The sequence below is a fragment of the Micromonospora sp. NBC_00389 genome, from assembly GCF_036059255.1.
Taxonomy (GTDB): Bacteria; Actinomycetota; Actinomycetes; order Mycobacteriales; family Micromonosporaceae; genus Micromonospora.
The window spans coordinates 3,930,555-3,987,793 of the sequence record NZ_CP107947.1; the positions used below are offsets into that span (position 1 = coordinate 3,930,555).

General features: G+C 71.4%; 53 protein-coding genes and 1 pseudogene (1 of these 54 only partly in view). 35 read left to right on the plus strand and 19 right to left on the minus strand.

Translation table 11 applies throughout. The annotated features are described in order from the left end of the window. From OG470_RS18655 to OG470_RS18680, 6 genes are all read left to right on the plus strand, one after another. A protein-coding gene (locus OG470_RS18655) for an ABC transporter ATP-binding protein (protein ID WP_328426018.1) crosses the window boundary here: on the plus strand, nt 1–508 show its 3' portion. Its footprint begins 185 nt before the window's first position; only the last 508 of its 693 coding nucleotides appear in the window; its start codon lies beyond the left edge, outside the window; it ends in the stop codon at nt 506–508. 53 nt (nt 509–561) lie between these two features. Then, nucleotides 562–1,812: an ABC transporter substrate-binding protein gene (locus OG470_RS18660; protein ID WP_328426020.1), complete on the plus strand. Its 1,251-nt coding sequence runs from the start codon at nt 562–564 to the stop codon at nt 1,810–1,812. A 12-nt stretch (nt 1,813–1,824) separates the two neighbouring features. Continuing rightward, nucleotides 1,825–2,706 carry a branched-chain amino acid ABC transporter permease gene (locus tag OG470_RS18665; RefSeq protein WP_109818387.1) on the plus strand — a complete coding sequence of 294 codons (882 nt, stop codon included), beginning with the start codon at nt 1,825–1,827 and terminating at the stop codon, nt 2,704–2,706. Then, nucleotides 2,703–3,716 (plus strand): branched-chain amino acid ABC transporter permease, encoded by a 1,014-nt coding sequence (locus OG470_RS18670; RefSeq protein WP_328426025.1) that lies wholly within the window; start codon nt 2,703–2,705, stop codon nt 3,714–3,716. Before OG470_RS18665 ends, OG470_RS18670 begins: the two co-directional genes overlap by 4 nt. Nucleotides 3,717–4,050: 334 nt before the next feature. Beyond that, a complete protein-coding gene (locus OG470_RS18675; protein WP_328426027.1) occupies nt 4,051–5,619 on the plus strand; it encodes an MFS transporter in 1,569 nt (522 codons plus the stop codon). Nucleotides 5,620–5,630: 11 nt separating this feature from the next. Continuing rightward, the gene (locus OG470_RS18680; protein WP_328413958.1) at nt 5,631–6,239 is read left to right on the plus strand and encodes a TetR/AcrR family transcriptional regulator; all 609 of its coding nucleotides are present in this window, start codon (nt 5,631–5,633) and stop codon (nt 6,237–6,239) included. A 41-nt stretch (nt 6,240–6,280) separates the two neighbouring features. Here OG470_RS18680 and OG470_RS18685 read toward each other — a convergent pair whose 3' ends face one another. Both OG470_RS18685 and OG470_RS18690 read right to left on the minus strand, forming a co-directional pair. Beyond that, nucleotides 6,281–8,200 (minus strand): helix-turn-helix domain-containing protein, encoded by a 1,920-nt coding sequence (locus OG470_RS18685; RefSeq protein ID WP_328413959.1) that lies wholly within the window; start codon nt 8,198–8,200, stop codon nt 6,281–6,283. Nucleotides 8,201–8,214: 14 nt separating this feature from the next. Then, complete coding sequence (locus OG470_RS18690; RefSeq protein WP_328413961.1) at nt 8,215–8,997, minus strand: 3-hydroxybutyrate dehydrogenase; 783 nt, start codon at nt 8,995–8,997, stop codon at nt 8,215–8,217. Nucleotides 8,998–9,248: 251 nt separating this feature from the next. On the opposite strand from OG470_RS18690, the gene ruvC reads away from it, so the two are divergent. The 8 genes from ruvC (at nt 9,249) to OG470_RS18730 (ending at nt 18,675) form a co-directional block, all read left to right on the plus strand. Beyond that, nucleotides 9,249–9,776, plus strand: a complete 528-nt coding sequence (gene ruvC, locus OG470_RS18695) for a crossover junction endodeoxyribonuclease RuvC (protein ID WP_328413963.1) — start codon at nt 9,249–9,251, stop codon at nt 9,774–9,776. Further along, complete coding sequence (gene ruvA, locus OG470_RS18700) at nt 9,773–10,375, plus strand: Holliday junction branch migration protein RuvA (RefSeq protein ID WP_328413965.1); 603 nt, start codon at nt 9,773–9,775, stop codon at nt 10,373–10,375. The genes ruvC and ruvA overlap by 4 nt, the downstream gene beginning before the upstream one ends. Next, entirely contained in the window at nt 10,372–11,439 is a 1,068-nt protein-coding gene (gene ruvB / locus OG470_RS18705) for a Holliday junction branch migration DNA helicase RuvB (protein WP_328413967.1), read from the plus strand. The genes ruvA and ruvB overlap by 4 nt, the downstream gene beginning before the upstream one ends. Before the next feature lie 141 nt (nt 11,440–11,580). Beyond that, entirely contained in the window at nt 11,581–11,919 is a 339-nt protein-coding gene (gene yajC, locus OG470_RS18710; RefSeq protein ID WP_328413969.1) for a preprotein translocase subunit YajC, read from the plus strand. A gap of 276 nt (nt 11,920–12,195) precedes the next feature. Beyond that, nucleotides 12,196–14,112, plus strand: a complete 1,917-nt coding sequence (gene secD, locus OG470_RS18715) for a protein translocase subunit SecD (RefSeq protein WP_328413971.1) — start codon at nt 12,196–12,198, stop codon at nt 14,110–14,112. Nucleotide 14,113: 1 nt separating this feature from the next. Next, nucleotides 14,114–15,307: a protein translocase subunit SecF gene (secF, locus tag OG470_RS18720; protein ID WP_328413973.1), complete on the plus strand. Its 1,194-nt coding sequence runs from the start codon at nt 14,114–14,116 to the stop codon at nt 15,305–15,307. Nucleotides 15,308–15,412: 105 nt separating this feature from the next. Continuing rightward, nucleotides 15,413–15,979 carry an adenine phosphoribosyltransferase gene (locus OG470_RS18725; RefSeq protein ID WP_328413974.1) on the plus strand — a complete coding sequence of 189 codons (567 nt, stop codon included), beginning with the start codon at nt 15,413–15,415 and terminating at the stop codon, nt 15,977–15,979. A gap of 170 nt (nt 15,980–16,149) precedes the next feature. Next, the gene (locus tag OG470_RS18730; RefSeq protein WP_406076331.1) at nt 16,150–18,675 is read left to right on the plus strand and encodes a RelA/SpoT family protein; all 2,526 of its coding nucleotides are present in this window, start codon (nt 16,150–16,152) and stop codon (nt 18,673–18,675) included. A 109-nt stretch (nt 18,676–18,784) separates the two neighbouring features. Here the strand turns inward: OG470_RS18730 and OG470_RS18735 are convergent, their stop codons facing one another. Continuing rightward, on the minus strand, nt 18,785–19,624 hold the full coding sequence (locus OG470_RS18735) for a peptidylprolyl isomerase (RefSeq protein ID WP_328413975.1): 840 nt from the start codon (nt 19,622–19,624) through the stop codon (nt 18,785–18,787). A gap of 59 nt (nt 19,625–19,683) precedes the next feature. Beyond that, entirely contained in the window at nt 19,684–20,568 is an 885-nt protein-coding gene (locus OG470_RS18740) for a peptidylprolyl isomerase (RefSeq protein ID WP_328413976.1), read from the minus strand. 265 nt (nt 20,569–20,833) lie between these two features. Here OG470_RS18740 and OG470_RS18745 point away from each other — a divergent pair, with 265 nt between their 5' ends. The 3 genes from OG470_RS18745 to OG470_RS18755 all read left to right on the plus strand — a co-directional run bounded on the left by OG470_RS18745 (nt 20,834) and on the right by OG470_RS18755 (nt 23,954). Further along, on the plus strand, nt 20,834–21,544 hold the full coding sequence (locus OG470_RS18745; protein ID WP_328413978.1) for an MBL fold metallo-hydrolase: 711 nt from the start codon (nt 20,834–20,836) through the stop codon (nt 21,542–21,544). 68 nt (nt 21,545–21,612) lie between these two features. Then, nucleotides 21,613–22,941 (plus strand): histidine--tRNA ligase, encoded by a 1,329-nt coding sequence (gene hisS / locus OG470_RS18750; RefSeq protein WP_328413980.1) that lies wholly within the window; start codon nt 21,613–21,615, stop codon nt 22,939–22,941. Between the two features lie 77 nt (nt 22,942–23,018). After that, nucleotides 23,019–23,954, plus strand: a complete 936-nt coding sequence (locus tag OG470_RS18755; protein WP_328413982.1) for an acyl-ACP desaturase — start codon at nt 23,019–23,021, stop codon at nt 23,952–23,954. On the opposite strand, the gene OG470_RS18760 is transcribed toward OG470_RS18755, so the two are convergent. Next, nucleotides 23,951–24,121, minus strand: coding sequence for a hypothetical protein (locus OG470_RS18760; protein WP_328413984.1), 171 nt, complete (start codon nt 24,119–24,121; stop codon nt 23,951–23,953). The genes OG470_RS18755 and OG470_RS18760 overlap by 4 nt on opposite strands. 12 nt (nt 24,122–24,133) lie before the next feature. Next, nucleotides 24,134–24,655, minus strand: coding sequence for a PaaI family thioesterase (locus tag OG470_RS18765; RefSeq protein WP_328413986.1), 522 nt, complete (start codon nt 24,653–24,655; stop codon nt 24,134–24,136). Between the two features lie 55 nt (nt 24,656–24,710). Here OG470_RS18765 and OG470_RS18770 point away from each other — a divergent pair, with 55 nt between their 5' ends. Further along, complete coding sequence (locus OG470_RS18770; protein WP_328413988.1) at nt 24,711–25,187, plus strand: winged helix-turn-helix transcriptional regulator; 477 nt, start codon at nt 24,711–24,713, stop codon at nt 25,185–25,187. A 425-nt stretch (nt 25,188–25,612) separates the two neighbouring features. Beyond that, a complete protein-coding gene (locus OG470_RS18775) occupies nt 25,613–26,659 on the plus strand; it encodes a S1 family peptidase (protein ID WP_328413990.1) in 1,047 nt (348 codons plus the stop codon). 72 nt (nt 26,660–26,731) lie between these two features. Here OG470_RS18775 and OG470_RS18780 read toward each other — a convergent pair whose 3' ends face one another. Both OG470_RS18780 and OG470_RS18785 read right to left on the minus strand, forming a co-directional pair. Next, a complete protein-coding gene (locus OG470_RS18780; protein ID WP_328413992.1) occupies nt 26,732–27,382 on the minus strand; it encodes a DUF998 domain-containing protein in 651 nt (216 codons plus the stop codon). A gap of 85 nt (nt 27,383–27,467) precedes the next feature. Continuing rightward, nucleotides 27,468–28,202 (minus strand): DUF998 domain-containing protein, encoded by a 735-nt coding sequence (locus OG470_RS18785; protein WP_328413994.1) that lies wholly within the window; start codon nt 28,200–28,202, stop codon nt 27,468–27,470. A gap of 153 nt (nt 28,203–28,355) precedes the next feature. Between OG470_RS18785 and aspS the strand changes: the two genes are divergently transcribed. The 4 genes from aspS to OG470_RS18805 all read left to right on the plus strand — a co-directional run bounded on the left by aspS (nt 28,356) and on the right by OG470_RS18805 (nt 33,053). Continuing rightward, entirely contained in the window at nt 28,356–30,161 is a 1,806-nt protein-coding gene (aspS, locus tag OG470_RS18790) for an aspartate--tRNA ligase (protein WP_328413996.1), read from the plus strand. Nucleotides 30,162–30,257: 96 nt separating this feature from the next. Next, a complete protein-coding gene (locus OG470_RS18795; protein ID WP_328413998.1) occupies nt 30,258–31,070 on the plus strand; it encodes a sugar nucleotide-binding protein in 813 nt (270 codons plus the stop codon). A gap of 76 nt (nt 31,071–31,146) precedes the next feature. Beyond that, a complete protein-coding gene (locus OG470_RS18800) occupies nt 31,147–31,755 on the plus strand; it encodes an ArsR/SmtB family transcription factor (RefSeq protein WP_328413999.1) in 609 nt (202 codons plus the stop codon). Next, complete coding sequence (locus tag OG470_RS18805; RefSeq protein ID WP_328414000.1) at nt 31,752–33,053, plus strand: MFS transporter; 1,302 nt, start codon at nt 31,752–31,754, stop codon at nt 33,051–33,053. Before OG470_RS18800 ends, OG470_RS18805 begins: the two co-directional genes overlap by 4 nt. A 49-nt stretch (nt 33,054–33,102) precedes the next feature. Here the strand turns inward: OG470_RS18805 and OG470_RS18810 are convergent, their stop codons facing one another. Continuing rightward, on the minus strand, nt 33,103–33,843 hold the full coding sequence (locus tag OG470_RS18810; protein ID WP_328414002.1) for a GNAT family N-acetyltransferase: 741 nt from the start codon (nt 33,841–33,843) through the stop codon (nt 33,103–33,105). A gap of 139 nt (nt 33,844–33,982) precedes the next feature. Between OG470_RS18810 and OG470_RS18815 the strand changes: the two genes are divergently transcribed. The 9 genes from OG470_RS18815 (at nt 33,983) to OG470_RS18855 (ending at nt 44,890) form a co-directional block, all read left to right on the plus strand. Further along, the gene (locus OG470_RS18815) at nt 33,983–34,195 is read left to right on the plus strand and encodes a hypothetical protein (protein WP_328414004.1); all 213 of its coding nucleotides are present in this window, start codon (nt 33,983–33,985) and stop codon (nt 34,193–34,195) included. A 75-nt stretch (nt 34,196–34,270) separates the two neighbouring features. Beyond that, on the plus strand, nt 34,271–35,809 hold the full coding sequence (locus OG470_RS18820) for a replication-associated recombination protein A (RefSeq protein ID WP_328414006.1): 1,539 nt from the start codon (nt 34,271–34,273) through the stop codon (nt 35,807–35,809). Nucleotides 35,810–37,887: 2,078 nt separating this feature from the next. After that, the gene (locus OG470_RS18825; protein WP_386992032.1) at nt 37,888–38,613 is read left to right on the plus strand and encodes a hypothetical protein; all 726 of its coding nucleotides are present in this window, start codon (nt 37,888–37,890) and stop codon (nt 38,611–38,613) included. Nucleotides 38,614–38,763: 150 nt separating this feature from the next. After that, nucleotides 38,764–39,228, plus strand: coding sequence for a DUF948 domain-containing protein (locus tag OG470_RS18830; RefSeq protein WP_328414007.1), 465 nt, complete (start codon nt 38,764–38,766; stop codon nt 39,226–39,228). Nucleotides 39,229–39,257: 29 nt separating this feature from the next. Beyond that, complete coding sequence (locus tag OG470_RS18835) at nt 39,258–39,563, plus strand: hypothetical protein (protein ID WP_328414009.1); 306 nt, start codon at nt 39,258–39,260, stop codon at nt 39,561–39,563. Next, nucleotides 39,560–42,238: an alanine--tRNA ligase gene (gene alaS, locus OG470_RS18840; RefSeq protein WP_328414011.1), complete on the plus strand. Its 2,679-nt coding sequence runs from the start codon at nt 39,560–39,562 to the stop codon at nt 42,236–42,238. Before OG470_RS18835 ends, alaS begins: the two co-directional genes overlap by 4 nt. 72 nt (nt 42,239–42,310) lie before the next feature. Then, nucleotides 42,311–42,769, plus strand: coding sequence for a Holliday junction resolvase RuvX (ruvX, locus tag OG470_RS18845; protein ID WP_328414012.1), 459 nt, complete (start codon nt 42,311–42,313; stop codon nt 42,767–42,769). Continuing rightward, nucleotides 42,769–43,968 (plus strand): endolytic transglycosylase MltG, encoded by a 1,200-nt coding sequence (gene mltG, locus OG470_RS18850; RefSeq protein WP_328414014.1) that lies wholly within the window; start codon nt 42,769–42,771, stop codon nt 43,966–43,968. The genes ruvX and mltG overlap by 1 nt, the downstream gene beginning before the upstream one ends. 100 nt (nt 43,969–44,068) lie before the next feature. Continuing rightward, the gene (locus OG470_RS18855; protein ID WP_442930912.1) at nt 44,069–44,890 is read left to right on the plus strand and encodes a shikimate dehydrogenase; all 822 of its coding nucleotides are present in this window, start codon (nt 44,069–44,071) and stop codon (nt 44,888–44,890) included. On the opposite strand, the pseudogene OG470_RS18860 reads toward OG470_RS18855, so the two are convergent. From OG470_RS18860 to OG470_RS18870, 3 genes and pseudogenes are all read right to left on the minus strand, one after another. Further along, nucleotides 44,868–45,149 (minus strand): annotated as a pseudogene (locus OG470_RS18860) (IS3 family transposase); the annotation flags it as partial. The gene OG470_RS18855 and the pseudogene OG470_RS18860 sit on opposite strands and share 23 nt — an antisense overlap. A 64-nt stretch (nt 45,150–45,213) precedes the next feature. Next, the gene (locus tag OG470_RS18865; RefSeq protein WP_328414018.1) at nt 45,214–45,513 is read right to left on the minus strand and encodes a sugar phosphate nucleotidyltransferase; all 300 of its coding nucleotides are present in this window, start codon (nt 45,511–45,513) and stop codon (nt 45,214–45,216) included. Then, entirely contained in the window at nt 45,510–45,698 is a 189-nt protein-coding gene (locus OG470_RS18870; protein WP_442931200.1) for a sugar phosphate nucleotidyltransferase, read from the minus strand. Before OG470_RS18870 ends, OG470_RS18865 begins: the two co-directional genes overlap by 4 nt. A gap of 386 nt (nt 45,699–46,084) precedes the next feature. On the opposite strand from OG470_RS18870, the gene OG470_RS18875 reads away from it, so the two are divergent. After that, nucleotides 46,085–47,596 carry a sugar transferase gene (locus tag OG470_RS18875; protein ID WP_442930913.1) on the plus strand — a complete coding sequence of 504 codons (1,512 nt, stop codon included), beginning with the start codon at nt 46,085–46,087 and terminating at the stop codon, nt 47,594–47,596. Nucleotides 47,597–47,634: 38 nt separating this feature from the next. Next, on the plus strand, nt 47,635–48,801 hold the full coding sequence (locus OG470_RS18880; protein ID WP_328414022.1) for a hypothetical protein: 1,167 nt from the start codon (nt 47,635–47,637) through the stop codon (nt 48,799–48,801). A 42-nt stretch (nt 48,802–48,843) separates the two neighbouring features. Here OG470_RS18880 and OG470_RS18885 read toward each other — a convergent pair whose 3' ends face one another. Genes OG470_RS18885 through OG470_RS18900 form a run of 4 tightly spaced genes read right to left on the minus strand, consistent with a single transcriptional unit; the run spans nt 48,844 to nt 52,822 of the window. After that, entirely contained in the window at nt 48,844–49,125 is a 282-nt protein-coding gene (locus OG470_RS18885; protein ID WP_328414024.1) for an acyl carrier protein, read from the minus strand. Continuing rightward, entirely contained in the window at nt 49,122–50,345 is a 1,224-nt protein-coding gene (locus tag OG470_RS18890) for a pyridoxal-dependent decarboxylase, exosortase A system-associated (RefSeq protein ID WP_328414026.1), read from the minus strand. Before OG470_RS18890 ends, OG470_RS18885 begins: the two co-directional genes overlap by 4 nt. Nucleotides 50,346–50,394: 49 nt before the next feature. Then, nucleotides 50,395–51,960 carry an acyl-CoA ligase (AMP-forming), exosortase A system-associated gene (locus OG470_RS18895; protein WP_328414027.1) on the minus strand — a complete coding sequence of 522 codons (1,566 nt, stop codon included), beginning with the start codon at nt 51,958–51,960 and terminating at the stop codon, nt 50,395–50,397. Nucleotides 51,961–52,000: 40 nt separating this feature from the next. Next, the gene (locus tag OG470_RS18900) at nt 52,001–52,822 is read right to left on the minus strand and encodes a hypothetical protein (RefSeq protein ID WP_328414029.1); all 822 of its coding nucleotides are present in this window, start codon (nt 52,820–52,822) and stop codon (nt 52,001–52,003) included. 351 nt (nt 52,823–53,173) lie between these two features. Between OG470_RS18900 and OG470_RS18905 the strand changes: the two genes are divergently transcribed. Next, nucleotides 53,174–54,076, plus strand: a complete 903-nt coding sequence (locus OG470_RS18905) for a glycosyltransferase family 2 protein (protein WP_328414032.1) — start codon at nt 53,174–53,176, stop codon at nt 54,074–54,076. A 25-nt stretch (nt 54,077–54,101) separates the two neighbouring features. On the opposite strand, the gene OG470_RS18910 is transcribed toward OG470_RS18905, so the two are convergent. From OG470_RS18910 to OG470_RS18920, 3 genes are read right to left on the minus strand one after another with little or no spacing between them, the layout of a single operon-like run. Then, complete coding sequence (locus OG470_RS18910) at nt 54,102–54,782, minus strand: polysaccharide deacetylase family protein (protein WP_328414034.1); 681 nt, start codon at nt 54,780–54,782, stop codon at nt 54,102–54,104. Then, entirely contained in the window at nt 54,775–55,671 is an 897-nt protein-coding gene (locus OG470_RS18915; RefSeq protein ID WP_328414035.1) for a glycosyltransferase, read from the minus strand. The genes OG470_RS18910 and OG470_RS18915 overlap by 8 nt, the downstream gene beginning before the upstream one ends. Next, the gene (locus tag OG470_RS18920) at nt 55,668–56,963 is read right to left on the minus strand and encodes a glycosyltransferase family 4 protein (RefSeq protein ID WP_328414037.1); all 1,296 of its coding nucleotides are present in this window, start codon (nt 56,961–56,963) and stop codon (nt 55,668–55,670) included. The genes OG470_RS18915 and OG470_RS18920 overlap by 4 nt, the downstream gene beginning before the upstream one ends. Nucleotides 56,964–57,239: the final 276 nt, after the last annotated feature.

Sequence of the window (57,239 nt, forward strand, 5' to 3'; positions counted from 1 at the left end):
GCGCGACGTCGGGAAGCTGCCGGCGCACCGGCGGGCCCGGCTCGGGCTGGGCTGGGTACCCGACGACCGCGGGGCGTACGCCACGCTGACCGTCACCGAGAACCTGACGCTGCCGCCCCGGGTTGGTCCCGACCCGTGGTCGCTGGAGCGCGTGTACGAGGCGTTCCCCGCCCTCTACACCCGGCGCGACTCCGCGGCCACCATGCTCTCCGGCGGCGAGCAGCAGATGCTCGCGCTGGCCCGGGTGCTGCGGATGGGTGCCCGGCTGCTGCTCTGCGACGAGCCCACCGAAGGGCTCTCCCCACTGCTCGTGCAGCAGGTCGGTGACCTGCTGCGGGAGGCCAAGCGGCACGGGGTGACCGTGCTGCTGGTCGAACAGAACCTGCACTTCGCCACCGGTGTCGCCGACCGGCACTACCTGCTGGCCGAGGGACGCGTCGCCGAGGCGATGGACAACTCCGAGGTGCGCTCGCGGGAACGCGAGCTGCTGGCGTACCTCGGGATCTGATTTTTCTCTCAACAACGATCCGCGCGACGAAGCGCGGAATGGATGGAGTGGGCATGCGCAGGACGGTGGGTGTGGCCGCGGCGTCGGCCGCGGTGGTGCTGGTCGCCGGTTGTGGCGGCGGTGGACCCCAGGCGGGCGGCGACCAGAAGCTGACCGGCGACAAGATCGTGCTGGGCGTGCTCAACGACCAGTCGGGGGCGTACTCGGAGTTGTCCGGGAAGAACTCGGTGACGGCGGTGGAGATGGCCATCGCCGACTTCACCGCCAAGTACGGCGACAAGGCGGTGACCAAGGACATCACCGTGGAGACCGCCGACCACCAGAACAAGCCGGACGTGGCCAACTCCAAGGCCCAGGAGATGTACGACCGCAAGGGCGTCGACCTGATCCTGGACGTGCCCACCTCCTCGGCCGCGTTGAAGGTCGCCGACGTGGCCAAGGAGAAGAAGAAGCTCTACTTCAACATCGGCGCCGCGACGACCGACCTGACCGGCAAGAGCTGCAACAAGTACACCTTCCACTACGCCTACGACACGTACATGCTGGCCAACGGCACGGGGAAGACCACCACCGAGCAGATCGGCAAGAACTGGTACATCCTGTACCCGAACTACGCCTTCGGTCAGGACATGGAGAAGAGCTTCTCCACCGCCATCACGGCGGCCGGCGGCAAGGTCGTCGGCAAGGACGGCGCGCCGTTCCCGAACACCAGCGGCGACTTCTCCACGTTCCTGCTCAAGGCGCCGAACCTGAACCCGAAGCCGGACGTGCTGGGCACCATGCAGGCCGGTGCGGAGCTGGTCAACGTGGTGAAGCAGTACAACGAGTTCAAGCTGCGGGACAAGGGCGTCGGCCTCGCGGTGGGGCTGATGTTCCTCACCGACATCCACTCGCTCACCCCGGCGGCGCTGGCCGGCACCACGTACACCGACGCCTGGTACTGGAACTTCGACGCGAAGAACCGGGAGTTCGCCGACCGGTTCCAGCAGAAGGCCGGCACCCGACCGACCTTCGCGCACGCGGCCAACTACTCGGCGGCGTTGCAGTACCTGGAGGCGGTGCAGGCCGCCGGCACCGACGACGCGGACGCCGTCGTCAAGGGCCTGGAAGGCAAGACGATCGAGGACGTCTTCCTGCGCAACGGCAAGATCCGCGCCGAGGACCACCGGGTGGTGCACGACGCGTACCTGGCCCAGGTGAAGCCGCAGTCCGAGGTCACCGAGCCGTGGGACTACGTCAAGGTGCTCAAGACGATCCCCGCCGCGGAGGCGTTCCGCGCGCCGTCAGCGGACTGCAAGCTGTGAGCGTGTGACGCTGTGTCCGGATTCGCGCAGAACACGTTCAACGGGTTGGTGAGCGGGGCGTTCTACGCCCTGCTCGCCCTCGGGCTCGCGGTCATCTTCGGCATGCTGCGGGTGGTCAACTTCGCCCACGGCGCGTTCTACATGCTCGGCGCGTTCGGCGCGTACGTGCTGCTCACCGAGGCGGGCGTGCCGTTCTGGGCGGCCCTGGTGATCATGCCGGTGGGGTTGGGCCTGCTCGGCATGGCGCTGGAGCGGGCGGTGATCCACCGACTGACCAGACTCGACCCGCTCTACAACTTCCTGCTCACCTTCGGCCTGACGCTGATCCTGCAGGATCTGGTGAAGCTGCGCTACGGCGTGCAGTCCAGCCCGTACGCCACCCCGTCGCTGTTGAGCGGGACGGTGAACTTCGGGCTCTTCGACTTCCCGACCTACCGGGTGTTCATCCTCGGCTTCGCGGTGCTGCTCTGCGTCGCGGTGTGGTGGGTGCTCACCCGGACCCGGATCGGCATGGTGGTCCGCGCGGCCACCGAGCGGCCCGACCTGACCCGGGCGTTCGGTATCGACGTCGGACGCTGGGTGACGCCGGTCTTCGGCTTCGGCATCGGGTTGGCCGGGCTGGCCGGCGTGCTGGCCGCGCCGATGCGCGCGGTCAACCCGCTGATGGGCGCCGATCTGATCATCGTGGTCTTCGCGGTGGTGGTGATCGGTGGGCTGGGCTCGATCTTCGGCTCGGTCGCCGCCGGTTTCGGCATCGGCCTGGTCCAGGCGTGGGGCGAGGCGTACCTGTCCAACTTTCCGATCGTGTCGCAGACGATCGTCTTCATCGTGATGGCCGTCGTGCTGCTCTGGCGGCCGGCCGGCCTGTTCGGTCGTGAGGAGGCGCCGGCATGACCAGCACTGTGGACACCCCGGCGGACGCGCCCCGAGCGGCGCCACCGTCCGGACTGGTCGCCGTGGCCCGCGCCCCTGGCTGGGTGCGGTACGCGCTGCTCGCCGTCGGGCTGGCCGCCGCCGCCTGGCTGCCCAACGGCCTCTACCCGGCGGTGGCGGTGGACATCCTCTGCTGGGCGCTGTTCGCGGTCGCCGTGGACCTGCTGCTCGGCTTCACCGGGCTGATGTCCTTCGGGCACGCCGCGTTCTGGGGCACCTCGGCGTACGTCACCGGGTTGGTGGCCATCCACGCCGGCCTGCCGTTCCCGCTGGCGGTGCTGGCCGGGGCGCTCGCCGCGGCCGTGCTGGCGGTGCCGATCGGTTACCTGGCGGTCAAGCGGACCGGCATCTACTTCGCCATGGTGACCCTGGCCTTCGCGCAGATGGTCTACTACGTCGCCAACGAGTGGCGCTCGGTGACCCAGGGCGAGAACGGCCTGCAGGGGGTGCCCCGGGAGCTGTTCGGCTGGGACCTCACCGACGACTACTACTTCTACTACGCGATCCTGCCGATCGTGCTGCTCGGGCTGGCCGCCGCCTGGCGGATCGTGCACTCGCCGTTCGGTCGGGTGCTGGTCGGCATCCGGGACAATCCGGCCCGGGCGCGGGCACTGGGCTATCCGGTGCACCGCTACAAGCTCACCGCGTTCGTGCTCTCCGGGTTCATCGCCGGGCTCGGCGGCGGGCTGTTCGCGGTCGGCCACCGCTTCGTCTCACTGGACGTGCTGCACTGGACCACCTCCGGCAAGGCGGTCATCGTGGTCGTGCTCGGCGGGATCGGCACGCTCTGGGGCGGGGTGCTCGGCGCCGGGATCGTGGTCCGGCTGGAGGACTGGTTGTCGTTCTCCGGGTTCGAGGCGATCGGCCTGGTCACCGGCGGCATCTTCGTCCTCGTCGTGGTGCTGTTCCGGCGCGGCATCTGGGGCAGCGCCGCCGCGCTGGCCCGCCGACTGGCGGCGCGCCGCCGGTAAATCCCGCGACGGCGCATCCACCGCGCGCTGTTTCAGCGAACCCCCGGGTAGGAGCGAACGCCTACCCGGGGGTACCTCTGGTCCTGGCTGACCGATGCTGGCGGATGCCGTGCGAGGGCGTCCGGGTCGGGCTGGACGTGTACCGCCGGGAGCCGGGCCGCCGCATGCCCGGCGACCTCCCGACCGCACCGAGCGGGCGTGGGCCGAGCGTGACGCCCACCACATACGATACGGATCCGTTCCGTATCGTTAATGCCGGCCTTACGCTGTCCGCAGTTACGAGTCTGGCCCGTATCGTATTGCGCGGCGGGTGAAACCGGGGGGAGAACCGGGCATGGAGCTGCACGACAACACCGGACACCCGAGGAGGTGGGCGATCCTGGGGGTGCTGGTGATCAGCCTCCTCGTGGTCGTCCTCGACAACACGATCCTCAACGTCGCCCTGCGCACCCTGGCCGACCCGGTGCACGGCCTCGGCGCCAGCCAGGGCGAGCTGGAGTGGTCCATCAACTCCTACACTCTGGTCTTCGCCGGGCTGCTGTTCACCTTCGGGGTGCTCGGCGACCGCGCCGGCCGCAAGCGCTTCCTGATGATCGGCCTGGCGCTGTTCGGGCTGGCGTCGTTGCTCTCCGCGTACGCCCAGAGCCCGGCCCAGCTGATCGCGGCCCGCGCCCTGATGGGGGTCGGCGGCGCGGCCATCATGCCGGTGACGCTGTCGATCATCTCCAACGTCTTCGACCCACGTGAGCGCGGCCGGGCGATCGGCGTCTGGGCCGGTGCGGTCGGACTGGCCGTGGCGATCGGCCCGATCCTCGGCGGCGCCCTGCTGGAGCACTTCTGGTGGGGCTCGGTCTTCCTGATCAACGTGCCGGTGGTGGCCGCCGGCGTGATCCTGGTCGCGCTGCTCGTCCCCGAGTCGCGCGACCCGCGCCCGGGCCGCGTCGACGTGCCCGGCGTCCTGCTCTCCGTGATCGGCCTGGTCGCACTCTCCTACGGCATCATCGACGGCGGCGAGCACGGCTTCGGCCGGCCGGTGGCCTGGGGCTCGATCCTGGTCGGCCTGGCGGTGCTGGCCTGGTTCGTGCAGCACGAGCGGCGCAGCGACCACCCGTCGCTGGACGTCCGGCTGTTCACGCTGCCCCGGTTCGCCGCACCCGTGGCCATCGTCGGCCTGGTGTTCTTCGCCGCGATGGGCGTGATGTTCTTCAGCTCGTTCTACCTGCAGCTGGTGCGCAACTACAGCCCGCTGCAGACCGGCCTGCTCTTCCTGCCCTTCGCCGGTGCCCAGCTGATCTTCGCGCCGCGCAGCGCCGCGATGGTCCGCCGCTACGGCGGCCGGGCGGTCGCCACCGTCGGGCTGGCGCTGACCACGGTGGCACTTGCCGCGTTCGCCTTCGTCGACGCGACGACCCCGATCTGGATCGTGCTGGTCGTGTTCTTCTTCCAGGGCGTCGGAATGGCCAACATCATGCCGCCGGCCACCGAGTCGATCATGTCGGCGCTGCCCCGCGAGAAGGCCGGCGTGGGCTCCGCGGTGAGCAACACCGTCCGCCAGGTGGCCGGCGCGCTCGGCGTGGCGGTCCTCGGCTCGGTGCTCTCCGCGGTCTACCGGGCCGACGTGGACGGTGCGCTGACCGGCCTGCCCGCGCAGGCCCGCGAGGCGGCCAACGAGTCGATCTCCGGGGCGTACGCGGCGGCCGGGCAACTCGGCCCGGCGGCGCCGACGCTGATCTCGGCGGCCAACGACGCCTTCGTCACCGCCATGCACTGGGCGGCAGCGCTGTCCGCAGTGGTCGCCGCGCTCGGGATCCTCGTGGTGCTGCGCTGGATGCCGGGCCGGGAGGCCGCGGCTGCCGTACCGGCGGCGCCGGCCGCCGAGCCCGAGTTGGCCGGGACGGCCTAGGTTCGGGGACAATGTCCGACATGACGTCCACAGCTGATGCTCCGCGGTCGCCTGGGCGGCCGCGGAGCCTCCGCGCCGATGAGGCGATCATCGAGGCCACCCTCGACCTGCTCGCCGAGGGCAGCACCATCGAAGCGCTCTCGATCGAGGCGATCGCTGCCCGCGCCGGGGTCGGTAAGGCCACCATCTACCGCCGCTGGGCCGGCAAGGACGCTCTGTTGCTGGACGCGCTGCGCCGGCTCAAGGGCGTCCTGCCGCAGCCCGAGGGGCACACCGTCCGGGACGACCTGATCCTGCTGGTCGGCGCGATCGGGAAGAACGTCGACCCGCGCGCGGCGAAGATCATGCCCTGCCTGGTGCCCGCGGTGAACCGCAGCCCGGACCAGTTCCAGCTCTACCAGAACATCATCGCCCCGCGCCGGCAGCTGATGCGCGAGGTGCTGCGACGGGGCGTCAGCGAGGGGGTGCTCCGGCCCGACCTCGACCTGGAGGTGACCATGGCGCTGCTTACCGGGCCGATGCTGATCCAGCGCGTGCTGCAGTGGAACCCGGAGCTGGACGAGCGGACCCTGCCAGAGCAGGTCGTCGACACCGTGTTGGAGGGCATCCAGGCCCGCTGACCCGGCCCGCTGGCTGACCGGTCGGGCCTGCCGGCCGGGGGTCAGCTGGCGGGGGCGCGGAGCCGGTGCAGGCGCAGCGCAAGCTGCACCTCCAACGCCCGCTCGGGCTTCTGCCAGTCGGCGCCGAGCAACTGCCCCACCCGTTCCAACCGCTGGGTCACCGTGTTGACGTGCACGTGCAACTGCTCGGCGGCCCGGGCCAGGCTGCCGCCCACCCCGAAGTACGCCTCCAGCGTCCGCACCAGCGCCGTGCCCCGCCGGGCGTCGTAGTCGACCACCGGCCCGACGGTGGCGGTGAGGAACTGCGCCACGTCCTTCTCGCCCCGGTCACCGACCGTGCCCAGCAGCAGCCCGACGAAGCCCAGCTCGGCGGTGCTCGCCCCCTGGCCGGAGCGGCCCAGCGCGCCGAGTGCGGTGAGGCAGCGGTCCGCCTCGTGGAACGTGCCGGCCAGCGACGCCGGCCCGGTCGACGGGCCGCTCGCCCCGGCGGTCACCGGCCGGCCGGTCACCCGGGACAGGTCCCGGGCCACCGCGCGGGCGCTGGCGCCCGCGTCCCGCCCGGGCAGCATCAACACCACCCGGCCGTCGCGCGCCGCGGCCAGGCCGCCCCGGGCCGAGGCGTACGTGGTGGCCCAGGAGAACACCCGCTGGCGGGCAGAGCCGGTGGCGGCGATCGCGTCGTCGCCCACCGCCACCAGCACGTGCGGCGCGTCCAGGTCCACCCCGAGCCGGCGGGCGCGGTCGTGCAGGGCGTCGGTGTCGCGCAGCGGCCGGGCGATCAGGTCGTCCAGCAGCTCGCCGCGTACCCGCCCCTCGGCCTCGGCCACGGTGCGTCGGAACAGCAGCAGCAGTGCGGTGACCAGCGCGGCCCGTTCCAGGATTCGCTGGTCGGCGTCGACCAGCTCGTCGTCCGGTCGCAGTACCAGGGCGCCCAGGTTCTCCGTGCCCGCCACCACCGCCGCGTACCAGAGCGGGCCTCGGCGCACGCTGCGCCCCTCGGTCCGGGACGCGGCCACCGCCTCGACGATGTCCGCCCGGTCCGGCTCGTCGATCTCGCCGACCCGGGCCAGCAGCCGGCCCTCGGCGTCCAGCGCCAGCAGCGCCCCGTCCAGCACCTCGGTCACCGCGGCTGCCACGTCCTCCACCCCGCCACCCCGCAGCACCAGCCCCGTCATCCGGTCGTGTGCCGCCGCCGCCCGCTCCACCGAGCTGCTGTGCGCGCGGATGGTGGTGTTCGCCGCCGACAGCTCGGCCAGCGCCGAGCGGGTCTCGGCCAGCAGTCGGGCGGTGTCGATCGCCACGGCGGCGTGCGCGGCCAGGGAGACCAGCAGCGCCACCTCCTCCCGGGCGAACGGGCGGGCCGAGCGGTTGGCCGAGTAGAGGACCCCGATCGAGGTGGAGCCGAGCCGCAGTGGCACCCCGAGGATCGCCACCAGACCCTCCTCGCCGACCCCGGCGTCGATCTCCCCGGTGTGGTGGAAGCGCTCGTCCTCGCCGTAGTTGGCGGTGACGTACGGGGCTCCGGACTGGGCCACCAGGCCGCCGAGGCCAGCGCCCATCGGCAGCCGCAGCCGCTGGAAGCGGGCCGAGACCGACCCGTCGGTGACCCGCATGTAGGTGTCGCCGCGCTCCTCGTCGTCGAGCGTCATGTAGGCCACGTCGGCGCCGAGCAGGTTGCGGGCCCGGTGCACGATCGCCCGCAGCACGTCGTCCAGGTCGCGCAGCCCGGCGAGGTCGCTGACCGTGTCGTACAGGCCGGACAGCTCGGTCTCCCGGCGCCGCCGGCGCTCCAGCAGCGCGCGGACCCGCAGCGCCACCGTCCTGGCCTGTTCCAGCTCGGCCAGTCGGTCGGCGGGCAGCCCGGCGGCCCGCGCGGCCACCAGCGGTCCCTCGAACTCGACCGGCGCGGCCTCGCGGGCGAGCAGTTCCAGGAACTCCACCGGCGACGACATGGTCGACATTGTGCTCGGGCCCACTAGTTGGCCGTCCAGCCCCCGTCGAGCGCGATCGACGCGCCCGTGATGAAGGCCGCCGGCGCGGAGCAGAGGTACGCCATCAGCTCGGCCACCTCCTCCGGTTCGATCAGCCGCTTGATGGCGGCCCGGGCCAGCATGATCTTCTCGATCACCTCAGTCTCCGGGAGGCCGTGGCTGGCCGCCTGGTCGGCGATCTGGCTCTCCACCAGCGGGGTGCGCACGTACGCCGGGTTGATGCAGTTGGCGGTCACCCCGTGCGCGGCGCCTTCCAGCGCGACCACCTTCGACAGCCCTTCCAGGGCGTGCTTGGCGGAGACGTAGGCCGCCTTGAACGGCGAGGCGCGCAGCCCGTGCACCGAGGAGATGTTGATGATCCGGCCCCAGCCCCGGGCGTACATGTGCGGCAGGGCGCGGCGGATGATCAGGAACGGCGCCTCGACCATCACCCGCTGGATGTACTCGAAACGCTCGACGGGAAAGTCCTGCAGCGGCGCCACATGCTGGAGCCCGGCGTTGTTGACGACGATGTCCACGTCCACGTCGAGCCGGTCCACCGCCGCGGTGTCGGCCAGGTCCATCCCCTCGGCGTGGCCGCCGGCCTCGGCGGCCACCGCCTCGGCCGCCTCCAGGTTGCGGTCCACCACGAGCACCTTGGCGCCGGCCGCGCCCAGTCGCAGGGCGCAGGCCCGCCCGATGCCGCTGCCGCCCCCGGTGACCAGGGCGGTACGACCGGCGAGGTCGACCTGTACGACGTGGGGGACCGCCACGGGTTCTGCCGTCATGGCGCAAGAAGTTACGAGCTGTGTGGCCCTGGGCACATGGGGCAGCGACACATACTCCGCACCAAAGCTGTGTGGCCACCCCCGCTCCCGTCGATCATGGTGTTGTGGTGCCCGATCGATCCATATTTGCGGCCTCTGTCACCCACCACAAATCCATGATCGACTGGGGCGGGCGTGTCTGTTGAGGCGGGTGGGAGGGCGGGCAGTAGGGTGTCGAACACACGTACTGGTGATGGTTGGGGAGGGGCGGCGTGCGGGTGCTCGGTGTCGACCCGGGGCTGACCCGGTGCGGGGTGGGCGTGGTCGAGGGCGTGCCCGGTCGGCCCTGCACCCTGGTCGCCTACTACGTGATCTACACCGACCCGGCTGACGACCTGTCGCTGCGGCTGCTGCACCTGGACCGGTCGCTGACCGAGTTGGTCGCCGAGCACCAGCCGGAGAGCGTCGCCGTCGAGCGGGTGTTCAGCCAGCACAACGTGCGCACGGTGATGGGCACCGCGCAGGCCAGCGGCATCGCCGTGCTGGCCGGGGCGCGCGCCGGGTTGCCGGTGCAGACGTACACCCCCAGCGAGGTGAAGGCGGCGGTGACCGGTTCCGGTCAGGCCGACAAGGCGCAGATGACCGCGATGGTGACCCGGCTGCTGCGGCTGGCCGAGCCACCCAAGCCGGCCGACGCCGCCGACGCGCTCGCCCTGGCCATCTGCCACGTGTGGCGGGGCGGCACCCGTTCCAAACTGGCCGCGGCGGCCGACCGGGCACGACGAGGAGGGGCACGATGATCGCCAGCGTGCGCGGCACGGTGACCGCGACAGGTCCGGACCAGGCCGTGATCGAGGTCGGCGGGGTCGGCCTGGCCGTGCACTGCGCCCCGGGGACACTGGCCGACCTGCGGGTCGGCCAGACCGCCCGGCTGGCCACCAGCCTGGTGGTCCGGGAGGATTCGCTGACCCTCTACGGCTTCGCCGACGACGACGCCAAGGCGCTGTTCGAGCTGCTCCAGACCGCCAGCGGGGTCGGCCCGCGGCTGGCCCAGGCGGTGCTGGCCGTGCACACCCCGGACGCGGTCCGCAAGGCGATCGCCAACGCCGACATCGCCGCGCTGACCCGGGTGCCCGGGATCGGCAAGAAGGGCGCCGAGCGCCTGGTGCTGGAGCTGCGCGACCGGATCGGCCCGGTGGCGATCGGCGCCGACGGCGTGGGCGGCGTGACCGGGGGCAGTTGGCCCGAGCAGGTCCGCCAGGCGCTGGTCGGGCTGGGCTGGACGGCCGGGCAGGCCGACCAGGCGGTGGCCGCGGTTGCGGAGACCGTCGACGGCGAGACCCCGCCCGTGCCGGTCCTGCTCAGGCAGGCCATCCGCCTGCTGGGTCGCAACCGATGAGTGAGACCGAAGGGCTTGTCTCGGCGTACGTCAGCGACGCGGACCGGGACGCCGAGGCCACCGTCCGGCCCCGGAGGCTGGCCGAGTTCATCGCTCAGGACCGGGTCCGCGACCAGCTCGACCTGTTGTTGCAGGGCGCCATGCGGCGGGGCTCGCCGCCGGACCACATCCTGCTCTCCGGCCCGCCCGGCCTGGGTAAGACCAGCCTGGCCAACATCGTCGCCGCCGAGCTGGGCGCGGGCATCCGGGTGACCAGCGGCCCGGCGATCGAGCGCTCCGGTGACCTGGCGGCCATCCTGACCAGCCTCGGCGAGGGCGACGTGCTGTTCATCGACGAGATCCACCGGATCGCCCGGCCTGCCGAGGAGCTGCTCTACAGCGCCATGGAGGATTTCCGGGTCGACGTGGTGGTCGGCAAGGGGCCGGGCGCCACCGCCATCCCGCTGGACGTCGAGCCGTTCACCCTGGTCGGCGCGACCACCCGGTCGGGTCTGTTGACCGGGCCGATGCGGGATCGTTTCGGCTTCGTGGCACACCTGGATTTCTACGCCCCGGCTGACCTGGAGACGCTGCTGCACCGCTCGGCGCGGATTCTCGGAGTGCCGATCACCGCCGACGGTGCGGCCGAGATCGCCGGCCGGTCCCGGGGGACACCGCGGATCGCCAACCGGTTGCTGCGCCGGGTCCGGGACTACGCCGAGGTGCGGGCCGACGGGGTGGTCAACCTGGCCACCGCCCGTGCCGCCCTGACCGTGTACGACGTGGACGCGCTGGGCCTGGACCGGCTCGACCGGGCGGTGCTGACCGCGCTGGTCGACTCGTTCCGGGGTGGTCCGGTGGGGTTGTCCACCCTCGCCGTGGCGGTGGGGGAGCAGCCGGACACGGTCGAGGAGGTCTGTGAGCCCTTCCTGGTCCGCGCCGGTCTGCTGGCCCGTACCCCGCGGGGTCGGGTGGCCACCGAGGCCGCCTGGCGGCATCTGGGGCGTACACCGCCGAATGGTACATTTGGGGCGGATGTCCCATCGGCGCCCGATCTGTTCTCGTCGGATGCCGATCAGGCGTGATGTGAACGTGATCTGTGCCGCATTCGGTGTTCTCAGGTGCAGGGATTAGACTTCGCCGCGGTCTGTACAGGACGTGAGAATCCGCCTCCGCTCCGGCACCCCACGTGCCGGGCAGGTGGCTAATGGGAAGGTTCAGTAACCGTGTATTACGCAGCAGCGGGCGGCGGGGCCGGCAGTTTTACGCCGATCCTGATGATCGCCCTGCTCTTCGGTGTCATGTACTTCATGATGATCCGACCCCAGCAGAAGCGCCGCCGCGAGTCGGAGGCGATGCAGTCCAACCTCGGGCCCGGCGACGAGGTCGTGACCATCGGCGGGCTCTACGGCACCGTCACTGGCATCGAGGACGACAGCGTCCTGCTCGAGGTCGCTCCGGGCGTGCAGACCCGGTACGCCCGGCCGGCCATCGCCCGGGTGATCACCCGCGCGGAGCTGCCGAGCGAGCCGGTCACCGAGGACGCGGACTCCGCCAAGGAGTGATCCTTCCTCCCGGGGGCGGGTCCGGCGTACGGCCGGTCGACCAGTCCCCCGGGGCCACCGCGCCCGATGGGGCAGCGGACGCGACGTGAAAACTGGATAGTTGGGTCGACGCCGGGCATCGGCACGTCCCCGTGACCGTCGGCGTCTCGCGTCGGCGCGTCCGGCCATCGTGTCGGCACCTCGCCGGCCCAGGTCAGACCGTCGACCGGGACCCCCGGCCCGACACCCGCCGCCGCCGCGCGCAGCGGCGCGACCGTACAGGGAGACAGGACAACCGTGGCACCACCTCAGGGACAGATGCGGCCCGGCAGGCAGCTCGCCGTGCTCGGGTTCATCTTCGTCGTCCTCTACCTTTTGGTGTTCTTCGCGGGCGGCGCCAGCGGCAGCTTCAAGGACCGGCTCGAGCCTCGGCTCGGCCTGGACCTGATCGGCGGCACCCGGATGACGCTGGAGGCGACCAACAGCGTCGATGGCAAGCCCCCGACGGCAGAAAACCTCGAGGAGGCCCGCCAGATCATCGAGAGCCGGGTCAACGCGTTCGGCGTGGCCGAGGCCGAGGTGGTCACCGAGGGCAACCGGAACATCGTCATCTCCCTGCCCGGTGAAAACCGGGACCTCACCGACGTGGGCAGCGCCGCCGAGCTGCGCTTCCGCAAGGTGCTCAAGGCCGCCGACGGCAGCGGGACGGCCGCCGTGCCGCCGCCGGCCGCCACGCCCGCCCCGTCGGGCAGCGCCAGCCCCGCCCCGTCCGGCAGCGCGTTGCCGACCCCGTCCGGCAGCGCCGCGCCGAAGGTGACCACGTCACCCAGCGGTGGGCAGGGTGGGATGGCCCCGGCGCCCAGCGCCAGCGCCACGCCGTCCCCCGCCGCCTCGGCCTCGCCGAGTGCCGCCGCGCCGTCGCCGACCGCCAGCGAGGAGCCGGTGCCCGCCAGCATCGAGGAGCAGCGCAAGGCCGTCGAGCAGAAGGTCGGCGCCGCGTCGTGGCAGGCCGCCAACGGCTTGCAGGCCCCGGCCGACCTGACCGCCGACCCGTCGTTGGCCGACAAGCTCAAGCCGTTCGGCACGCTGTCGCCGCAAGAGGTGGCCGTGCTGCCGGCGCAGATGCAGTTCAACGTGCCGACGATCGGCTGCGCGCAGCTCGACAAGCGCCCGCCAGCGTCGATCTCCGACCCGAAGCAGCAGGCCGTCTCCTGCGAGGACGGCGCTTCGAAGTACCTGCTCGACCAGGCCAAGGTGCTCGGCACCGACGTGGACGACGCCGACGCGGTGCTCGACCAGACCAACGCCTGGGTGGTCAGCCTGGACTTCACCGGTGACGGCCAGGGCAAGTGGACCGCTCTCACCCGTGAGGCGTTCAACAACGAGGGCCAGGCCTGCGACGCGACCGCGCTGGGTCAGGACGGCAAGTGCCGGGTGGCCGTCGTGCTGGACAACGAGATCGTCTCCTCCCCGGAGATCCAGGGCGTACTGACCGGCAACTCCCAGATCACCGGCAACTTCACCCAGAAGGACGCCAGCGCGCTCGCCGGCCAGCTGCGCTACGGCGCGCTGCCGGTGACCTTCGAGCAGCAGGAGCGGCAGAACGTCACCGCCACCCTGGGCGCCAGCCACCTGCGGGCGGGTCTGCTCGCGGCCGGCATCGGCATGCTGCTGGTCATCATCTACGCGTTCTTCTACTACCGGCTGCTCGGCTCGGTCATCTTCCTGAGCCTGATCCTCTCGGCGCTGCTCGTCTTCGGTGCGCTGGTGGTGCTCGGCCGGCAGATCGGCTTCACGCTCACCCTCGCCGGCATCGCCGGCATGATCGTCTCGCTCGGTGTGGCGGCGGACTCGTTCGTCATCTACTTCGAGCGACTGAAGGACGAGATCCGGGAGGGGCGCAGTCCGCGCAGCGCGGTGCCCCGGGCCTGGATCCGGGCCCGTAAGACGATCATCTCGGCCAACGCGATCACCCTGCTCTCCGCGGTGGTGCTCTACGTGGTCTCGGTCGGCACGGTCAAGGGCTTCGCGTTCGCCCTCGGCCTGGCCACCGTGCTGGACCTGGTCGTGGTCTTCCTCTTCCGGCACCCGATCATGACGATGTTCGCCCGGACCCGGGCGTTCCTGTCCCCGCGGGTCAGCGGTCTGGGCCGGGCACTTCCGGCCCGCAGCCAGCAGACTCAGCCCCGCAACCCGCGCGCCAAGGAGGCCTGAGATGGCTCAGAACGGTCTGGCGAGCCGCCTCTACAACGGCGAGGCCGGTCTCAACGTCGTCGGCCGGCGCAAGCTCTGGTTCGGCGTCGCCGGGATCCTGATCCTGATCGCGATCCTCAGCTTCTCGATCCGTGGGTTCAGCCTCGGCATCGAGTTCGCCGGTGGTAACTCGTTCCAGGTGCCGGCCAGCGTCGGCACCCTGGAACAGGCCGAGGAGGAGGTCAACTCGGCTCTCGCCGCCGAGAACACCGGTATCGAGGTGGCCACCGCGCAGAAGGTCGGCGGCCCCGGCGGCGACTCCTACGAGCTGCGCACCGGGCAGCTCAGCGCCGAGCAGGCCAACGCGGTGCAGACGCGCATCGCGCAGGACTTCGGCATCAACGTCAACCAGGTCAGCGGCAACCAGGTCAGCGAGGCGTGGGGCAGCCAGGTCACCGAGCGGGCCGTCCTCGGCCTGGTCATCTTCATCGCGCTGGTGATGGTCTACCTGATCCTGCGCTTCGAGTGGCGGATGGCGGTCGCCGCCGTCTCCTCGCTGTTCATGAACCTGATCCTCACCGCCGGCATCTACTCGCTGGTCGGCTTCGAGGTCACCCCGTCGACGATCATCGGTTTCCTCACGATCCTGGGCTTCGCGCTCTACGACGTGGTGGTGGTCTTCGACAAGGTCCAGGAGAACACCCGGGGCATCACGGCCAACAACAACCAGACGTACTCCGAGGCGGCCAACCTGGCCGTCAACCAGAGCCTGATGCGGTCGTTGAACACCTCGGTGGTCGCCCTGCTGCCGGTCGGTGGTCTGCTCTTCATCGGTGCCGGCCTGCTCGGCGCCGGCACGCTGAAGGACCTCGGCCTGGTGCTGTTCGTCGGTATGGCGGTGGCGTTCGTGACCTCCATCCTGGTGGCCACGCCGCTGCTGGCGCTGCTGAAGAACTACGACCCGCGGATCCAGGCGCACAACAAGCGGGTGCTGGCCCGCCGGGGCGCGCTGGCCCGTGGCGAGGTCACCCCGAAGGGTGCCCCGAGCCCGGCCCAGGCCGACGCGACCGACGCCCAGCTCGACTCGGATTCCGCCGCGCTGGCCGGTGCCGCCCCCAAGGTGGGCGCTCGGCCGGCCGGCAAGCGGCCGACCGGTGCCCGGGGCGGTCGCCCGGGTGGCGGCGGCAACCGGCCGGGTGGCGCCAAGCGGCGCTGACGGCCCCCGGGGGAGACCCGGGAGGAAACGCCCGAACGGCGTCCGGCATGCTGTGCGAGCAGCATTGCCGGACGCCGTCGTCGTTGGAGAGGAAGCGGAACAGCCGTGACGGAGACCCACAGCACCGCGGCGCGCGGGGACAGCGGCCCGGAGGCCGCCCAGCTGATCGCCAGCCGGGTGCTGGATGTGCCCGACTTTCCCCAGCCCGGTGTCATGTTCAAGGACCTGATGCCGCTGTTCGCCGACGGCAAGGTGTTCCGCGAGGTGGTCGACGGGATCGTCGCGTACCACGGGCGGGATGGCTTCGACGTGGTGGTCGGCATCGAGGCGCGCGGGTTCGTCGTCGCGGCGGCTGTCGCGTACGCGGCCGGGGTGGGCGTGGTGCCGGTGCGCAAGGCCGGCAAGCTGCCCCGCCCGGCGCACTCGGTCTCCTACGCGCTGGAGTACGGCGAGGCCACCCTGGAAGTGCACGAGGACGCCTTCACCGCTGGGCACCGGGTGCTGGTGGTCGACGACGTGCTGGCCACCGGCGGCACTGCCGAGGCGACGCTGGACCTGGTCGAGCGGGCCGGGGGGACGGTCACCGGCTTCACTGTTCTGCTGGAGCTCGCTTTCCTGGGCGCCCGCGAGCGGCTGGCCCCGCGTCCCGTCCATGCCCTGCTGACCGTTTGAACAGCGACCCGTCGGGCGGACCGGGCGCCGACCGTCCGGCGGAGCGGCAGGGGACCGTCCGTGCGGGTAGCATTGCCCTTTGCTGACGCCGGCGGTACGCCGTCCGGCGGCGCGAGACCAGGCCGGCCGACGTACGGCCGGTGTGTTTCCGGCGAGCGGTGAGGAGGCCGGTGTCCCACGATGTCGTCCCTCCGGTGGAGGGCACGGTGCACCCGACAGGCGACGCTGACGGCTCGGTGACCGACCGGAACGGTGACGCGCCGGCCCGGGTGACGGGCACCGGTAACGGCTCAGGCAGGGCTCCGGCCGAGGGCACGGTGCTTCCGATCGGTGCCGCATCGGGTGCCGTCGAGGCGTCCCCCGGTGCCGACGGTGTCGTGGTGCCGTTCCCGACCGATGCCGGCATCGACCCGTCGCCGAGCGGTGGTTTCGGGCTGTCCAACGCGCCCACCGGCCGGCGGGTCCGGGCCCGGCTGGCCCGGTTCAACGCGCCGTGGCAGACCTCGCAGGTCAGCGAGGTGCTGGAGCCGCTCATCGCGAGCCACCGGGTAAACCACCCCAAGGCCGACGCCCGGTTGCTCCAGCGCGCCTTCGACACGGCCGCGCGGTGGCACTCCGGGCAGTACCGCAAGTCCGGCGACCCGTACATCACGCACCCGCTCGCGGTGGCCACCATCCTGGGCAACCTGGGGATGGACACCACCACGCTGGTCGCCGCGCTGCTGCACGACACGATCGAGGACACCGAGTACACCCTCGACCAGATGCGCGCCGACTTCGGCGGCGAGGTCGCCCTGCTGGTCGACGGTGTCACCAAGCTGGACAAGGTCAAGCTGGGCGACGCGGCCAAGGCCGAGACGATCCGCAAGATGGTCGTGGCGATGGCCAAGGACCCGCGGGTGCTGGTGATCAAGCTGGCCGACCGGCTGCACAACATGCGCACTCTGACCTTCCTGCCCCGGCCCAAGCAGGAGCAGAAGGCCAAGGAGACGCTGGAGATCCTGGCCCCGCTGGCCCACCGGCTGGGTATGAACACCATTAAGTGGGAGCTGGAGGATCTCGCCTTCGGCACGCTGTTCCCGAAGCGGTACGAGGAGATCAACCGGCTGATCGGGGAGCACCAGCCGCAGCGTGAGGCACTGCTGCGGCAGGTGACCCAGAAGGTGCAGACCGACCTCAAGGCCGCGAAGATCAAGGCGGAGACGACCGGTCGGCCGAAGCACCTCTACTCGATCTACCAGAAGATGATCGTGCGGGGTCGCGACTTCAACGACATCTACGACCTGGTCGGGGTGCGGATCCTGGTCGACACAGTTCGGGACTGCTACGCGGCGCTGGGTGTGATCCACGCCAACTGGCAGCCGGTGCCGGGTCGGTTCAAGGACTACATCGCGATGCCCAAGTTCAACATGTACCAGTCGTTGCACACGACGGTCATCGGGCCCACCGGCAAGCCGGTGGAGATGCAGATCCGCACGTACGCGATGCACCGCACCGCCGAGTTCGGCATCGCCGCGCACTGGAAGTACAAGGAGCACAAGGGCACGCAGATCGTCGGCCCGCCGGCGCACATCGACGAGATGACCTGGCTGCGGCAGTTGCTGGACTGGCAGCGGGAGGCGGCCGACCCGAGCGAGTTCCTGGACGCGTTGCGCTTCGACCTGTCCAGCCAGGAGGTGTACGTCTTCACCCCGAAGGGTGACGTCATCCCGCTGCCGACGGGTTCGACGCCGGTGGACTTCGCGTACGCGGTGCACACCGAGGTCGGGCACAAGTGCATCGGGGCGCGGGTCAACGGCAAGTTGGTGCCGCTGGAGTCGACGCTGTCCAACGGCGACGTGATCGAGATCTTCACCTCGAAGTCCGAGACCGCCGGCCCGACTCAGGACTGGCTGGGCTTCGTCAAGAGCCCTCGCGCGCGTACGAAGATCCGCCAGTACTTCAACAAGGAGCGCCGCGAGGAGGCGATCGAGGCCGGCAAGGACGCGATCGTCAAGGCGATGCGCAAGCAGGGCATGCCGTTGCAGCGGATGCTCACCTCTGACGCGCTGATGTCGATCGCCCGGGACCTGCACCTCGCCGACGTGGCCTCGCTCTACGCGGCGGTCGGCGACAGCCAGGTCTCCGCGCAGTCGGTGGTGCAGAAGCTGATGGCCGCGTACGGCGGCGAGGAGGGCGCGGCGGAGGACATCGCCGAGACCGCCGTCGCCACCCGGCCGCCGCGCAGCCGGCAGAGCAGCAACGACCCGGGCGTGGTGGTCCGGGGCGTCAGCGACGTCTGGATCAAGCTGGCCCGCTGCTGCACCCCGGTCCCCCCGGATTCGGTGTTCGGCTTCGTCACCCGCTCCGGCGGGGTGAGCGTGCACCGCGACGACTGCGCCAACGCCGAGGACCTGCGGGCGCAGAGCGAGCGGGTGGTCGAGGTCAGCTGGAAGCTCACCTCCGCCTCGACGTTCCTGGTGGCCATCCAGGTGGAGGCGCTGGACCGGCACAAGCTGCTGGCCGACGTCACCCGGGTGCTCTCCGACGAGCGGGTCAACATCCTCTCCGCCACCGTCACCACCACCCGCGACCGGGTGGCGGTGAGCCGGTTCAGCTTCGAGATGGCCGACCCGAAGCACCTGGGCCACCTGCTGGCCACGGTCCGCAAGGTCGACGGCGTCTTCGACGCGTACCGGGTCACCTCCGGCGCCTGACCGCGTGCCGCCCTCCCCGGGCGGCGCCGATCCCCGGACACGACAGAGTTCCCGGACACGGAAGCGCCCGCCGGCTCAGCCGGCGGGCGCTTCGTCGTCTTCTCGGGCGTCAGCCCTGCGGCGCGCTCATGGCGAGGTCCTTGATGATGACCTCCTTCTTCGGGTGGCCACCGCCAGCCTGCTGGGCGAACGCCCCGTCGTCGCCGGTCTTGGCCACGTCCTTGACGATGTCCAGGCCACCGGTGACGGTGCCGAGCACGGTGTACGCCGGGTCCAGCGGTGAGTCGCCGTACACGATGAAGAACTGGCTGCCGGTGCTGCCCGGCTGGCCCGAGTTGGCCATCGCGATGACGCCCTCCGGGTACGGCGGACGCTTGTCGGTGGGCAGGTTCTCCTCGGGCAGCTTGTAGCTCGGGCCACCCATGCCGTCGGTCTCCCGCCAGCCGTTGCCGGTGGCGCTCGGGTCACCGCACTGCAGCACCTTGATGCCCTCGGTCACCAGACGGTGGCACTTGGTGTTGTCGAAGAAGTTCTTCTCCGCGAGGTAGCTGAAGCTGCCCGCCGTGCACGGCACCAGCGACCGGTCGACCTTGGCGGTGATCGGGCCCAGGTTGGTGTCGATCGTCATGGTCTGCACGCCGGTGCCGGACTGCTGGTTGCTCGGCAGCCCCACGTCCTTGATCTGCGGGCTCCGCTGGTCCGCGGGCAGTTGGTTGTACACGCACTCGGACGCGCCGGGCGCCTGGGCGGCGGTGTCGGTCTTGTCGTCGTCACCGCCGAGGCTCATCGCCAGCCAGACGGTGCCGGCGACCACGAGCACCAGCGCAGCGCCCGCGCCGATGATCGCCTGCGTCTGCCGGCGCTTGCGGGCCTTGGCCGAGCGCTCGGCCATCTCCTTCTCGAGCCGGGCGCGTGCCGCGGCGCGCTGCCGATCTCTGGTGGACGTCACGCCTGGATCCTCCTGGCTGTCTGCTGCTGGGTGCCGCTCGGGTGGGGTGGGGCGACCGGTCAGCCGGCACTCGGGCTGCTGGCCGGGGCGCCGGAGGCCGACGGCGACGGTGCCGCAGCGGTGACCGGCTCACCAACGGTGAGGCTCTGGATCACCACGTCGGTCTTGGGTTTGACCTGGGCCCCCGTCCCATTGTCCACGGTCGGCAGGGCGCCGATCTTCTCCACCACGTCCAGCCCGCCGGTCACCCGGCCGATCACCGGGAACTTGGGGTCGGTGGTGGTGAAGTCCTTGAAGAAGATCAGGAACTGACTGCCGTTGCTGCCCGGCGGGTTGGAGATCATCGCCACGGTCCCCTTCGGGTACGTGGGCGGCTGGCCGGGCGCCGGGCTGGCCGACGGCGACGCCGACGGCACGGTCGGCACGTCCTCGTCGTAGAACGAGTAGGTCGGCCCGCCGAGGCCGGTGCCGCTGGGGTCACCGCAGCGCAGCGCGCCGTCGGCGGTGATCTCGTGGCACTTGGTGTTGTCGTAGAACGACCGGCTCGCCAGGTGGGTGATGCTCGCCGCGGCACACGGGGAGCTGGTCAGATCCAACTCCGCGGTGATCGGCGCGCCCTGGTTGGTGGTCACGGTCATCGCCCGGGTGCCGTCGGTGGGCAGGCCCTTGGTCTCCGGCGTGCCGACGTCCTTGAGGTTGGTGTTGGCCGTCGCGTCCTGCGGCGTCCAGAGGCAGATGTCCTCCGCGGCCGTGTTCTGCTTCGGGTCGGAGTCGAAGGCCCCGAGCGCCCAGGCCGAGCCGGCCACGATCAGCACGAGGACCACAGCGGCGCCGACACCGGCCTGGATCTGCCGACGGCGCCGCGTGGAGGCGGCTCGGCGGGCCAACTGCCGGTCGAGCTTGGCCCGCGCCAGTTTGCGCTGCCGGTCCCTGCTGGAAGCCACCCGTGCTCCCCTTCCTCTACCTGGTCGTCGCCGGCGGCCGGGCGTCCCGGCCCATCAGGCGTCACGTGTGCCGCGCCACACGCCCGCCAGAGTGTACGGCTAGCGACTGGGAATGTGGTGTACGAGGTCCACCCCGCCGCCAGCAGCCCTTATCGGGCGATGTCACTGTGCCCGGCGGGGCGGGAGGGACGGACGCGGCAAACCGGATCGCGTCGCCGGTTAGGCTGCTGGGCAGGACGACAGCTCGACGGAAAGGACAGCGCCAGTGCTCGTGGCCGGCTTTCCCGCGGACGCCTTCGGCACCAACTGCTATGTGGTGGCCACCGCGCCGGGGGAGCAGTGCGTGGTGGTCGACCCCGGCATCGGGGTGCTCGACCAGCTCGACGCGCTGCTCGCCGAGCACCGTCTGCATCCGGCCGCTGTGCTGCTCACCCACGGCCACCTCGATCACACCTTCTCGGTGGCGCCGGTCTGTGGTGCCCGCGGCATCACCGCGTACGTGCACCCCGGCGACCGGGAGATGCTGGCCGACCCGGCCAAGGGTCTCTCGACCGACCTGAGTTCGCTCTTCGGCGGCCGGTTGAGCTACACCGAGCCGGAGGACGTGGCCGAGCTGACCGACGGCGCGACCCTCACGCTGGCCGGTCTGGAGATCGCCGTCGACCATGCCCCGGGCCATACCGGCGGGTCGGTGCTGTTCCGGCTGCCCGGCGCCGGGTCGGGCTGGGAGGCCGACGAGATCTGCCTCTCCGGCGACGTGCTCTTCGCCGGCTCGATCGGCCGCACCGACCTGCCCGGCGGCAGCATGCCGGCGATGCTGACCAGCCTGCGCGACAAGATCCTCCCGCTGGCCGACGACACCGTCGTCCTGCCCGGCCACGGCCCCAGCACCACCATCGGCCGTGAGCGCGCCAGCAACCCGTACCTCGTCGAGGTGGCTGGCACGTCGCCGGCCGCGCCCACCAGGGGCCTCTAAACCGTCGTCTGCGCCGTGCGGACCCACGGCGTCACCGCGCATTGCCGCGGAACCGCAAGGAGTACGTGATGAACAAGCCCACGCCCATCTCCGGCTTCCCCGAGTGGACGCCCGGCCAGCGGATGACCGAGCAGTTCGTGCTCGACCGGATCCGGGCCACCTTCGAGCTGTACGGCTTCGCCCCGCTGGAGACCCGTGCGGTGGAGCCGCTGGACCAGCTACTGCGCAAGGGGGAGACCTCCAAGGAGGTCTACGTGATCCGCCGGCTGCACGCCGACGCCGACGGTGCGGCCGGCGACGACCAGCTCGGCCTGCACTTCGATCTCACCGTGCCGTTCGCCCGGTACGTGCTGGAGAACGCCGGCAAGTTGGCCTTCCCGTTCCGCCGCTACCAGATCCAGAAGGTGTGGCGGGGTGAGCGGCCGCAGGAGGGGCGCTACCGGGAGTTCGTCCAGGCCGACATCGACATCGTCGACCGGGACACCCTGGCCCCGCACCACGAGGCGGAGATGCCACTGGTGATCGGGGACGCGCTGCGCGCGCTGCCGATCCCGCCGGTGACGATCCAGGTCAACAACCGCAAGATCTGCGAGGGCTTCTACCGGGGCATCGGGTTGACCGACCCGGAGGCGGCGCTGCGCGCGGTCGACAAGCTCGACAAGATCGGCCCGGCGAAGGTGGCCGAGCTGTTGGCCCAGACCGCCGGGGCGAGCGAGGCGCAGGCCAAGGCGTGCCTGGCGCTGGCCGAGATCTCCGCGCCGGACGCCTCGTTCGCCGACGCGGTGCGTGCGCTCGGGGTCGACGACCCCCTGCTGACCGAGGGCATCGAGGAGCTGGTCCGGGTGGTGGAGACCGCCGCCGAGCACTCGCCCGGGCTCTGCGTGGCGGACCTGCGCATCGCCCGGGGTCTGGACTACTACACCGGCACTGTCTACGAGACCCAGTTGCGCGGCTACGAGCGGTTCGGCTCGATCTGCTCCGGCGGCCGGTACGACAATCTGGCCAGCTCCGGTGCCACCTCGTACCCCGGGGTGGGGATCTCGATCGGGGTGACGCGGCTGCTCGGCCTGCTCTTCGGCGCGGGCGAGCTGTCGATCTCCCGAGAGGTGCCGACCGCTGTGCTGGTGGCGGTGACCAGCGAGGAGCGGCGTACGGCCAGTAACCGGGTGGCCGAGGCGCTGCGGCGGCGCGGGGTGCCGACCGAGGTGTCGCCGAGCGCGGCGAAGTTCGGCAAGCAGATCCGCTACGCCGAGCGGCGCGGCATCCCGTACGTCTGGTTCCCGGGGGCCGACGGCGCGCCGGACGAGGTGAAGGACATCCGCTCCGGCGAGCAGGTCACGGCGGCCGCGGGGGAGTGGATGCCGCCCCGGGAGGACCTCAAGCCGATGGTCAGCTGAATCTCACCACTGGCGCGTTCGGCCGCGGGGACCTACGGTAGCGTAAGTTACGCCACCGTAGGGAGTTTCTCGTGACCATGAGCACCACACTGAGCCAGACCGCACTCCTCGTCGAGTTGGAGCCGGTGGTTGAGCGCAACCTCGACCGCCATCTCTCGCTGGCCAAGGAGTGGTTCCCGCACGAGTACGTGCCGTGGAGCGAAGGGCGTACCTTCGACGGGCCGCTCGGCGGTGAGGCGTGGTCGCCGACCGACTCCACCATCCCCGACGTGGCGCGCACCGCGCTGATCGTCAACCTGCTGACCGAGGACAACCTGCCCTCGTACCACCACGAGATCGCCACCCTGTTCGGCCGGGACGGCGCGTGGGGCACCTGGGTGCACCGGTGGACCGCGGAGGAGGGCCGGCACGGCACGGCGATCCGCGACTACCTGACGGTCAGCCGGGCGGTCGACCCGGTGGCGCTGGAGCGGGCCCGGATGACGCACATGTCCACCGGCTACGTCAACGTGCACGACGACGAGGTGCTGCACTCCCTGGCGTACGTCTCGTTCCAGGAGCTGGCCACCCGGATCTCGCACCGCAACACCGGCAAGGCCACCGGCGACCCCGCCTGCGAGGCACTGCTGGCCCGGGTTGCCGCCGACGAGAACCTGCACATGGTCTTCTACCGCAACCTGCTCGCCGCCTCGTTCGAGCTGGCCCCGAGCCAGGCCATGCGGGCCGTCGCGGACGTGGTGGCCGACTTCCAGATGCCGGGCAACGGCATCGACGGCTTCGCCCGCAAGTCGGTGGCGATCGCCCTGGCCGGCATCTACGACCTGCGCCAGCACCGCGACGAGGTGCTGATGCCGGTGCTGCGCCAGTGGGACGTGTTCAACGTGACCGGCCTGAACGCCGACGGCGAGGCCGCCCGCGAGCAGCTCGCCGCCCAACTCGACACCCTGCACGTCGCCGCCACCCGCTTCGAGGAGAAGCGCGACGCCCGCGCCGCCCGCCTGGCCCTCCGCTAAATCCCCACCGCACCCCACCCGCGCTGCCCCACCCGCGCTGCCCCACCGCGCTGCCCCACCGCGCTGCCCCACCGCGCTGCCCCACCGCGCTGCCCCACCCACGCGCCCACCTCGTTGATCATGAGGTTGGCGGGCTGTTCGATCTCCCGATCACCCGTCAATCTCATGATCAACCTGGGTCAGGCGGGGGAGTCGGCGGGGATGGGGAAGAGGAGGCAGGTGCTGGTGGCGTGCGCGATGAGGCGGGAGCTGGCGTCGGTGAGGCGGGCCTCGGCCAGGGCGGTGCGGCGGCCGCGCTGGAGTACCGTGCCCTCGCAGCGCAGGATGCCGCTGTCGACGGTGACCGGTCGGAGGAACTTCACGTTCAGGTCCAGCGAGGTGTAGCCGATGCCGACGGGCAGCGTGGTGTGCACGGCGCACCCGGCAGCGGTGTCGAGCAGGGTGGAGATGACGCCACCGTGGACGGTGCCGAGCGGGTTGTAGTGGAACTCCTGCGGGACCAGCTCGACGGCGACCCGTCCCTCGTCGGCCTCCATCCGGGCCATGTCGATCAGGTGCATCACCGGCGGTGCGGCCAGCTCGCCGGCGATCATCGCCCGGAGCAGGTCGAGGCCGCCGCGCTGACCGAGCTGCGCGGCGTTGGTCGCCGGATCCGACCAGGTGAAGGTACGGCTGCGCGTCGGCTCCTGCGTCTGTGTCATGGACGCAGCCTCGCAGCACGTTGCTGAGTCTGTCAATCAGACCTAGCCTGGGCGGATGAGACCCGCGGCACTGGACTGGTCGGTGGAGAACTGCACCATCGCCCGCGCGATGGAGATCCTCGGCGAGCGGTGGACCCTGGTGGTGCTCCGCGAGGTGTTCAACGGCGTACGCCGCTTCGACGACATGCGGGTGCGCACCGGGATCCCGCGTCAGGTGCTGACCAACCGGCTGAGCACCCTTGTCGAGCAGGGCGTGCTGCGCCGCGAGCCGTACCGGGAGCCGGGCAGCCGGCTGCGCCACGAGTACCGGCTGACCGAGAAGGGCCTGGACCTGTGGCCGGTGCTGGTCGCCGTGCTCGGGTGGGGCGACCGGTACCTCGCCGACCCGGAGGGCTCGCCGCTGAGCGTGGGTCACCGCGACTGCGGTGCGGAGGTGCGCGTCGAGCTGCGTTGCGTGGACGGGCACGAGGTGAGCGGGCACCACGACGTGCTGCCCCGCCCCGGTCCCGCCGCCCGCCGCCGTACCCCCTGACGCGTCCGGCGAGTGCCGCCGGGTATCGGCGGCCGTGCCCCCGACGGTGGCGAGGCAGCCCGACTGTCGTACCGCCGGGCTTTCACCCTCATGCCGGACAGTTCCCGGTGCCGCATCGCGGGCGTCCGATGGCAGGTCGTGTCCGAAAGGGACCGGCGGAGATGCGGTGTGACGGTGGCGGTTCGCGAGTGCGTCAGTGGTGTTGCGGATGCGGTGTGACGGTGGGCGTTCGCGAGCGTGTCAGAGGTGTTGCGGCTACGTGGCCAGCGAAGATCGGCAAATCCGGGCGAAACCAAGTCTTGTCAATGATCTTAAGTATGTGAATACTTCAGTTTGCTCGGCCGGTTTTCCCAGATCGGCCGGGTTGCCCCCTCGGGTTCGCCGCCCCCGGCGAGACCCGTTCCCCCGCCCAGGAGGTTTATTACATGCGACCCACAAGGTCCTCACTCCGCGTCGCGGCCACCGTCGCCGTGGCCGGAACCCTGGTCGTCGGCTCACTCGTCGGCGCGCCCGCCCAGGCCGCCCCCGCCGCCTCTCCGGATGCCGCCGCCGCCCTCTCCGCACAGCTCGGCGACAGCTCCGCCGGCTCGTACATCGACGCCAGCGGCAAGTCCGTCGTCACCGTGACCGACGCGGCCGCCGCCCGCAAGGCGAGCAAGGCCGGCGCCACCGTCCGGTACGTCACCCGCGGCGCCGCCGAGCTCAACCGGGCCACCGCGGACCTGGAGGGCTCCGCCAAGATCCCGGGCACCGCCTGGTGGAGCGACCCGGTCACCAACCAGGTCGTCGTCTCCGTGGACAGCACCGTCACTGGCGCGAAGCTGGAGCGGGTCAAGGCTGCTGCGGCGCGGGCCAACGGCGCGGTCCGGATCGAGGCCGAGGCCGGCGTGCTGAGCACCCGGATCTCCGGTGGACAGGCCATCTACGCCGGTGGTGGCGGGCGCTGCTCGCTCGGCTTCAACGTGCGCAGCGGCAGCACCTACTACTTCCTGACCGCCGGGCACTGCACCAACATCTCGTCGAGCTGGTACTCGAACTCCGGCCAGACCGCGCTGATCGGCACCCGTACCGGCACCAGCTTCCCGGGCAACGACTACGGCATCGTGCGGCACAGCAACTCGGCCAACGCCGCCGGCAACGTCTACCTCTACAACGGCAGCTACCGGGACATCACCGGCGCCGGCAACGCCTCCGTCGGCCAGTCGGTGCAGCGCTCCGGCAGCACCACCGGCCTGCGTAGCGGCTCGGTGACCGCGACCAACGCCACGGTGAACTACGCCGAGGGCTCGGTCTCCGGCCTGATCCGGACCAACGTCTGCGCCCAGCCGGGCGACAGCGGCGGCTCGCTGTTCAGCGGCAGCACCGCCCTGGGCCTGACCTCCGGCGGTAGCGGCAACTGCACCACCGGTGGCACCACCTTCTTCCAGCCGGTCACCGAGGCGCTGAGCCGCTACGGCGTCAGCGTCTTCTGATCCACTCACCGCTCACGGGCCGCCGGAACCCTCCGGCGGCCCGTTCGCGCGGCCCGGCGTCGGCGATGACGGTCAGCGGGGCCCGGACGGTCCCCGCCGCCGCTCCGAGGCCAGCGCGGCGAGCACGGCGGCCAGCGGTACGGCCGCCTCGGCGGCCGCCACCAGCCGCTCCGTCAGCCCGATCCGTGCGCCGTCGGCGAAAAGCTCGACGGCGAACCAGCCGAGCAGCCCGAGTAGGACCGCCGCCACCGCGAACGCTGTCCAGCGTGCGGGTCCGCTCGGCGCTGACCCGTCCGGCGGATGGCGGTGATCCCGGCCGAGGGGCGGCGCCGCTCGGCGGGGCACGGCCAGGGCCGGCCAGACAGCCAACGCCCCGAACGCCACACCAGCGGCCACGACGTGCGTCATCGAGCCGCCCGCCGGGCGCTGCGGGAAGGCGACCAGCACCAGGGTGGCCAGTCCGCCCAGCGCGAGCAGCCCTCGGCCCGCCGGCGCGGCGGTGACCAGGCCCAGCGCGGTTATCAGGTGACAGAGGCCCAGGCCGGCCAGCCCGATCGTCATGATCCAGCGATGGTCCGCGTTCGAGGCGGCAAGCGCGCTGATGGTCTGCCGGACCGGGTCGAATTCGTCGGGTTGGGCGGCCTGCGCCAGCGTCCAGCCCCCGATGAGAAACAGCGGTGCGCCACCGGCTGACAGCAGGGCCCAGCGGGGAACGGCCGACATCGGGCGATCGTAGCGGTGCGACCGGCGCCTCGCGCTCGAGCGGATGGGCCGACGTCGCTGCCGCCGGGCTATGTCGGGCGACGACTCACGGCAGCCAATCGGGCCGTCGAGGAGCTGGCCCGTGAGTTGGTCCCAGCGGATCCGGGGGTACGACGCCGACCGTCGGTAGGTCCGGGCCGACGGGTACGGCGCCGCCGGCGGCCCACGCGAGGTGCACCCGGCGGGCGGAGAGGACCGCGAGCAGCGGCCAGAGCGAGACGGCCACCGCCGTCACCCGCTCGGCCAGGCCGGTCCGGGACCCGCTGGTCACCTCGAACGCGAACCAGCCGAAGAGGGCCAGCAGCACGACCGTGGCGCTCAACCCCACCCCCCGGCGGAACGCCCAGGGCGGCTCCGGCGCGGCTGGATGCGCGGCGTCCCGGCCGCGCGGCAGCCACAGCGCCGAGCCGGCCGGCCAGAGCGCCAGGGCGAGGACGGCCACCGTCGCTGCGATGCCGTGGCTGACGGAACCGCCCACCGTCGGCCGGGGAAACGCCACCAGCGCGATGGTGGCCACCCCGCCGACGGCGAGCAGGAAGCGGCTGGGCAACCCGGCCGCGTGCAGCGCGGCGGCGATCGCCAGGTAGCAGCAGCCGAGCAGCACCAGACAGCTGATCATGATCCAGGCGTCGGTGGCGTCGTGCCCGGCCAGCTCGCTGATGGTGTCCCGAACCGGGTCGTAGCCGGCGGGCTGCCGGCCTTCCGCGACCGTCCAGCCGGCCACCAGCAGCAGGGGCGCGGCCACCGCCGTGGCGACGGCCCAGTTCGGTACGGCGCGCATTTCGCCACGTTAACCAACACGCCAGCCCGCCGAGCACGGTTCGACCGTCTGCCCACCGGCGAATCGCTCCGGCCTGCCGGGTGCCCCAAAGGAGGCCGGCCGCCCCTGACAGAATGCCGGTGAGGACTGTTCCACGATGAGGAGTTGCCAGCCGTGATCCGTACCCACAATGCCGGAAGCCTGCGCGCGACGGACGCCGGCGCGACGGTGACGCTCGCCGGGTGGGTGGCCCGCCGACGCGACCACGGCGGCGTCATCTTCGTCGATCTGCGCGACGGCTCCGGCGTGGTCCAGGTGGTGTTCCGGGAAGAGGACGCGCACGCGCTGCGCAACGAGTTCTGCGTGAAGGTCACCGGCGAGGTGACCCGCCGGCCGGCCGGCAACGAGAACCCGGAGCTGCCCACCGGTGACGTCGAGGTGACCGCCGCCGAGCTGGAGGTGCTCTCCGAGGCGGCCCCGCTGCCGCTGCCGGTCGACGACCAGGTCGAGGCCGGTGACGACATCCGGCTCAAGTACCGCTACCTGGACCTGCGCCGCAGTGGCCCGGCGAACGCGCTGCGGCTGCGCTCGCGCGCCAGCCACCTCGCCCGGGGCGTGCTGCACGAGCGGGACTTCCTGGAGATCGAGACGCCGACGCTGACCCGCTCGACGCCCGAGGGCGCCCGCGACTTCCTGGTGCCGGTCCGCCTCCAGCCCGGCAGCTGGTACGCCCTGCCGCAGTCGCCGCAGCTGTTCAAGCAGCTGCTGATGGTCGGCGGCATGGAGCGGTACTACCAGATCGCCCGCTGCTACCGGGACGAGGACTTCCGCGCCGACCGGCAGCCGGAGTTCACCCAGCTCGACATCGAGATGTCCTTCGTGACCGAGGACGACGTGATCGACCTCGGCGAGGCGATCGTCTCGGCGCTCTGGAAGGACCTGGCCGGGCACGAGATCACCCGACCCATCCCGCGGATCACCTGGCACGACGCGATGGCCCGGTACGGCTCCGACAAGCCGGACCTGCGCTACGGCGTGGAGCTGACCGAGCTGACCGACTACCTGCGCGGCACCGAGTTCCGGGTCTTCGCCGGGGCGATCGACGCGGGCGGCTACGTCGGCGCGGTGGTGATGCCGGGCGGAGCGGCGCAGAGCCGCAAGGAGTTGGACGGCTGGCAGGACTGGGCCAAGGCGCGTGGCGCGCGCGGCCTGGCGTACGTGGTGCTGGACGCCGAGACCGGCGAGGCGCGCGGCCCGGTGGCCAAGAACCTCTCCGCCGAGCACCTGGGCGGGCTCGCCGACGCGGTCGGCGCCAAGCCGGGCGACGCGGTCTTCTTCGCCGCCAGCAACACCACCCGGGAGGCGCAGGAGCTGCTCGGCGCGGCCCGCATCGAGATCGCCAAGCGGGCCGGGCTGATCGACGAGAGCGCCTGGGCGTTCTGCTGGGTGGTCGACGCGCCGATGTTCGAGCGCACCGACGAGGGCGGCTGGACGGCCGTGCACCACCCGTTCACCTCGCCCAACTCGGAGTGGGTGGACCGGTTCGAGGAGGCACCGGACCGGGCGCTGGCGTACGCGTACGACATCGTCTGCAACGGCAACGAGATCGGCGGCGGCTCGATCCGTATCCACAGGGGTGACGTGCAGAAGCGGGTCTTCGATCTGCTCGGCATCACCCCGGAGGAGGCGCAGGACAAGTTCGGCTTCCTGCTGGAGGCGTTCAAGTACGGCGCCCCGCCGCACGGCGGCATCGCCTTCGGCTGGGACCGGGTCTGCATGCTGCTGGCCGGCGCGGACTCCATCCGCGAGGTGATCGCCTTCCCGAAGACCCGGGGCGGCTTCGACCCGCTGACCGGCGCGCCGACGCCGATCACCGCCCAGCAGCGCACCGAGGCCGGCATCGACGCCAAGCCGAAGCCCCCAGCCACCGCCCACACCGGCACCGCGGGCCCGGCCGCCCCGGTAGCCGACCCGGTCTGACCGCCGCCCACCTGCTTGGTTGATCAAGAGGTTTGCGTCATGCTCGCCCCGTCGAGGTGACGCAAACCTCTTGATCGTTGGCGGGGGAGTGGTGGCATGCGGGTGCTCGTGGTGGGGGCGAGTGGGTTTCTCGGGCGTGAGGTGTGTCGGCGGGCGGTGGACGCCGGCTGGTCGGTGGTGGGGACGTGCCACTCCGGCGACATCAGCACGCCGGGCGTCACGGCGCGCCGGCTGGACGTGACCGACCGGGCCGCCGTGCGCGCGCTGGTCGCCGAGGTGCGCCCGGACGCGGTGGTCTCCACCCCCTACCGGTACGACGACTGGACGGTGACCGCCGACGGGGCCGCGTATGTGGCGGTCGCGGCAGCCGAGGTGGCCGCCCGTCTGGTGCACGTGTCCAGCGACGCGCTGCACGCCGGCCGGCCCGAGCCGTACGCCGACGACGACCCGCCGACGCCGGTGAACGCGTACGGCGCCGCGAAGGCCGCGGCCGAGACTGCCGTGCGAGCGGTCGACCCCGGCGCGGCACTGGTACGTACCTCGCTGATCCTGGGGGAGGGCAGTAAGCAGATCCAGCTCTCCCGGGACGCGCTCGCCGGCCGGGCCACCCTGTTCACCGACCAGATCCGCTGCCCGGTCGACGTCACCGACCTGGCCGCCGCCGTTCTGGAGCTGGTCGACAGCGCGTACGCCGGCCCGCTCAACGTGGCCGGTCCGGACGCGGTCAGCCGCGCCGAGCTGGGCCTGCTGGTCGCCGAGCGGTTCGACCTGGACGCGGCCGGGCTGAAGTCCACCACCAGCACCGCCGCCGGTGTGGTCGGCCCCACTGACGTACGCCTGGACTCCACCCGCGCTGCCAGCCTGCTGCGTACCCGGCTACGCGGCGTGCGCGAGATCCTGGCTCGCTGAGCCCACCGCCCCGCAGGTGCACACTTCCTATGCATAGCTCTTGTGCATAGGAAGTGTGCAGAGTTATTGTGCAGTCATGGTGAACGACGGAGAGACGCCGAGACCGGCGCCGCGTGAGGTACGGATCGACAAGCGGCAGGTCCGGGTGCTGGCGCACCCGCTTCGGATGCGGCTGCTCGGGGCACTGCGGGTGAACGGGCCCGCCACCGCCACCACCCTGGCGGAGCTGCTCAGCACCAACACCGGCGCGACCAGTTACCACTTGCGCCAGCTCGCCGAGGTGGGGCTGGTGACCGAGGACCCCGACCGGGGCAGCGGCCGGCAGCGCTGGTGGCAGGCCGCACACGACGTCACGAACTGGGAGCCGACCGACTTCGACGACGACCCCGACGCCCGGGCTGCGATCGAGTGGATCCAGGGCGACCAGGTACGCCTTCTCGTCGAGCACGCCGAACGCTGGTTCGCCATTCAGCACGAGTGGTCCCCCGCCTGGCGGGACGCCATCGGCATGGGCGACATCTTCATGACGATCCCGCCAGACCGGCTGAAGGCGCTCCAGGCGGAGGTGTGGCAGGTGCTGGAGCGGTACAACCGCGAGGCCGGCCTCGTCGACTCCGCTGATCCGCAGGCCCGCCCCGTGCAGGTCTTCCTGGCCGCCTACCCGTTGCTGGAAGGGCCCCGATGAGCACGCTGACCGTACGCCAGGTCCGGCGTCGCTACCTGACGCTCTACGGCCTGCGCTGGCTGCCGACCGGCCTGATGATCCCGGTGATGATCCTGCTGATGCAGGAGCGCGGCCTGTCGCTGCCGCAGATCGGCCTGGTCTTCACCGCGCAGGGGCTGCTGGTGCTTGCGCTGGAGCTGCCCACCGGCGGGCTCGCCGACGCCCTCGGCCGCCGCCCGGTGCTGCTCGCCGCCGGAGCGCTCAACCTCGTCTCGCTGTCACTCTTCGCGGTGGCCGACTCGTTCTGGATGTTCTTCCTGGTCTGGGCATTGCAGGGGGTCTACCGGGCACTGGACAGCGGCCCGCTGGAGTCCTGGTACGTCGACGCCACCCTGGCCGCCGACCCGGAGGCCGAGTACGAACGGGGCCTCGGGCACGCCGGCACCGTCATCGGCGGGGCCATCGGCGCTGGCGCGCTGCTCAGCGGCGGCCTGGTGGCGCTCGGCCCGATCGGGCCGGTCAGCGCGCTCACGGTGCCCGTGCTGGTCGCCATCCTCGCCCAGGCGGCGGCGCTGGTTGCGCTGGTCGTCCTGCTGGTGGAGCAGCGGCCGGCCACCGGCCTCGCTGCGCTGCGCGCCTCGGTGCTCCAGGCGCCCCGGATGATCGGCGAGGCCGTCGGGCTGCTGCGTCGCTCGCGGGTGCTGCTTGCCTTGGTGTCGGTGGAGCTGTTCTGGGGCTTCGGCATGATCACCTTCGAGTCGCTGCTGCCGGTCCGGCTCGCCGAGGTGGTCGGCGACCCGGAACGCGCCGCCGCGCTGCTCGGGCCGGCCAACTCGGCCGCCTGGCTCGCCTCGGCAGCCGGCGCGGCGCTGACACCGCTGCTGCTGCGCTGGCCCGGCGCTGCGCCGGGCGCGGCTCTGCTGCGCATCCTGCAGGGCGTCACGGTGGTCGGGATGGGGCTCTTCGCCGGGCCGGTCGGGGTGCTCGTGGCCTACCTCGCCTGCTACACCGTGCACGGCGCGTCCAACCCGCTGCACAGCGGGCTGCTGCACCGACAGGTCGACGGCCCGTACCGGACCAGCGTGCTCTCGCTGAACTCGATGATGGCGGGGACGGCCGGTGCACTCGGCGGGGTGGCCCTGACCGCGCTCGCCGCCGCCACCAGCATCAGCACCGCCATGGTCGTCGGCGCGGTCGTCCTGGCCGTCGCCGCCCCGCTCTACCTGCCGGCATGGCGGGCCGGCCGTCGGCCCGCGGCGGATACCGCCGACCCGCCCGCGGTACCCGAACCCACCGAGCCGCAGACCGCCGGGCGTTAGGAAGGACGCCCTTCCGCTACCCGCGGCGATTCCAGCGGAACCCTCCCGCTCAGCCCAGCCGTAGCGAGCTGAGCGGGAGGGTTTCGGTGAAGCCGAGCCGCCGGTAGAGCCGTGCCGCCCCGACGTTGTCCGTGTAGACGCCGAGCCCGACCGTGTCGTAGCGGGCCAGCAGCGCCCGGGTCATTCCGGCGGTCAGCGCCGCGCCCAGCCCCCGACCCCGCTGGTCGGGGGCGACGGTCAGGCCGGCGAGGAACCCGATGTCGCCCCGGCTGCGGTCCGCGCCGCACGCCACCAGCCGGCCGCCGACCCGGATGCCGTACCAGTCCACCACCTCTGCGTCTCCCGGGCGGGCGGTGGTGCTCGGGAACGCCTCGTCGATCAGCGCCTCCAGCGCCGGATGGTCGGCCTCGGCGAGTCGTACCACCCGCTGCTCGTCCGCCTGTGCCGGTGGTGGCGTGTCGGTCCAGTGGAAGTCCCAGTCGTCGTGCCGGGTCACCGCCAGCCGGCCCGCCAGCAGGGCGGGATCGTGCCGGGGTAGGTGCAGCCGCTGCCCCGGGCGCAGCATCCCGTCGCCGACCAGCGCGACACAGACCTCGATCGCCGGCCCGGCCGGGCCGATCGCGCAGCCGGCCGGCCCGTGCTCGGGCGGCACCAACCACAGCACGGTGCCGTCGCGCCGGTAGCCGCGCGCCGGCGCGCCCCGCCCGAGTGCGTGCCGGGCGAACGGGTGGTGGCCGACGGCGGCCAGGATGGCGGTCCGGTCCAGGACCACCTGGTCGTCGATGATCATGCGACCAGCCTAGGAGCCGGGGGTCGAACGCTTGCGCCGGGCCGCCACGGCCAGGCCGAATCCATGGTGGAGATTGACGAGTCGACCGATTGGGTACATCCGGGGCCGACCTACTGGGAACCCCCACCGGAGGACCGACATGCTCGCCATTCTGGCCGCCATTGTCTTCGGCTTTGCCCTGCTGATCGACCTGCTCGACACCAACTTCGGAGCGCCGGACCTGTTCAACTGGAACACGCTCGTGCTCCTCGGATTGTTCCTGCTCTCGCTCTACCTGGGCGGCGTGGGCAACGGCCCGCGCGGCGGTGGCGGCGGCCGCTGGTACCGGGGCCGGCGCCCCGGTCGCGGCTGACCGGAACCGATCACCAGTGGCCCGGCCCGCGGCGCGATTCCGGCGTCGCGGGCACGGCCCGGTACTGTCTTCGTGATGGAGTCCGACGCCCTCTTCTCCCTCGGTGCACCCGCCGGGTCGCGCAGCGCGCCCGACGGTTCCGCCAGTGTCGACGGCTTCACTCCGGTAGCAGCCGATTCGCCCCTGCCCGTCCGGATGCGCCCGGCGACCCTCGACGAGCTGATCGGGCAGGCCCACCTGCTCGCCCCCGGCGCGCCGCTGCGGCAACTGGTCTCCGGCGGCGCCCCGATGTCGGTCATCCTCTGGGGACCGCCGGGCAGCGGCAAGACCACCATCGCGCACCTGGTGGCCGGGGCCACCGACCGCCGGTTCGTGGCCATGTCGGCGCTCTCCGCCGGCGTCAAGGACGTCCGGGCGGTGATCGAGGCGGCCCGCCGGCAGCGCCGCTCGGGCGGCCCGCAGACCGTGCTCTTCATCGACGAGGTGCACCGGTTCAGCAAGACTCAGCAGGATTCGCTGCTCGCCGCCGTCGAGGACCGTACGGTCACGTTGCTGGCGGCGACCACCGAAAACCCGTACTTCTCGGTCATCTCCCCACTGCTGTCACGCTGCGTGCTGCTCACCCTGCAACCGCTGGACGACGAGGCGGTGCGCAGTCTGCTGCGCCGTGCGGTGACCGACGAGCGTGGCCTGGGCGGCACGCTCACCCTGGCCGACGAGGCCGAGGACCACCTGGTCCGGCTCGCGTCCGGCGACGTTCGCAAGGCGCTGACCGCACTGGAGGCGGCGGCGGCCTCCGCCACGGCGCTCGGCGCGAGCCGGATCGACCTCGCCACCGCCGAGCAGGCGGTCGACGTGGCGGCGGTGCGCTACGACCGCGACGGCGACGCCCACTACGACGTGGTCAGCGCGTTCATCAAGAGCATGCGCGGCTCGGACGTGGACGCCGCGGTGCACTGGCTGGCCCGGATGCTGGTCGCCGGGGAGGACGCCCGGTTCATCGCCCGCCGGCTGGTCATCTTCGCCAGCGAGGACGTGGGCATGGCCGACCCCGGCGCGTTGAGCGTGGCCACCGCCGCCGCGCACGCCGTCGAGTACGTCGGGCTGCCCGAAGCGCAGCTCAACCTTGCCCAGGCAGTGATCCACCTGGCCACCGCGCCCAAGTCGAACTCGGCCACCACCGCCATCGGCGCCGCGATCGCCGACGTGCGGTCCGGCCGGGGCGGCCCGGTGCCGCGCGGGCTGCGCGACGCGCACTACGCCGGCGCCCGAGGGCTGGGCCATGGCACCGGCTACCGCTACCCGCACGATGACCAGCGTGGCGTGGTCACCCAGCAGTACGTCCCGGACGACCTGGTGGGCACCGACTACTACCGGCCCAGCCCGCACGGGGCGGAGCGGTCGGTGGCCACCCGGCTGCCGCTGCTGCGCGGGATCGTGCGAGGGCTGCCGGCCCCGCCCGCCCGCCCGGAGGCCCCGCCGGCCGCGCCGCCCGTAACGGCGCAGAACGGGCCGGCGCTTGCCGACGAGAACGGTCGCCCGACGACGGGCACGGGCGGTCCCGGCACGATGCAAGACAGCGGCACCAACGCCGCAGGAGAGGGTCAACAGTGAAGTCGCGTGGTGCGGACCGCCCGGACGAGGGCCCGGATGAGCGGCGCGATCCCCGCGCCAAGGGCCGCCGCTGGGGTCGAGGCCGGGCCGAGGCCGAGCCGGAGGAGCCGGTAGCCGGCGAGGAGTTCGGCTGGATCGACGACCTGCGGTCGGCCAAGCAGCAACGTTCCGAGCTGGGCCCCGACGGGGCCGCGGTAGAGCCCGCAGGGCCACGCGGGGGCGCCCCGGTGCCGCCGGACGGCCCGGTGCCACCCACCCCGCGCCGTGGTGACCCGGACGGTCCCGCCGCGCGCCGGCCGGCCGGCGGACCATGGCCGGGCGACGCGCCGCCGCCGGGCCGCCGCCCGGACGAGCGGCCACCCGCCGACCGACCCCGGGCCGCCGGCCCCGGAGTCCCCGCCCCGGGCCAGCCGGCCCGCCGCGGGGCACAGCCGGCACCCGGCAGCGGCCCTCGCGCCGCCGGGCCGCCGCTCGCGCCTCCCACCGCCGCCCGCCCGGCCGGTGGCGAGCCGGCAGGCCCACCCGGACCCCCGACCTCGGGCGTACCGGCCGGCCCGGCCCGGCCCCGCCCGGGCGCTGCCCCGGCCGGCCCGCCCGCCGGCCCGCCGGGCACCGGCGCACCGACCGGTCGCCGCCCGGCCGCCGTCCCCCCATCGGGTCGAGCGGACGCGATGCCGCCGCTACGCCGGCCCGACGCCGGGCCGTTGGGTCGCAGACCCGGCCCGGAGACCACCGAGCCCGGCCGTCCACTGCCCACCGACGGCGGGCCCGCCGGTCGGCGTACGACCGATCCGGCGCGGGCCGCCGGTTCACCCACCGCCCCCGGCGGGACCCGCTTCGACGCGGCGCCGACCGGTGCCGTACCGCCGGTCCCCGGTGGACTGCGACCCGACCCCGCCGTCGACCGTGATCCGCGGAACGCCCGGCGTCGCCCGGGCACAGTCGACCCCGGCGCGACGGAGACGTCCGGCCAGGGGCCGGCCGACCGCACCCGCTCGTCCTCCGGCGGGCACCGCCGCGCGGCCGAACCCGACGAGCCGGTGGTGCCCCGTTCGGGCAACGCCCCGGCGGTGCCCGACGCGTCCGGCCACACCGGCGCCGCGCCGACCATCGGCCCGGCCGACGGCACCGGGCGCCGCCGGACGGTCCCGGACGAGCAGGAGCGCCGCGCTCCGGCCGGCGGCGAGCCCCGGACCGACCGCCCGGAGCGGCCGGCCGACTGGCTGCGCCAGGCAGGCCGCCTGCCGCACACCGACCCCGCCCTGCCGGTGGTCAACCGGCGCGGTGGCACCCCGCCGCCGGCCGGCCGCCGTCCTGGGCCGCCCGCAGGTGCGGGCGATCTCACCGACCACTCGCCCGGCCGGCTCGCCGTGCCCGACCCGGCCGCGGAGCGCGGCGCCGGCCGCCGGCCCGCCGGGCCGCCGGCCGACCCGGCCGCGGACGCCCCCACCGGTCGCCGTGCCGTCCGGCCCGGCGCGACGGGCGACCGTGGCGACGACCCGTACGCCGGTCCCGCCGGCGGCGGGCGACCCGCGCCCGGTGGCAGTGCCGCCGGTCCGGGCGCACCGGCCCGCGGCGCCGCCCGCTCCACCCCGCCCGGTCGTGCCCGGCCCGCCCCCGGCGACGCGCCGGCCACCGGCGCCGGACACCGTGGTCCCGACGGGCCATCCCGGCCCGGCCCGGGTGCCGAGACCACTGCCCGTGGCGCCGCCCGCCCGGACGGCCCGGCCCGTGCCGCCGTCCCACCGGGCATCGGCCCGGATGGCCCGCCCCGGCAGCGCCCGGACGGTCCGGCTCGCGCCGCCGTCCGCCCCGCTGGCGCCGGGCACCCGCCCGTGAGCGGCGAGCCCGGCACCGGTCCCGGAGCTCCCGCGGTGGCCCGCGGCGGTGCGCCGGCCGCTCGACCCGCGCCGGCCGATCGCGCCGCCGGCCGTGCCCTGCCACCGAACCGGGAGCCCGGTCGTCCCGAGCCCTCCGGTGTCGCACCCGTGCCACCGCCCGGCCGCCCCGGCGAGCCCGTCGGTGTGGCCCGGGCCGCCGCCGTGGTGCCCACTGCGGGCGGACCGGTGGACCGGCCGGTGCCCGCGCCGGCCGACGGGCCCGCGCTGCGCCCAGCCGGCCAGGACGTGCCCGACGACGACGGCGCCGCCCCGGGCGCCCGGTCCGAGCTGCGCCGGCAGTTGCGCGAGCGGCGCCGGCTGCGGGCGGCGGTGCTGGCGCTGGTCAGCGTCGTCCTGCTCGGCGCGGTGCCGCTCTTCTTCGGCATCCGTACGCTGAGCCGGGACCCGGTCTTCGACAACCTGGACCAGCTGAACGTGCCCGGCTGGGCCGCGGCGAAGACGGTCGACGAGGTCAGCGGCAGTCGTTGGTGCCTGCTCGACTGTCGACTGCGCGAGCGCACCGTCACCTCGGAGAAGTCGCCGGAGGAGACGGCGGGGGTCTACGAGAACGCGCTGCGACAGGACGGCTGGCAACCGTGGAAGGTGACCCGCTGCCCCGAGCAGGAGACGAAGGGGAGCTACACCTGCTGGCGTCGCGATGAGCTGACTCTCGACCTGTGGGTGCGCGAGCCGACCTGCGTGCCGCCGCCGGTCGACGGCGAGCCGGCGATCGTGCCGTCTCCCGGCCCCTCGGCCGCTGCGGCGGAGTGCGCCGGCTCGTTGGTATCGGTGAAGGTGCGCAACGCGATCGACGACGAGCGGACCAAGCCACAGCCGAGCACCGATCCGTCACTGACCGGAGAGGATCCGTTCCCGACAGTCAGCGCGGACCCGCTGGGTGAGTTGACACCCTCACCGTCGTGAGCCGGTTTCCATCACGGACGGTAGGGTCTGGGGCTGGTAGGCCCGTCCGCTGCCGTTGATCGGTGACGGTTCGGTGGGCCCGGTACGGGTACCACGGTTGTGCGTTCCGGGGACGTCGGGTCCCCGGAACTCTGCTTGAGGAGGACAGGCGTGGGCGACATTGGAGCGGTTGCGGCGCTGATCGCGGCGTGCGCGTTCGCGGTGCTGGTGCTCATCCTGACGCTGCCCATCCTGCGGCTGCGGCACACGGTGGACGCCACCACCCGGATGATCAACGACCTCAACGATCGGACCGCACCGCTGCTCGGCGACGTGAACACCACGGTGAAGAACGTCAACACCGCCCTGGAGCAGGTGCAGACCTCGCTCGACGGCGTGAACCTCCAGTTGGCGAAGGTCGACACCATGACCAGCCACGCGCAGAACATCACCGCCAACGTCGCCAACCTGGCCACCGTGGTCTCTGCCGCGGCCGCGAACCCGCTGGTCAAGGTAGCCGCGTTCGGCTACAGCGTGCGCAAGGCCGCGGCCAGCCGCCGGCACGCCGAGACCGAGCGCGAGGTGCGCGACACCATCAAGCAGCAGCGGCGGGCCACCCGGCGCGGCAACCGCTGACCGGCCGGCGCACCAGGAGGTAGCGAGACATGAGGCGATTGTTCTGGTTGGGCATCGGGCTCGCCGTCGGCGTGGTGGTGGTCCGCAAGGCGACCCGGACCGCGCAGGCGTACACCCCGGCCGGCATCGCGAGCACGTTGTCGGAATCCGCTGGCGGGCTGGTCGAATCGCTGCGTAGCTTCGTGGAGGACGTCCGCGTCGGGATGGCCGAACGCGAGCAGGAGATCCACCAGGCGTTCGCCCAGGGCGAGGCGTTCGACGACCAGTTCGCCGAGCTGCGGGAAGACCCGCGGATCGGCGATCGATACATCTTTCCGGAGGAACACCAGCGATGAAGACGGCGGAAATCAAGCGGCGGTACCTCGCGCACTTCGAGGCGAATGGCCACGCCGTGGTGCCGTCCGCTCCGCTGCCCGCCATCAGTGACCCGAACCTGCTGTTCGTCAACGCCGGCATGGTGCAGTTCGTCCCCTACTTCCTCGGTCAGCAGCGCGCGCCGTACCAGCGGGCGGTCAGCGTGCAGAAGTGCATCCGTACCCCGGACATCGATGAGGTCGGCAAGACCAGCCGGCACGGCACGTTCTTCCAGATGAACGGCAACTTCTCCTTCGGCGACTACTTCAAGGACGGCGCGATCCCCCTCGCCTGGGACCTGGTCACCAAGTCACAGGACCAGGGCGGCTACGGCCTCGACCCGGAGCGCCTCTGGCCGACCGTCTATCTCGACGACGACGAGGCGTTCGAGATCTGGCGGTCGGTGGGGGTGCCGGCCGCTCGGATCGTCCGCCGGGGCAAGGCCGACAACTTCTGGTCGATGGGCATCCCCGGGCCGTGCGGCCCGTGCTCCGAGTTGTTCTACGACCGGGGCCCGGAGTACGGCCGGGAGGGCGGCCCGGCGGTCGACGAGGACCGCTACATGGAGTTCTGGAACCTCGTCTTCATGCAGTTCGAGCGGGGTCCGGGCACGACGAAGGACGACTACCCGATCCTGGGTGAGCTGCCGGCGAAGAACATCGACACCGGCATGGGCCTGGAGCGGATGGCCTCGATCCTGCAGGGCGTCGACAACCTCTACGAGATCGACGAGGTCCGGCCGATCCTGGACCGGGCGGCCGAGCTGACCGGCAAGCGATACGGCGCGCACTCCGGCCACGTGGCCAGCGAGTCGCACCCGGACGACGTACGGCTGCGGGTGATCGCCGACCACGTGCGGACCGCGCTGATGCTGATCGGCGACGGCGTGACCCCGAGCAACGAGGGGCGTGGCTACGTGCTGCGCCGGATCATGCGCCGGGCGATCCGGTCGATTCGGCTGCTGGGCTGGCAGGATCGGGCGTTGCCCGAGCTGTTGCCGGTGGCCCGGGACTGCATGGCGCCGTCGTACCCGGAGTTGGCGACCGACTTCGACCGGATCGCGCAGTACGCGTACGCCGAAGAGGAAGCCTTCCTGTCCACCCTGCGCGCCGGTACCACGATCCTGGACACTGCGATCGCCGAGACCCGCACCGCGGGTGGCGCGGCGCTGTCCGGGGCGAAGGCGTTCCAGCTGCACGACACGTACGGCTTCCCGATCGACCTGACCCTTGAGATCGCCGCGGAGCAGGGCCTCACGGTCGACGACGAGGGCTTCCGCCGGCTGATGGCCGACCAGCGGACCCGGGCGAAGGCGGACGCGCAGGCCCGCAAGACCGGGCACACCGACGTGTCGGCGTACCGGTCGGTGCTGGACTCGGGTGGCCCGGTGACGTTCACCGGGTACAGCGAGGTGGCCCGCGAGTCGACGGTACGGGCGCTGCTCGGCGAGGGTGGCCCGCGCCAGGCGGCGACCGAGGGCGACACCATCGAGCTGGTGCTCGACACGACCCCGTTCTACGCCGAAGGCGGTGGCCAGCAGCCCGACCAGGGCATGATCACCGTGGGCGGCGGTCAGGTCGAGGTGCTCGACGTGCAGCAGCCGGTGCCCGGCCTGATCGTGCACCGGGCCCGGGTTATCCGGGGTGAGGTGCGCGCCGGCGAGACCGGCTACGCCGAGATCGACACCACCCGGCGGCGGGCGATCTCCCGATCACACACCGCGACCCACCTGGTGCACCAGACCATGCGCAACTTCCTCGGCGACTCGGCCACCCAGGCTGGTTCGCTGAACGCGCCCGGTCGGCTGCGGTTCGACTTCAACACTCCGACGGGAGTGTCGCCGACCGTGCTGCGGGACGTGGAGCAGCAGGTCAACGAGGTGCTCCTGGCCGACCTGGAGGTGCACGCCTTCATCACCTCGCTGGACGAGGCGCGGCGGATCGGGGCGATGGCCCTCTTCGGCGAGAAGTACGGCGAAGAGGTGCGGGTCGTCGAGGTGGGCGACTACGCCCGGGAGCTCTGCGGCGGCACGCACGTGGCCCGCTCGGCCCAGCTCGGCCTGGTGAAGATCCTCTCCGAGTCGTCGATCGGCTCCGGCGTCCGTCGGGTCGAGGCGCTGGTGGGCATGGACGCCTTCGGTTTCCTGGCCCGTGAGCACCTGCTGGTCTCCCGGCTGGCCGAGCTGTACCGGGTGCCCAACGAGCAGGTCGCCGACCGGGTGGAGCAGACCGTCACCCAGCTCCGGGATGCGGAGAAGGAGCTGGAGAAGCTGCGCGCCCAGCTGGTGCTGGGCGGAGCGGCGGCGCTCGCCGCGCAGGCCAAGGACGTGCGCGGGGTGGCGTACGTGGGCACCGAGGCGCCGGAGGGCGCGGCCGGTAACGATGTGCGGACCCTCGCCCAGGAGATCCGCGGCAAGATCGACCCGGCCCGGCCGGCGGTGGTCGCGGTGGCGGCCCGCTCGAACGGCAAGGCCTCCCTGGTGGTGGCGGTCAACCAGGCCGCCCGCGGCCGGGGCCTGGCCGCCTCGGACCTGGTGAAGGCGGCGTTCTCCGGGCGCGGCGGGGGCAGCCCCGACCTGGCCCAGGGTGGCGGCCTGCCGGCGGCCGAGGCGCCGAACCTGCTACACACCGTCGAGAAGGCGATCACCGAGGCGTGATGGTTCATCATGTTCGACCAGGGCGGGCCGATCGGTCCGCCCTGGTTCGTCGGGTCCCGGGGGTGACCGCCGGTGACTGAGCTGACGCGCGGGGTCCGGATCGGGGTGGATGTCGGTCAGGTCCGGGTGGGGGTGTCCCGTTCGGATCCGGACGGCGTGTTGGCCACGCCGCTGGTGACCCTGGCCCGCGACCTCACGACGGCGCCCGACGCGGTGCCCAGTGACCTCGCCGAGCTGGCCGCGCTGGTGGCCGAACATGAGGCCGTGCAGGTTGTCGTCGGCCTTCCGGTCAATCTGGCCGGCAAGCATGGCCCGGCGGCCATCCATGTGAAGGCGTACGCTGACCGACTGGTCGACGTGATAGCGCCCGTCCCGGTAACGCTCACTGACGAGAGGATGTCGACCGTGGTCGCTTCTCGTAGGCTTGCTGAGCGTGGCGTTCGGGGCAAGCGTCAACGAGCGGTTGTCGACCAGGCGGCCGCGGTGGAAATTCTGCAGAGCTGGCTGGACGCGCAGCGGAGGCGGACGTAATGATCGACGATCTGGACCTTGGGTTCGACGAGCCGGAGCGGGGGGAGAAGGGCCGGCACCGCCGCGGCTTCGTCCGCAAGCGCAAGGGCGGCTCCGGTTCCGGAGGCCGGGGCAAGACGTTCCTGGCACTGCTGATGGCCCTGGTCCTGCTGGGCGGCATCGGCGGCGGCGCGTTCTACGGTTTCGACCGGATTCAGAACTACTTCGTCACGCCCGACTACGACGGCGCCGGGACCGGCGAGATCACCGTCGAGATCAAGAACGGCGCGTTGCTCGCCGACATGGCCGACGCCCTGGTCGCCGCCGACGTGGTGAAGAGCCAGAAGGCGTTCATCGAGGCCGCCGAGGCCAACTCGCGCAGCAAGAACATCCAGCCGGGCACCTACAAGCTGCGGAAGCAGATGAGCGGCGCGAGTGCCGTCACCGCGATGCTCGACCTGAAGAACAAGATCGTCAACGGGTTGACCATTCCCGAGGGGCGTACCAGCAAGAACGTCTACAAGCTGCTCTCCGAGAAGACCAAGATTCCGGTCAAGGACTTCGAGGCCGCTGCGAAGAACCCGCTGGAGCTTGGCATCCCGGACTGGTGGTTCACGCGCGAGGACGGCAAGAAGGTCCCCAAGTCCGTCGAGGGCTTCCTCTTCCCGGACACGTACGAGATCCCGCCGAAGGCCACCGCGGAGAGCATCCTCAAGCTGATGGTCGACAACTTCCTCTCGGTGAGCGGCGAGATGAAGTTCGCCGACCGGGTGCAGAAGGAACGCAAGGTCAGCCCGTACGAGGCGCTGATCGTGGCCTCGCTGGCCCAAGCCGAGGCGGGCAACAAGGACGACCTGGGCAAGGTCGCCCGAGTGGCCTACAACCGGGTGTACGGCGAGTTCAACTGCAACTGCCTGGAGATGGACGTCACGGTCAACTACTACCTGGAGTCGATCGGCAAACCGACCAAGACCTCCGCGCAGATGACGCAGTCGGAGCTGGACGACCCGAAGAACCCGTACAACCGCAAGCTGCGTGGCCTGATCCCCACCCCGATCAACAACCCGGGCAAGCAGGCACTGGAAGGGGCCATGGACCCGCCGACGGGCAAGTGGCTCTACTTCGTGGCGATCGACAAGCAGGGCCACTCCGCCTTCGCCGAGACCTACGAGGAGCAGCAGCGCAACGAGGCCAAGGCCAGGGAGGCCGGCATCATCTGAGGCCGGCCGCGCTGCCGGGTAGGGTCGAGCTGAGATGGGCGGCAGGGCGGGGGAATGATGCGCACCCACACGGGGGCTCGTGAGGTGTCCGGCGGTGGTCGTGTCGACCCGTAGGGCCGCGGTGCTGGGCAAGCCGATCGCGCACTCCCTCTCCCCGGTGATCCACACCGCCGGGTACGCCGCCGCCGGGCTGACCGGATGGTCGTACACCCGGATCGAATGCGCGGCGGCGGAGCTGCCGGCCCTGGTCGCCGGCCTCGGCCCGGAGTGGGCCGGGCTGTCGGTGACCATGCCGGGCAAGGAAGCGGCGCTGGAGGTGGCCGCGGAGGCCTCGGCGGTCGCCGTCGCCGTCGGCGCGGCCAACACGCTGGTACGCCGTCCGGATGGCTCCTGGTACGCGGACAACACCGACGTCGGCGGCATGGTCGAGGTGCTCACCGGCGCCGGGGTGCGGCCCGGCGCGGCGGTGACCGTGCTGGGTGCGGGCGGGACCGCGCGGGCGGCGCTGGCCGCGGCGGCCGGGCTGGGCGCCCGCGCGGTGACGGTGGTGGCCCGCCGTGCCGCCGCCGTCGACGAGCTGCGTGCGGTGGCCTGCGCCGTCGACGTGCCGATGCGAGGGGCGGCCTGGGCCGACGCGGCGCACCACACCGGGGCCGACGTGGTGATCTCGACGGTGCCGAAGGGGGTCGCCGACCCGCTCGCCGGCACGGTGGCCTGGCGGCCGGAGGCGGTGCTCTTCGACGCGCTCTACGACCCGTGGCCGACGCCGCTGGCGGCGTCGGCGCAGGCGGCCGGTTGCCGGCTCGTCTCCGGGCTGGATCTACTGCTGGCCCAGGCGGTCGGCCAGTTCGAGCAGTTCACCGGGGTCGCCGCGCCCCGGGCCGAGATGGCCGCCGTGCTGGCCGCGGCACGCGCCGCCTGAGGCCGCCCCCCACCCGCGCCCGCGCGACGTCTTCGCAGAAGCAGAGCCTGGCCACCCGGTTGGCGCCGGCGGTTGATGCCCTGGGCGGCGAGTTCGTCGGCGATGAACCGGTAGCCGAAAACGCCGGGTCGTCGTGGTGGATGTCCAGCGCGGCGTTGATCAGGTGGACGTTGTCCCAGTCCCGCTGTGAGACCGGATCTTTACGCCACGCGTAGTAGGCCTGCGGGCTGAAGCCGAGGACCCGGCAGGTTACCGTGACGGCACCCAGCTCCCGGTAGGTCTCGTTGACCGCCGTGATCTCCAGCCCGGGCGCTGGGCGTGAGCTAACGGGCGATATCGAACACGCCCTTGTCGTAGAAGTAGAGGCCGGGCACGGCGTAGCGGGACTTGGGGCGGGCGGGCTTTTCCTCAATCGACAGCACGCGACCGGCCGGATCGAAGTCGACCACCCCGTATGCCCCGGGGTTTGCTACCTGATACGCGAAGATCCGACCGCGGACCAACCCGCCGAGGCCGGCGGGTTGCCGGCCGAGGCCGACGCCGATGATGAAGGCCTGCGCGATCCCCTCCGGGCGGGCTGTACGGCGTATTCCAGCCGCAGCCAGAACTGGGCGCGCCGTCACGAACAGACGGCGGAACTGGTCCTGGTCCTTGGGCGTGTTTGACCAGGATCTCCCGCACCCCCTCCCATGACGAGGGTGGAGAGCGGGTAGTAGACCATCGGCTTGTCGAAGACCGGCATGAGCTGTTTGGACACCGCCCGAGTAATCGGCCACAGCCGCGTTCCGGTGCCGCAGGCGAGAAGGATTCCGTGCGTGGAGGGGAGGCTGCCGGCCTCGCTGCGTCACCCGGTGGCCGTTACCCAAACGATTGTGACAACGCCCGGAAGTCGTGCTCAACCGCCTCCACGGCGGTCTGCGGCAACTGGATGGACCATTGCGTAGCGCTGGGTCAACTGTTTTTCGGGCGGCCCGCACTCCTTCCATTGTCGGCAATTGGACTCTGGATAAAAACACCGGAAACGACGCTGGCGGAGTGGGTCTTTATTGAGCATTCTCAAGCACAGTCGGTCTCGCACGCGCTTCCTGGACGGCTTGCTCCTAGATGCGCAGTCTTGGCGTGTACCGCACCATCCCGAGCCGGAAGACAAACCGTACGGTGGGCGGCTAGTCGACGGGCGTACATGGAGGCGGTGTGCATTCGGTGGAAGTCGCACAGGTCATCGACGTTTCGGAGACCCTGAACGGCTCGACGGCGCCATTAGCGAATTCGGCTGGGCCGACGCGGAGCGGTTGGCAGTCCCGTTACGTCGTCACGCTGTGTTTTCTCGACGCTGTGGTTGGACTGGCGTCGGCGGTCGCGGCCTTGGGCCTTCGATTCGGCCCTGCGACGGCCGAGCCGTATAACCGCGGCCATCTCTGGCTCACCATTGCGCTGCCGTTCGCCTGGATGGTCGCCCTCACCCTCAACCGAGCGTATGAAACACGCCACCTTTTCGTCGGGAATGATGAGTACGCACGGGTATTTCGATCCGGTCTCGCACTTACCGCCACTTTGGCGGTTGTTTCTCTTGCGTTCGATTTCCGGCTCGCCAGAGGCTACGTGATCATCGCGATGCCGCTGGTCATCGTCGCCGGCGTCGCGATGCGGTACCTAGCCCGTCAGCGTCTGCACCGCTCGTGGGCACGCGGTGAACGGCTGCACCGGGTGATTCTGGTCGGGCACGAGGTCGCCGTCGCCGAGATGACCAGAAGGTTGCGCCGCGAGCGCTTCCACGGACTCGGAGTGGTCGGCGCCTGCCTGCCGCACCGCCCGGCCGAGTCTGCGGAGCGACGAGCCGCTGGCTCGCTGCCGCCGATCCTCGGCACGTTCGAGCACGTGGCGAGCGCCGTCGGCCGGGTGGGTGCGGACACGGTCGTCGTGCTGTCCTGCCCGGAGATTGCGGGAGCCGCCCTGCGCCGGTTGGGTTGGCAACTGGAACGCGACGACGTCGACCTCATCGTCGCCAGCAATCTCGTCGATGTGGCCGGCGACCGCACCACCATCCGCCCGGTGGACGGGTTGCCGATGCTGCACGTCGAGCACCCTCGTCTGAAGGGTGGCCGGCGGGTCGTCAAGGCGGTCTTCGACCGCGTGTCGGCGCTCCTGCTGCTGATTCTCGCCGCCCCGGTCCTGCTTGCGATCGCCCTGCTGGTCCGGTTGAACCCGGATGCCGGTGGTCCCGCGATCTTCCACCAGGTGCGGGTGGGCAAGAACGGCCGGCCGTTCATCATCTACAAGTTCCGGACGATGTACGTGGACGCCGAGGATCGTTTGGAGGAGTTGCTCAGCCCCAACGAAACCGACGGTGGGCTATTCAAGATGCGGGACGACCCGCGGGTGACCCCCGTCGGGCGCTGGCTGCGCCGGCTGTCGCTGGACGAGCTCCCGCAACTTGTCAATGTGCTCAAGGGCGACATGTCGCTGGTCGGACCGCGGCCGCCGCTGCCCCGTGAGGTCGCCGGCTACCCCGCGGACATGCGCCGGCGCCTGGTGGTTAAGCCCGGCCTGACCGGGCTGTGGCAGGTCTCCGGCCGGTCCGACCTGTCGTGGGAGGAGTCCATACGGCTGGACCTGTCGTACGTGGAGAACTGGTCGTTGGCCATGGACATGGCGATCCTGGTCCGTACTCTGAGCGCCGTCGTCCGAAGTTCCGGAGCTTACTGACAGCGCCGCCCCAGTCATCCGCAACAGGTCTCGAAGAAATGGCCGGGCTTGGCGATGTTTGCCCTGGGCCGCCCGGCGCGGCGTCCGTCCGTAAACCTACCAACACGATAGGTTACGCATCCATGTCTGAGGTTCGTAAGGTCTTCAAGACCCGTCGGGAGCACGTCGCGACGGCTGGCGTCGCCGTGCTCCTGCTGGGGGCGTCCGGATCGGTGCTGTTGTTGCGTGACGGCAGCGCTCCCGCCGCGGAAACCGGCGGGACAGTCGTCACCGCCCAGGAGCCGACCATCGGCAGCGCCTCGCCCGGCCCTTCGGCGTCCGCCAGCCCCAGCGCCTCCGCGAAACCTCCCACGAAGCCCTCGGCCTCCCCGTCCGCCAGCCGGCGCACCCAGCCGGACAATCAGGTGGCCGGCGCATGGCCGAGCCCGGACAACACCGGCGTCCCGGCGGGCTGGCGCCCGACCGCGACGCGCACCTCGGATCTGAAGATCACTAGAGCGGGTGCGGTGGTGAAGGACATCCGGCTGGTCAACGCCGATCTCATCATCGCCGCCAACGACGTCAAGGTTCAGCGGGTCGAGTTGCAGGGCGGCAGCATCATCAACGACACCGGCCCGTCGTGCAGCGACGGCCTGGTGATCGAGAATGTCTCGCTGGGTCGTAGTCCGGGGCGGTCGACCCGCAGCGCTGATCTGCCGGCCATTCAAGCCGGCGGTTACACCGCCCGCCGGGTGAAGATCGACGGCCGCCCGGAAGGGTTTCGGGTCGCCGGCAAGAGCCTGAACTGTGGCCGGGTCACCATCGACAACAGCTTCGCCAGGGTCACGTCTCCCGACGACTGCGGCGACTGGCACGGCGATGGCATCCAGGGATACGACGGACCCGCTCTGGTCGTCCGCAACGTCACGCTGGATCTGGTTCAGACGGGTTCCTGCGGTGGCACGGCGCCGTTCTTCTACCCGTCCGGCCAGGACAACACGTCCGTGGACATCGACCGCATCATGGTCAAAGGCGGCGGATATCCGTTCCGACTTGCCATGCCGGGGTCGGTGCGTAGCCTGCGGGTCGTCGACGGATCATGGGAGTACGGCCCGATCGACGTGAAGTGCTCGCTGCTGACCGCCTGGGACGCGGAGATCGTCACCATCGGACCGGATTACCAACCGACCCACACCGTGCGGTCGTTGCCCTGCGAAACGCCGTGAGAAACCGCCGCGGCGCGTCGACGTAGGGGTGAGCTGCCCCGCTCAGCGCAGCTTGCCCTCGACGAGTGCGGCGAGGCTGCCCAGCGTCTCGAACACCTCGGCGGTCACGTCGTCGTCGTCGACCACGATGTCGAATCGGGTCTCCAGCGCGGCGACCAGCTCCACCACGGCCAACGAATCGAGCTCGGGCAGACTGCCCAGCAGCGGCGTTGACGCGACGATCGAGTGAGCGCGGTCCTCCACCCCGAGCGTGGTGACGACGACCGACTTCACGTCGTCGATGATGGTGGTGTTGGTCAGGCCCATGGGGTTCCTCTCGGTCATACCAGTACCTCGGCGGGCGCCGGGTGGCTCAGGAAGGCGGTCGGGCTCGCGGTCAGGCCGTAGGCGCCAGCCTGGAACACGATCACGAAGTCATCGATCTCCGCGGCCGGCAACGACACGTTGTCGCCGAGCAGGTCGAGCGGCGTGCACAGACATCCGACGACAGTCGCGGTCTCGGTGGCCGCCTCGTCAATCCGGTTGCCGATGGCCAGCGGGTAGTTGCGGCGGATGACCTGACCGAAGTTGCCGGACGCGGCGAGCTGGTGGTGCAGGCCACCGTCGACGACGAGGAAGACCTTGCCGCGGGATTCCTTGCGGTCGACGACCCGGGTCACGTAAACGCCGCACTCACCGACGAGGAAGCGGCCCAGTTCGACGACCACGCGGGCGTCGGGCAGGTTGGGTCGGATCGAGTCGGTGAGCAGTTCGGCCAGGTTCTCACCGATTGCGGGCAGGTCCAGGGGGCTGTCCCGGTCGAAATAGGGGATTCCGAAGCCGCCGCCGATGTTGAGGTAACAGACGGGCGTCGGGGCGTCCGCGGCGAGCCGGAGCGCCAGGTCGACCGTCTTGCGCTGGGCTGCACAAAGGATGTCGGCCCGCAGGTTTTGCGATCCGGCGAAGATGTGGAAGCCCAGGAAGTCGACATCGGCTTGGGCCAGTTCCTTGAGGAACGCGGGCACCCTCTCGGCGTCCATGCCGAACTGCTGCGGGCCGCCGCCCATCCGCATCCCGGACCCCTTGATCGCAAAGTCGGGGTTGACTCGGATGGCGACTCGGGGCCGAATGCCGAGTCGATTCCCGATGGCGACCACCCGGCTCGCCTCGGTCTCGGACTCCATCTCGATCGTGACACCTGCCGCCACGGCCTGCGTGAGCTCGGCGGGGGTCTTGCCCGGACCGGCGAAGCTGACCCGGTTGGCCGGCATCGGAGTGTCGAGCGCGACGCGCATCTCCAGGGCCGAAGCCACGTCGAACGCGTCGACCAGCCCGCTCAGGTGCTGGACGACGGCCGGCATGGGGTTGGCCTTGACGGCGTAACCGAGCTGGATCCCGTCCGGCAGTGTCGAGCGGACCAGCGCGATCCGCTCCGTCAGCAGCGCTCGGTCATAGGCGAAGAAGGGGGTGCCTCCCACCCGTTCCGCGAGCCGGTCCACGGGGACGCCGCCGACGGAGAGGCGATTCGACTTCCGGCCGAACGCGGCGACGGTCGGACTGGTCACGGTGCCTCCTCGGTTCGCGGTGCGGGAGTCGCAGGCTCACGCCTCGGGCTCACGGTGTCAACTCCCGGCGCAGCAGGTTGCGGTCGAACTTGCCGTTGGGTGAACGCGGGATCTCCGAGCGCACCACAACCTCCTTGGGCACCATGTACAGCGGAAGGCGCCTGCGGAGCTCGGCGAGCAACCCCGCCGGGTCGAGGTGGGCGTTGCCGGCAGGGCTCACGACGAGGACGACGTGCTGTCCGATCCGGGCATCGTCCACGCCGAGTGCCACGGCGTCGCGGACGAGCCCGGTGTCGTAGACCACCTCTTCGATCTCCGTCGGGCTCACCCGGTACCCGGACGTTTTGATCATGTCGTCTTTGCGGCTCACGAAGTACAGGAAGCCGTCCTCGTCCCGGACGACGATGTCACCCGACCAGACCGCGATTTCGGTCGTGTAGAGCCCGGCCGCGCGGCCCGGCACCGGCCGGAAGCGTTCGGCGGTACGTTCGGGATCGTTCCAGTAGCCCAGGGCGACCAGCGCGCCCCGGTGCACCAGCTCGCCCGGCTCACCCGGGTCACACACCGACCCGTCCGGCCGGACCACCAGGATGTCGGCGTTGGGGATCGCCTTACCGATCGAGTCCGGCCGGCGGTCAGCCTCGGCCGGGTCGAGGTACGTCGACCGGAACGCCTCGGTGAGCCCGTACATGAGGTACGGCCGGGCGCCCGGGAAGTGCGCCCGCAGCTTCTCCAGCGTCGCCGTCGGCATACGGCCGCCGGTATTGGCGAAGTAGCGCATGTTGCGGGTTGCCTCCACCGGCCACGCTTTGTCGGCCAACTGGATCCACAACGGCGGTACGCAGGTCAGCCCGGTCACGCCGTGCTTCGCGCACAGTCGGATCACGTCGGTCGGGGCCAGGTAGTTCACCAGCACGACGTGCGCGCCCGCGCCGAAGCCGGTAGTGAGCTGGCTGAAACCGGCGTCGAAACTCAACGGAAGCACCGCGGCGATGACGTCGTCGGCGGTGTTGCCCAGGTAGTGGCTGACGCTTTCGGCGCCGACGATGAGGTTGCGATGCGACAGCACCACACCCTTGGGTTTCCCGGTACTGCCGGACGTATAGAGGATGGCGGCCATGTCGACGTCGACCCCGGCGGGTGCCGGTGCGACGTCCCCGCCGCTCGTCAGATCGGTCCACTGGCTGACCGCGTAGTGCGTCTCGCCCGCGGCGGGTGCCGCGCCAACTACCACGATGTGCTCGAGCGACTTGCATCCATCGAGCTCATCGTGCAGCAAAGCCAGGAGCTCGGCCGTGGTAACCAGCACCTGGGCGTCGCAGTCGGCGATGATGTACGCCACCTGCTTGGCCCGCAGGATCGGGTTGACCGGTACGAACACGCCACCGGCCGCCGACGAGCCGAACAGGGCGGCCACCGTCTCGACCCGCTTGTCGAGGTAGACCGCGACCCGCCCGCAGCGCTCCAGACCAAGGCGGCGCAGACCGGCGGCCACCCTGACAACTTCCCGCCACAGCTGTGCGTAGGTCAGCGTCGAATCCTTGGCGGTCAACGCGGGGGCGTCGCCCCGCCGGTCCGCCATCTCCGCGACGAGGTCGTGCACTTGCGTCCGCATCCCGATGCCCCTCTCGCCGGTCCGGCGCGGCCATCCAGCCTCACCAAGTCACACATACGAGTTCGCTGTACAGGTAGTCGATCTGGCCTGGCGCCAACCGGGCACTCTTGAACATCTTTCGACGAGGAGAGCGCAGCAGGATGGAGAGCCGGGGTCGATGGCCGGTCACCCGCGGTTCCACGAGGCTCACCGGAATCCGGTGGCGCAGCAGGAGGTGGCGGGCCAGCGGGAGGGCCAGCCGGCGGAACAGCTCGGGGTTGCTGACGTGGAGGATCGACGCGAACAGGGGGAGCCGCTTGCGCCGGTCCCTGCGGAAGATGACGTAGCACCATTCCTCGCCACTGCGCAGTACGAGATGGTGGGCGGCGGCGGTGTCGACATGGTCGCGGTACACCTGCAGCTCGCGGCCGGTCAGCGTGCTTTCGATGACCCGGGGATCGGCGCTGACTCGGTACCTCCCAGGCCAGGAAGGCCACGGCAGATTGGGCACGAGTGCGGTCGTGGTGTCCAGGAACTGGAACTTCAGCCGGTTGTTGATCGGCACGACGCTGCCACTCGGCGAAAGGTCGGTGAAATGCAGGTCTTCCTGGCCGAGTAGTGCCTTGAGCAACCGCACGCTGTGGAAGCGGTAGTCGGGCAGCACGCACCATGCGCCGAGATTGCAAAACCGCTCGGGTCGGCCGCCGACCATGCGCTCGGAATAGAACGCGAGATAGACGCCCACCACGGCGTTTTCGTGTTCATCGTCGATCAGCATGAACCCGTGGTTGGGAGCGTCGACAGTCCACGGCACGTCGACCGACCGTGCCCAAGCCTCAGCGGACACCCGACGGTTGAGGTGGACGTGCAGGAACTCCGCCACCCGAGGCAAGTCGGAACCAACAATCGGGGCGACACGGACTGCCATCGCGGCTGCTGTCTCCCCTTCTCACGCCGACATCGTTCGTGGGCAACCTACCAGGCATCGTGAATGGACCACAGGCGGACGTTCGGGCTGACCGGGTCGCCCGTTTGACGTGCGCACGCGATGTTCCACCGGCAGCATCCGCCGCAGCGGTGATCGCCGATAGCCGACAGCACAACTTCGAAACAGCCCGTTCCGCACAGGGCCGCGGGACTGCACAATTAGCATCGCTGGCCGCTTCGGTCGTATGGACGCTGGCGACATCTGTCAGGAGCGAAATTGACCGGTAGCTCGGAGACGATCGCGGTCGTGGTCGTCACGTACAACAGCGCACGATTCGTGCCGGATCTCATCGCGTCGCTGGCGCCCGGCTTGCGCGGGTTAACCTGGCACCTGACTGTCGCGGACAACGCGTCGTCGGACGACACCGTCGCGGTGTTGCGCAATGACGCCCCTTGGGCGCGGGTCGTCGAGACTGGACGCAACGGCGGATACGCTGCCGGCATCAACGCCGCCGTCGCCGCCGCCGCGCCGCACGACGCCGTGCTGGTGTTGAACCCGGACATCCGCCTCGCGCCGGACTGCGTGCCGGAGCTGCTGGCGGTGCTGCGGCGGCGCGATGCCGGCATCGTCGTGCCCCGAATCGTGCGGGCCAATGGCGACTTCAGCCCGAGCCTGCGACGGGAGCCGACCATATTGCGCGCTCTCGGCGATGCGCTGCTCGGAGCCAACCGGATAGGTCGGATCGGCCGTCTCGGGGAGGTCATCACAGACCGCCGGTGGTACGCCGAGGAGACCAGCGTCGACTGGGCCGAAGGCTCGATCATGCTCATCGACCGTGCCTGCTGGGACGCCTGCGGCCAGTGGGATGAGTCGTTCTTCCTGTACTCAGAGGAGACGGAGTTCGCTCTGCGCGCGCGCGACCGCGGGTTCGCCATGGTCCTCGCACCGCGCGCCCAGGCCCGGCACCTGGAGGGCGACTCGGCCACCTCACCGCGGCTATGGGCGCTGCTCACGCTCAACCGCGTCCGCCTGTACCACAGGCGGCACAGCCTGCCCAGCGCCGTCGTCTACTGGTCGCTGATCGTGCTGCGGGAGGCGAGCCGGGCCGTCGTCGGCAACCGCTGCAGCCAGTGCGCGGTCCGCTCCCTGGTCAGTTTGAGCAGGCTCCGCGAACCCCCCGGACCGATGAGCGTTCACCCGGCCGCCTGATCCGCCCCGGTCAGTGCCGGACAGGTCACCGCCAGCGCTTGACGAATCCGACGGCGGCCGACCGGATCCGGCGGGTGACCGGCGGCACCACCACGGCGGCGGTCCGCACCGTTGCGGCATTGTCGCCGCACCTGACGCTAAACCGCGGCTGAAGCCACGCGTCGCGTCGCGCCGGTCGCCGGTCGCTGGTGAACACCCGTTGGTAGCCCAGGCGGCGAAGCTGCGACAGCAGACTCCGGTCGTACCGCCCCAGCGGGCAGGCGGCTGCGACAACGCCACCGCCGGACACCGCGGCGAGTCGGTGGCGCGCAGTGACCAGCTCCTCCTGCCGCGTACCCGCGTCCATGCCGCGCCACGACCGATGGTGCATGCCGTGCGTGCCGATGCCCATGCCGTGACCTTTCAGCTCGCGGACCGCGCCCTCGTCGAGGCTTCCCTGAGCATTCAGCCGACCAGCCAGTACGAAGAAATCGGCGTGCAGGCCCCGCTCCACAAGGGCGGGCAGGCCGATCTCGACGTCGGAGGCGTTGCCGTCGTCGAAGCTGATCCGCGCCGACGGCCAGCTCATCACCTCGTCGAGGATCCGGTGGAAGTCGTCGGTGCTGATCCAGTAGCGGGCCTCGCCGGGGTCCAACTCGCGTTGCGGTTTCCCGATGCCGTGGAAGCACACATTGATCACGTGCCGGGTGTTGTCACTGTCAGCCATCGTTCTCCACACTCGCCAGGGATTGCTGTCGGCTCGACTCATCGCGGCCCCAACCGCTCCGGCCGGCGGAGGCCTCCCGCCGGGCTCGTAGCGCCGCCACGAGCGTGATCCCGATGTAGAAAGCGGCGGCGGGGGCCAGCCAGGGACGCGGCAGGACGACGTCGCGTAGCCACGACGAGCGGACCGAGCGGCGTACGGCTGCGGTGGTTACCGACCACTGCGCGGCGGCAGCCCGCATGGCAGCGTTGCCGGCCCGCACCCGCACCAGACGCCGTACGAGGTCGCTGGTTCGACGCGGGGTGGCTAGGTGCGAGGTCGCTCCGTCGATCTCACGCTTCTCGTCCGAGGCGAAGAGCGCGTCGAGGAAAAGGTCGTCGGCGGTCATGACCGGAAAGGTGTCGAAGCGGGCACGCCCGGCGGCCGACAGCGCGATGACGCCGCGACCGAAGAGGCTGTGCCGGAAGGCGGGGAGCCTGGAGTTGATCGCGTAGTAAGCGCGAACGGGTGTCGGACGGCCCGCCACGTCCAGCGTCCGGCCCGGCACCACAGCCAGCGGCGGGTCGCTCCCGCCGTCGACCGGACCGCTGAGCGCCGTGACGAGCGCACCCAGGGCACCGGGGGAGAGCACGACGTCGGCGTCGAGGTACACCCGGGGGAAGCCGACCGCGACCGCGTCGCCGGCGTTGAGGGCGCCCGCCTTCCCGGCCTCGGGCACGTCGAGCACCCGTACCCCGGTCCGAGCCCGCGCGACGGCGGCCGTGGCGTCAGTGCAGCCGTTGGCCACGACGGTGACGTCGAGCGGTCCAGGCGGCGCGCCGGCCAACAGCGCGTCGAGGCAGCGACCGAGCACGGCCTCCTCGTTATAGGCGGCGATGACGACACTGATCACCGGCGCGCCTCCGGCACACCCGTCGCCCGCGCGTCCGCCCGGGTCAGGCGTTCGGCGTCCATGGGAGGCTGGGTGACATCCGGTGGCCCCTCCGTGCTGCTTCGGCGGGGTGCCAGCAGGCGGTGCCACACCGCGATGTACGCCCTGGTCTGATGCTCCCAGGACAGCCGCTCGGTGAAGCGGGTCCGGCCGATCTCGGCCATCCGCGCCCGGCGCGGTGCGTCGTCGAGGAGGTCTTCGATCGCGCCAGCGAACTCCTCCGGAGTCCCGTTGGGCACGTACACTGCCGCTTCCCCCGCGGTTCGCCGGGTCTCGGTCAGGTCCGCGGCGACCACCGGCACCCCACGAGCGAGATACTCCACCGTCTTGGCCATTGTGGACAGATCGTTCATCTTGGTCGGACGATCTGGTTGGATCGCCACCGTCGCTGTACGCAGCAGCTCGTCCACCGCCGGGCCGTCGAGCCAGCCGGTGAACTCGACGACGTCCCCCAGGCCCCGGTCGGCGACCAGTTTCCTCAGCGCAGGCATGCTCTCGCCGTCACCGGCGATCACCATCCGAAAGTCCCGACTGCCCCGCAGTCGGATCAACTCATCCGCGGCGAGAGCCGCGCCCTCGACATTGTCCTGAGGGCCGATTACCCCGACGTACACGATCTGGTGCTCGCCGGTGGCGGACGCTGGCTTCGACGATCGGATCTCGCCGGCGGCCGGGCCGTTGCGTACCACCGTCACCCTTCCCGGCTGGACGCCACGACTCAGCGCGTTGTTCCGGAACGACTCGTTGGTGGCGAAGACCGCGCTCGCGGTTCGCAGGGTGAGCCACTCGAGCGTCTCGAGCACTCGGAACACCGCCCGGTTGGGCGAACCGCCGGAGCGCGTCGCGTAAATCTCCGGGCAGAGATCGTGGTGGTCGAACACCCACGGGCGCCCGATGGCCCGGACGAGGAGGGCGAGGGGCCAGTACACGTCTGGTGGGTTGCAGACTTGCACCGCGTGCGCCCTGCCGCGCAGCATCTCGCCGAGCAGCCGCACCGCGATGCACAGGAACGACCAGCCGAACTCCGCAGCGTACGAGACCACGCCGGACCCGTAGACGAACACCGGATAAGGGCGGAGTCGAGTGCCCCGGCTGCCAGGTAGGACCTTGAGGTCCTTGTCGCCGCGCGGCGCGATCACCGTGACGTCGTATCCGTTGGCCTCGAGGGCGAGGCATTCGCGGATGACGCGGCGGTCACGCTCGGCTGGGAGATTGGCGACGAGGAGGGCGATGTGCGGACGGGATTTCTTCATGTCACCTTCTTGGACCTTGGCTTCGGCCGTGCGTCATGGTTCCCGTGCATTGCTGAAGAACACTCCTGAACGAGCCTCGTCCCGGCAATCGGCCGCGAGGTCTTTTCGTGTCGCATTTCAGGCAGTCGTGGGCGTCAATCACCGATGTGGACCACGCCCGACAGCCATTTGCGGTTAGGTGGTCGTATGGACGGAACAAACAGTCGACCGAAGTCCGGAAAAAAGGTCCCGACGGTCCATCCGTGGCCTGGCCGAACGGGGCGGGCCGACGGCCTG

Bases quoted from the DNA above. Each gene is read 5' to 3' on its own strand.
- OG470_RS18660 (WP_328426020.1), top strand. From the start codon at position 562: ATGCGCAGGACGGTGGGTGTGGCCGCGGCGTCGGCCGCGGTGGTGCTG.
- OG470_RS18670 (WP_328426025.1), top strand. From the start codon at position 2,703: ATGACCAGCACTGTGGACACCCCGGCGGACGCGCCCCGAGCGGCGCCA.
- OG470_RS18675 (WP_328426027.1), top strand. From the start codon at position 4,051: ATGGAGCTGCACGACAACACCGGACACCCGAGGAGGTGGGCGATCCTG.
- OG470_RS18680 (WP_328413958.1), top strand. From the start codon at position 5,631: ATGTCCGACATGACGTCCACAGCTGATGCTCCGCGGTCGCCTGGGCGG.
- OG470_RS18685 (WP_328413959.1), bottom strand. From the start codon at position 8,200: ATGTCGACCATGTCGTCGCCGGTGGAGTTCCTGGAACTGCTCGCCCGC.
- OG470_RS18690 (WP_328413961.1), bottom strand. From the start codon at position 8,997: ATGACGGCAGAACCCGTGGCGGTCCCCCACGTCGTACAGGTCGACCTC.
- ruvA (WP_328413965.1), top strand. From the start codon at position 9,773: ATGATCGCCAGCGTGCGCGGCACGGTGACCGCGACAGGTCCGGACCAG.
- ruvB (WP_328413967.1), top strand. From the start codon at position 10,372: ATGAGTGAGACCGAAGGGCTTGTCTCGGCGTACGTCAGCGACGCGGAC.
- secF (WP_328413973.1), top strand. From the start codon at position 14,114: ATGGCTCAGAACGGTCTGGCGAGCCGCCTCTACAACGGCGAGGCCGGT.
- hisS (WP_328413980.1), top strand. From the start codon at position 21,613: ATGAACAAGCCCACGCCCATCTCCGGCTTCCCCGAGTGGACGCCCGGC.
- OG470_RS18755 (WP_328413982.1), top strand. From the start codon at position 23,019: ATGAGCACCACACTGAGCCAGACCGCACTCCTCGTCGAGTTGGAGCCG.
- OG470_RS18760 (WP_328413984.1), bottom strand. From the start codon at position 24,121: ATGAGATTGACGGGTGATCGGGAGATCGAACAGCCCGCCAACCTCATG.
- OG470_RS18765 (WP_328413986.1), bottom strand. From the start codon at position 24,655: ATGACACAGACGCAGGAGCCGACGCGCAGCCGTACCTTCACCTGGTCG.
- OG470_RS18770 (WP_328413988.1), top strand. From the start codon at position 24,711: ATGAGACCCGCGGCACTGGACTGGTCGGTGGAGAACTGCACCATCGCC.
- OG470_RS18775 (WP_328413990.1), top strand. From the start codon at position 25,613: ATGCGACCCACAAGGTCCTCACTCCGCGTCGCGGCCACCGTCGCCGTG.
- OG470_RS18780 (WP_328413992.1), bottom strand. From the start codon at position 27,382: ATGTCGGCCGTTCCCCGCTGGGCCCTGCTGTCAGCCGGTGGCGCACCG.
- OG470_RS18785 (WP_328413994.1), bottom strand. From the start codon at position 28,202: ATGCGCGCCGTACCGAACTGGGCCGTCGCCACGGCGGTGGCCGCGCCC.
- OG470_RS18795 (WP_328413998.1), top strand. From the start codon at position 30,258: ATGCGGGTGCTCGTGGTGGGGGCGAGTGGGTTTCTCGGGCGTGAGGTG.
- OG470_RS18800 (WP_328413999.1), top strand. From the start codon at position 31,147: ATGGTGAACGACGGAGAGACGCCGAGACCGGCGCCGCGTGAGGTACGG.
- OG470_RS18805 (WP_328414000.1), top strand. From the start codon at position 31,752: ATGAGCACGCTGACCGTACGCCAGGTCCGGCGTCGCTACCTGACGCTC.
- OG470_RS18810 (WP_328414002.1), bottom strand. From the start codon at position 33,843: ATGATCATCGACGACCAGGTGGTCCTGGACCGGACCGCCATCCTGGCC.
- OG470_RS18815 (WP_328414004.1), top strand. From the start codon at position 33,983: ATGCTCGCCATTCTGGCCGCCATTGTCTTCGGCTTTGCCCTGCTGATC.
- OG470_RS18820 (WP_328414006.1), top strand. From the start codon at position 34,271: ATGGAGTCCGACGCCCTCTTCTCCCTCGGTGCACCCGCCGGGTCGCGC.
- OG470_RS18835 (WP_328414009.1), top strand. From the start codon at position 39,258: ATGAGGCGATTGTTCTGGTTGGGCATCGGGCTCGCCGTCGGCGTGGTG.
- alaS (WP_328414011.1), top strand. From the start codon at position 39,560: ATGAAGACGGCGGAAATCAAGCGGCGGTACCTCGCGCACTTCGAGGCG.
- mltG (WP_328414014.1), top strand. From the start codon at position 42,769: ATGATCGACGATCTGGACCTTGGGTTCGACGAGCCGGAGCGGGGGGAG.
- OG470_RS18880 (WP_328414022.1), top strand. From the start codon at position 47,635: ATGGCCGGGCTTGGCGATGTTTGCCCTGGGCCGCCCGGCGCGGCGTCC.
- OG470_RS18885 (WP_328414024.1), bottom strand. From the start codon at position 49,125: ATGACCGAGAGGAACCCCATGGGCCTGACCAACACCACCATCATCGAC.
- OG470_RS18895 (WP_328414027.1), bottom strand. From the start codon at position 51,960: ATGCGGACGCAAGTGCACGACCTCGTCGCGGAGATGGCGGACCGGCGG.
- OG470_RS18910 (WP_328414034.1), bottom strand. From the start codon at position 54,782: ATGGCTGACAGTGACAACACCCGGCACGTGATCAATGTGTGCTTCCAC.
- OG470_RS18920 (WP_328414037.1), bottom strand. From the start codon at position 56,963: ATGAAGAAATCCCGTCCGCACATCGCCCTCCTCGTCGCCAATCTCCCA.